General features: G+C 56.5%; 51 protein-coding genes (2 of these 51 running past the window's edge). 29 read left to right on the top strand and 22 right to left on the bottom strand.

Features of this window, described 5'->3' with window-relative positions; all coding sequences use genetic code 11:
- The 6 genes from E0E17_RS04655 to exuR form a co-directional block, all read right to left on the bottom strand.
- Positions 1 to 64: the 5' end (the start) of a phage holin family protein gene (locus tag E0E17_RS04655; RefSeq protein WP_207302042.1), read on the bottom strand. Its footprint begins 335 nt before the window's first position; 64 of the gene's 399 nt are visible here — the first part of the coding sequence; its start codon is at positions 62 to 64; its stop codon lies beyond the left edge, outside the window.
- A 2-nt stretch (positions 65 to 66) separates the two neighbouring features.
- Positions 67 to 372, bottom strand: coding sequence for an ElaB/YgaM/YqjD family protein (locus E0E17_RS04650; RefSeq protein ID WP_130831971.1), 306 nt, complete (start codon positions 370 to 372; stop codon positions 67 to 69).
- Positions 373 to 408: 36 nt separating this feature from the next.
- On the bottom strand, positions 409 to 783 hold the full coding sequence (locus E0E17_RS04645) for a DUF1090 domain-containing protein (RefSeq protein ID WP_130831969.1): 375 nt from the start codon (positions 781 to 783) through the stop codon (positions 409 to 411).
- Between the two features lie 177 nt (positions 784 to 960).
- A complete protein-coding gene (gene mzrA, locus E0E17_RS04640) occupies positions 961 to 1,341 on the bottom strand; it encodes an EnvZ/OmpR regulon moderator MzrA (protein WP_130831967.1) in 381 nt (126 codons plus the stop codon).
- Positions 1,341 to 2,015: a DedA family protein gene (locus E0E17_RS04635; RefSeq protein WP_130831965.1), complete on the bottom strand. Its 675-nt coding sequence runs from the start codon at positions 2,013 to 2,015 to the stop codon at positions 1,341 to 1,343. Before E0E17_RS04635 ends, mzrA begins: the two co-directional genes overlap by 1 nt.
- Before the next feature lie 326 nt (positions 2,016 to 2,341).
- Complete coding sequence (gene exuR, locus E0E17_RS04630) at positions 2,342 to 3,115, bottom strand: transcriptional regulator ExuR (protein WP_130831963.1); 774 nt, start codon at positions 3,113 to 3,115, stop codon at positions 2,342 to 2,344.
- Positions 3,116 to 3,485: 370 nt separating this feature from the next.
- On the opposite strand from exuR, the gene uxaC reads away from it, so the two are divergent.
- From uxaC to E0E17_RS04615, 3 genes are read left to right on the top strand one after another with little or no spacing between them, the layout of a single operon-like run.
- Positions 3,486 to 4,907 carry a glucuronate isomerase gene (uxaC, locus tag E0E17_RS04625; RefSeq protein WP_130831961.1) on the top strand — a complete coding sequence of 474 codons (1,422 nt, stop codon included), beginning with the start codon at positions 3,486 to 3,488 and terminating at the stop codon, positions 4,905 to 4,907.
- Complete coding sequence (locus E0E17_RS04620; RefSeq protein ID WP_130831959.1) at positions 4,904 to 6,352, top strand: tagaturonate reductase; 1,449 nt, start codon at positions 4,904 to 4,906, stop codon at positions 6,350 to 6,352. Before uxaC ends, E0E17_RS04620 begins: the two co-directional genes overlap by 4 nt.
- A 4-nt stretch (positions 6,353 to 6,356) precedes the next feature.
- Positions 6,357 to 7,847, top strand: a complete 1,491-nt coding sequence (locus tag E0E17_RS04615; protein ID WP_130831957.1) for a UxaA family hydrolase — start codon at positions 6,357 to 6,359, stop codon at positions 7,845 to 7,847.
- Between the two features lie 32 nt (positions 7,848 to 7,879).
- On the opposite strand, the gene sstT is transcribed toward E0E17_RS04615, so the two are convergent.
- The 3 genes from sstT to E0E17_RS04600 form a co-directional block, all read right to left on the bottom strand.
- Positions 7,880 to 9,112 (bottom strand): serine/threonine transporter SstT, encoded by a 1,233-nt coding sequence (gene sstT, locus E0E17_RS04610; protein ID WP_130831955.1) that lies wholly within the window; start codon positions 9,110 to 9,112, stop codon positions 7,880 to 7,882.
- 233 nt (positions 9,113 to 9,345) lie between these two features.
- Positions 9,346 to 10,317 carry a TerC family protein gene (locus E0E17_RS04605; protein WP_130831953.1) on the bottom strand — a complete coding sequence of 324 codons (972 nt, stop codon included), beginning with the start codon at positions 10,315 to 10,317 and terminating at the stop codon, positions 9,346 to 9,348.
- A 253-nt stretch (positions 10,318 to 10,570) separates the two neighbouring features.
- Positions 10,571 to 11,569 (bottom strand): Gfo/Idh/MocA family protein, encoded by a 999-nt coding sequence (locus E0E17_RS04600; RefSeq protein ID WP_130831951.1) that lies wholly within the window; start codon positions 11,567 to 11,569, stop codon positions 10,571 to 10,573.
- A gap of 148 nt (positions 11,570 to 11,717) precedes the next feature.
- Here E0E17_RS04600 and E0E17_RS04595 point away from each other — a divergent pair, with 148 nt between their 5' ends.
- Positions 11,718 to 13,406, top strand: coding sequence for a chloride channel protein (locus E0E17_RS04595; protein WP_130831949.1), 1,689 nt, complete (start codon positions 11,718 to 11,720; stop codon positions 13,404 to 13,406).
- On the opposite strand, the gene E0E17_RS04590 is transcribed toward E0E17_RS04595, so the two are convergent.
- Complete coding sequence (locus tag E0E17_RS04590; RefSeq protein WP_130831947.1) at positions 13,403 to 13,906, bottom strand: YgjP-like metallopeptidase domain-containing protein; 504 nt, start codon at positions 13,904 to 13,906, stop codon at positions 13,403 to 13,405. The two genes, E0E17_RS04595 and E0E17_RS04590, sit on opposite strands and share 4 nt — an antisense overlap.
- Positions 13,907 to 13,989: 83 nt before the next feature.
- Here E0E17_RS04590 and rlmG point away from each other — a divergent pair, with 83 nt between their 5' ends.
- The gene (rlmG, locus tag E0E17_RS04585; RefSeq protein WP_130831945.1) at positions 13,990 to 15,108 is read left to right on the top strand and encodes a 23S rRNA (guanine(1835)-N(2))-methyltransferase RlmG; all 1,119 of its coding nucleotides are present in this window, start codon (positions 13,990 to 13,992) and stop codon (positions 15,106 to 15,108) included.
- Here the strand turns inward: rlmG and E0E17_RS04580 are convergent, their stop codons facing one another.
- From E0E17_RS04580 to E0E17_RS04570, 3 genes are all read right to left on the bottom strand, one after another.
- Entirely contained in the window at positions 15,109 to 17,130 is a 2,022-nt protein-coding gene (locus E0E17_RS04580; RefSeq protein WP_130831943.1) for an NADPH-dependent 2,4-dienoyl-CoA reductase, read from the bottom strand. It abuts the gene before it with no gap.
- Positions 17,131 to 17,460: 330 nt separating this feature from the next.
- Positions 17,461 to 18,084, bottom strand: coding sequence for a response regulator transcription factor (locus E0E17_RS04575; RefSeq protein ID WP_130831941.1), 624 nt, complete (start codon positions 18,082 to 18,084; stop codon positions 17,461 to 17,463).
- Between the two features lie 82 nt (positions 18,085 to 18,166).
- Positions 18,167 to 20,164: an ATP-binding protein gene (locus tag E0E17_RS04570; RefSeq protein WP_165446204.1), complete on the bottom strand. Its 1,998-nt coding sequence runs from the start codon at positions 20,162 to 20,164 to the stop codon at positions 18,167 to 18,169.
- Between the two features lie 714 nt (positions 20,165 to 20,878).
- Here E0E17_RS04570 and E0E17_RS04565 point away from each other — a divergent pair.
- A complete protein-coding gene (locus E0E17_RS04565; protein WP_130831937.1) occupies positions 20,879 to 21,571 on the top strand; it encodes a response regulator in 693 nt (230 codons plus the stop codon).
- Positions 21,572 to 21,824: 253 nt separating this feature from the next.
- A complete protein-coding gene (locus E0E17_RS04560; RefSeq protein ID WP_130831935.1) occupies positions 21,825 to 23,144 on the top strand; it encodes a gluconate:H+ symporter in 1,320 nt (439 codons plus the stop codon).
- On the opposite strand, the gene E0E17_RS04555 is transcribed toward E0E17_RS04560, so the two are convergent.
- Positions 23,141 to 23,869 carry a purine nucleoside phosphorylase YfiH/LACC1 family protein gene (locus E0E17_RS04555; RefSeq protein WP_237680761.1) on the bottom strand — a complete coding sequence of 243 codons (729 nt, stop codon included), beginning with the start codon at positions 23,867 to 23,869 and terminating at the stop codon, positions 23,141 to 23,143. The two genes, E0E17_RS04560 and E0E17_RS04555, sit on opposite strands and share 4 nt — an antisense overlap.
- Before the next feature lie 646 nt (positions 23,870 to 24,515).
- Between E0E17_RS04555 and E0E17_RS04550 the strand changes: the two genes are divergently transcribed.
- Both E0E17_RS04550 and E0E17_RS04545 read left to right on the top strand, forming a co-directional pair.
- The gene (locus tag E0E17_RS04550; RefSeq protein WP_130835465.1) at positions 24,516 to 25,151 is read left to right on the top strand and encodes a carbonic anhydrase; all 636 of its coding nucleotides are present in this window, start codon (positions 24,516 to 24,518) and stop codon (positions 25,149 to 25,151) included.
- Positions 25,152 to 25,153: 2 nt separating this feature from the next.
- Complete coding sequence (locus E0E17_RS04545; protein WP_237680816.1) at positions 25,154 to 26,623, top strand: SulP family inorganic anion transporter; 1,470 nt, start codon at positions 25,154 to 25,156, stop codon at positions 26,621 to 26,623.
- 46 nt (positions 26,624 to 26,669) lie between these two features.
- Here E0E17_RS04545 and ddlA read toward each other — a convergent pair whose 3' ends face one another.
- The 4 genes from ddlA to malE form a co-directional block, all read right to left on the bottom strand.
- Positions 26,670 to 27,767 (bottom strand): D-alanine--D-alanine ligase, encoded by a 1,098-nt coding sequence (gene ddlA, locus E0E17_RS04540; RefSeq protein WP_130831930.1) that lies wholly within the window; start codon positions 27,765 to 27,767, stop codon positions 26,670 to 26,672.
- Between the two features lie 178 nt (positions 27,768 to 27,945).
- Positions 27,946 to 28,836, bottom strand: coding sequence for a maltose ABC transporter permease MalG (gene malG / locus E0E17_RS04535; protein ID WP_130831928.1), 891 nt, complete (start codon positions 28,834 to 28,836; stop codon positions 27,946 to 27,948).
- 10 nt (positions 28,837 to 28,846) lie between these two features.
- Positions 28,847 to 30,388, bottom strand: a complete 1,542-nt coding sequence (gene malF / locus E0E17_RS04530) for a maltose ABC transporter permease MalF (RefSeq protein ID WP_130831926.1) — start codon at positions 30,386 to 30,388, stop codon at positions 28,847 to 28,849.
- A gap of 69 nt (positions 30,389 to 30,457) precedes the next feature.
- Positions 30,458 to 31,648 (bottom strand): maltose/maltodextrin ABC transporter substrate-binding protein MalE, encoded by a 1,191-nt coding sequence (gene malE / locus E0E17_RS04525; RefSeq protein WP_130831924.1) that lies wholly within the window; start codon positions 31,646 to 31,648, stop codon positions 30,458 to 30,460.
- Positions 31,649 to 32,023: 375 nt separating this feature from the next.
- On the opposite strand from malE, the gene malK reads away from it, so the two are divergent.
- The 3 genes from malK to malM all read left to right on the top strand — a co-directional run bounded on the left by malK (position 32,024) and on the right by malM (position 35,530).
- Complete coding sequence (gene malK, locus E0E17_RS04520; protein ID WP_130831922.1) at positions 32,024 to 33,157, top strand: maltose/maltodextrin ABC transporter ATP-binding protein MalK; 1,134 nt, start codon at positions 32,024 to 32,026, stop codon at positions 33,155 to 33,157.
- Between the two features lie 13 nt (positions 33,158 to 33,170).
- On the top strand, positions 33,171 to 34,496 hold the full coding sequence (locus E0E17_RS04515) for a maltoporin (protein ID WP_130831920.1): 1,326 nt from the start codon (positions 33,171 to 33,173) through the stop codon (positions 34,494 to 34,496).
- Positions 34,497 to 34,591: 95 nt separating this feature from the next.
- Positions 34,592 to 35,530 carry a maltose operon protein MalM gene (malM, locus tag E0E17_RS04510; protein ID WP_130831918.1) on the top strand — a complete coding sequence of 313 codons (939 nt, stop codon included), beginning with the start codon at positions 34,592 to 34,594 and terminating at the stop codon, positions 35,528 to 35,530.
- Positions 35,531 to 35,676: 146 nt separating this feature from the next.
- Here malM and malQ read toward each other — a convergent pair whose 3' ends face one another.
- A complete protein-coding gene (gene malQ, locus E0E17_RS04505) occupies positions 35,677 to 37,770 on the bottom strand; it encodes a 4-alpha-glucanotransferase (protein WP_130831916.1) in 2,094 nt (697 codons plus the stop codon).
- 9 nt (positions 37,771 to 37,779) lie between these two features.
- Complete coding sequence (gene malP, locus E0E17_RS04500) at positions 37,780 to 40,182, bottom strand: maltodextrin phosphorylase (RefSeq protein ID WP_130831915.1); 2,403 nt, start codon at positions 40,180 to 40,182, stop codon at positions 37,780 to 37,782.
- Between the two features lie 285 nt (positions 40,183 to 40,467).
- Between malP and malT the strand changes: the two genes are divergently transcribed.
- Positions 40,468 to 43,170: an HTH-type transcriptional regulator MalT gene (gene malT / locus E0E17_RS04495; protein WP_130831913.1), complete on the top strand. Its 2,703-nt coding sequence runs from the start codon at positions 40,468 to 40,470 to the stop codon at positions 43,168 to 43,170.
- A gap of 54 nt (positions 43,171 to 43,224) precedes the next feature.
- Here the strand turns inward: malT and E0E17_RS04490 are convergent, their stop codons facing one another.
- Complete coding sequence (locus tag E0E17_RS04490; RefSeq protein WP_130831911.1) at positions 43,225 to 43,794, bottom strand: serine acetyltransferase; 570 nt, start codon at positions 43,792 to 43,794, stop codon at positions 43,225 to 43,227.
- A gap of 485 nt (positions 43,795 to 44,279) precedes the next feature.
- Here E0E17_RS04490 and E0E17_RS04485 point away from each other — a divergent pair, with 485 nt between their 5' ends.
- From E0E17_RS04485 to E0E17_RS04435, 11 genes are all read left to right on the top strand, one after another.
- A complete protein-coding gene (locus E0E17_RS04485) occupies positions 44,280 to 45,419 on the top strand; it encodes an ABC transporter substrate-binding protein (protein WP_130831908.1) in 1,140 nt (379 codons plus the stop codon).
- A gap of 2 nt (positions 45,420 to 45,421) precedes the next feature.
- Positions 45,422 to 46,294: a branched-chain amino acid ABC transporter permease gene (locus tag E0E17_RS04480; RefSeq protein ID WP_130831906.1), complete on the top strand. Its 873-nt coding sequence runs from the start codon at positions 45,422 to 45,424 to the stop codon at positions 46,292 to 46,294.
- Between the two features lies 1 nt (position 46,295).
- Entirely contained in the window at positions 46,296 to 47,282 is a 987-nt protein-coding gene (locus tag E0E17_RS04475; protein WP_130831904.1) for a branched-chain amino acid ABC transporter permease, read from the top strand.
- A complete protein-coding gene (locus tag E0E17_RS04470; protein ID WP_130831902.1) occupies positions 47,279 to 48,061 on the top strand; it encodes an ABC transporter ATP-binding protein in 783 nt (260 codons plus the stop codon). The genes E0E17_RS04475 and E0E17_RS04470 overlap by 4 nt, the downstream gene beginning before the upstream one ends.
- On the top strand, positions 48,058 to 48,783 hold the full coding sequence (locus E0E17_RS04465; protein ID WP_130831900.1) for an ABC transporter ATP-binding protein: 726 nt from the start codon (positions 48,058 to 48,060) through the stop codon (positions 48,781 to 48,783). The genes E0E17_RS04470 and E0E17_RS04465 overlap by 4 nt, the downstream gene beginning before the upstream one ends.
- A gap of 60 nt (positions 48,784 to 48,843) precedes the next feature.
- Positions 48,844 to 50,076, top strand: coding sequence for an FAD-dependent monooxygenase (locus E0E17_RS04460; protein WP_207302041.1), 1,233 nt, complete (start codon positions 48,844 to 48,846; stop codon positions 50,074 to 50,076).
- Positions 50,077 to 50,136: 60 nt separating this feature from the next.
- Positions 50,137 to 50,889, top strand: coding sequence for a maleate cis-trans isomerase family protein (locus tag E0E17_RS04455; RefSeq protein WP_130831898.1), 753 nt, complete (start codon positions 50,137 to 50,139; stop codon positions 50,887 to 50,889).
- Between the two features lie 11 nt (positions 50,890 to 50,900).
- Entirely contained in the window at positions 50,901 to 51,707 is an 807-nt protein-coding gene (locus E0E17_RS04450; protein WP_130831896.1) for an alpha/beta fold hydrolase, read from the top strand.
- A 16-nt stretch (positions 51,708 to 51,723) separates the two neighbouring features.
- Positions 51,724 to 52,758, top strand: a complete 1,035-nt coding sequence (locus tag E0E17_RS04445) for a 2,5-dihydroxypyridine 5,6-dioxygenase NicX family protein (RefSeq protein ID WP_130831894.1) — start codon at positions 51,724 to 51,726, stop codon at positions 52,756 to 52,758.
- A 58-nt stretch (positions 52,759 to 52,816) separates the two neighbouring features.
- Positions 52,817 to 53,431, top strand: coding sequence for an isochorismatase family protein (locus tag E0E17_RS04440; protein WP_130831892.1), 615 nt, complete (start codon positions 52,817 to 52,819; stop codon positions 53,429 to 53,431).
- A 95-nt stretch (positions 53,432 to 53,526) separates the two neighbouring features.
- On the top strand, positions 53,527 to 54,240 hold the full coding sequence (locus E0E17_RS04435) for a TetR/AcrR family transcriptional regulator (RefSeq protein WP_130831890.1): 714 nt from the start codon (positions 53,527 to 53,529) through the stop codon (positions 54,238 to 54,240).
- A gap of 62 nt (positions 54,241 to 54,302) precedes the next feature.
- On the opposite strand, the gene E0E17_RS04430 is transcribed toward E0E17_RS04435, so the two are convergent.
- Positions 54,303 to 55,250, bottom strand: coding sequence for an AraC family transcriptional regulator (locus E0E17_RS04430; RefSeq protein WP_237680760.1), 948 nt, complete (start codon positions 55,248 to 55,250; stop codon positions 54,303 to 54,305).
- Between the two features lie 230 nt (positions 55,251 to 55,480).
- On the opposite strand from E0E17_RS04430, the gene E0E17_RS04425 reads away from it, so the two are divergent.
- The 5 genes from E0E17_RS04425 to E0E17_RS04410 all read left to right on the top strand — a co-directional run.
- Positions 55,481 to 56,218 (top strand): SDR family oxidoreductase, encoded by a 738-nt coding sequence (locus E0E17_RS04425; RefSeq protein ID WP_130831888.1) that lies wholly within the window; start codon positions 55,481 to 55,483, stop codon positions 56,216 to 56,218.
- 41 nt (positions 56,219 to 56,259) lie between these two features.
- A complete protein-coding gene (locus E0E17_RS04420; protein ID WP_207302040.1) occupies positions 56,260 to 56,502 on the top strand; it encodes an Atu4866 domain-containing protein in 243 nt (80 codons plus the stop codon).
- Between the two features lie 63 nt (positions 56,503 to 56,565).
- A complete protein-coding gene (locus E0E17_RS20180) occupies positions 56,566 to 56,718 on the top strand; it encodes a hypothetical protein (protein ID WP_165446203.1) in 153 nt (50 codons plus the stop codon).
- A gap of 28 nt (positions 56,719 to 56,746) precedes the next feature.
- Positions 56,747 to 57,444 (top strand): IS1-like element IS1A family transposase gene (locus tag E0E17_RS04415; RefSeq protein WP_237680759.1). Its coding sequence is split into 2 segments (ribosomal slippage): positions 56,747 to 56,996 and positions 56,996 to 57,444, totalling 699 coding nucleotides; the frame shifts between segments, so codons are not numbered across the junction.
- A 143-nt stretch (positions 57,445 to 57,587) separates the two neighbouring features.
- Positions 57,588 to 57,671, top strand: the 5' end (the start) of a protein-coding gene (locus E0E17_RS04410) for an L-dopachrome tautomerase-related protein (RefSeq protein WP_038627233.1). It continues 1,032 nt past the right edge of the window; 84 of the gene's 1,116 nt are visible here — the first part of the coding sequence; its start codon is at positions 57,588 to 57,590; the stop codon falls past the right edge of the window.

Raw genomic sequence — 57,671 nt, 5'->3', positions numbered from 1 at the left:
ATACACGCTGACCAATGTTTATGACCCCTTTGCCCGGGCCCTGGCTTTGCTGAGTATCGGCCATAATTAACGTCGCGAAATCAGAATACCGAGAACGACACCGATAGCTGCACCGATGCCCACGCCATGCCAGGGATTTTCACGGACATAATCTTCCGCTTTTGCCGCCGCTTCGCGGGTGCTCTGCGCCAGCCGTTCGCCCGATTCACCCAGATGTTCGCGCGAGCTTTCCAGCGCTTCACGGGCCTTATGACGAATTTTATCCAGTTCGCTTTTCGATTTGGCTGTAGAGCTGCTGAGCACCTCTTCCAGCGTATCTGACAGATTTTTTAGCTCAGCACGCAAATGTTCTGATGATGTGTCTTTTGACATGAAATACTCCTTTTGCATCAGTAAGTTGAATCTGAATTACCAGGGGGGCGCCTGCAGCTGCTGCAGCGCCTGACGAGCTTCTTCCAGCTTCCGTTCACGTTTTGCGATCTTGTCCTGGTCAGCGCCTTCCTGCCGCGCTTCCTGTAGTTCCTGCTCACGCTCAGCGATCTCCTGCTGTCGGTTCTTAATTTTTTCCTGATGCGCGGCTTTGAGTTTCTCATCGGTACAGTCTGCGCGCGCTTCCGTTAATGCCCGTTCCAGTCCGGTGACGCGTCGCGAATTATCATGCTGACGCGCCAGCTCAATTTCACGTTGTATCTCATGCTCTTTTTGCTGGCACAGAGACTCTGCAGCCAGCGACGAACCCGGGAAAGAAACCAGAAGATAACTCAGTAACAGGTAATGCTTCATCAGGCGTCTACCTTTCCTTAGTGGCTGGTTATCGCAATCCGGCAGAGAGCAACTCCAGCCTGATTTGCCTTATCGCCATAATTAAAGCATAGACAGCGCTGGTAAAAAGACCAAAGAAGACGCGGGGATAGAAGAAATTATCGCGTCGTTCAGATCCAGCTAAACGACGCGAAAAGGCTAACTGAAGGATTGATGAGAAGGATCGGTACTGTGCTGCCAGTCCTGACGCCCGGCCGAATCCATTTGCGCGACCACATACCCCTCCGTCAGCAAACGGCGCAATACTTTTTGCGCTGCCAGGCTTTGTTCTTCGGAGTCGAAATGGATCACCAGCGTATTACCGGCTGGCGTGATGCTCTTGATACGGATACCTTGTGCCGTCAGCTGCTGATAAAGGTAAAAACCATCAGGCAGCGGCGTACTTCCGTGAGCGACACGGATTTGTACCGCTGTATCGTGCCTCAACCAACTGGGGGTGAGAACGAGGGTCAGCAACAGCAGCACTCCCCCCAGTAGCCAGGTCAGCAGCCGTTTGGGTAGCCATTGAGGTAATTTCATCACTCCGCTTTCCCGCTCTGATTCGCCTGGCGTTTACGCCACAGTACCAGCAGCGATCCTGCCAGCCCGAACACCAGTAACACCAGCGGCAGCAACATCAGACAAAACATCAGTTCATCTTCGTAGCGCCGGAAGATCGGCGTTTTGCCCAACGCAAAGCCGAGAACGGTCAGGATCACAACCCAGAGAAAGGCGCTGACCCAGTTGAAAATCTGAAAACGGGTACTGCTCAAACCGGAAAGACCGGCGATAGTGGGCAGCAGCGTGCGCACAAAGGCAATGAAACGGCCAATCAACAGGGCGGAGAGTCCGTGACGATGAAACAGGCTGTGCGCGCGCTGATGATACTGCGCGGGCAGATGAGACAGCCATTTCTGTACCGTAGGTGTATTGCCAAGCCAGCGTCCCTGAATATAACTGACCCAACAGCCCAGACTGGCGCCAGTGGTAAGGATGAAAATAGTGAGAGGAAAATTCATGGTGCCTTTGGCAATCAGCACGCCGACCAGAATCAGCAAACTGTCGCCCGGCAGAAAGGCGGCGGGAAGTAATCCGTTCTCCAGGAACAGAATCATAAACAACACACCATAAATTGCCCAGACCAGCGTCGGATCGGCCAGGGTTTCATAATCCTGTTGCCACAGGGCGTGCAGCAATGCTTGCAAAATATCCATCAATGGTTCCTGAACATCATTGTTAACCATGCCCACTCGGTGGACTGAAGCACAGACCGGTATTTCATTATCAATTTTAGGAGTATGGTCTGAGCAGGATTTTCCGCATCCTTCTGGAATAGATCATCAAACTATCGCCTGTTTAAAACCCGTTCGTAAAGGGTAAAAAAAGGGCCATAACTGTAACAAAAATCATAGAAAGGAGACAGGAGAATGTATCAGCCATTCGGAGTTTTACCCTGTTGTGCATATTGTCCAAAGGAGTTTTACACAGGCTGACATAATTCCAGTTTAACTGACTTTTTTTACTTCATGTTTTGCCATGTTTAACGCGGCAAAATGGCTCTCTCAGGCAGAATAACCGGGTTTTCCGCAAACATGTAACGGTCCACGTTAAATTCAAAATCATCAGCCGTGGCGTTGAATAGCATTTGTCGGGTATTTTCCAGATGTTGCCACATCGCCAGCTTGCTGGCCGCCGGATCTTTACGGATCAGCGCCTGAAGTATTTTATCGTGATCATCGCACCAGCTCAGAATGTTACGCTGATCGATATGCTCGTGCAGTTTTAACCAGTATGGGTTATGCAGACGGTGCCGCCACATATTTTCCACGATGGCGGCCAGCGCGCTGTTTTGCGTCGACTGTGCAATGCGGACATGAAAATGCATATCCCATTCGGAGTCACGGGAATGATCTTCCTGTCGCGCTTTCTCCTGAATTGTCATCAGCGCCATAATATCCTGGCGCGTCACCTGCGTGGCAGCAAATTCTGCAACGTTACTCTCAATTAGCTGACGCGCCTGCAGCAGTTCAAACGGACCGAAGCTGGCAAAGGTTAATTCACTGGAAACCAGCACGCGATTTTGCTGCTGGCTGGCAATCACATGGATGCCCGATCCTTTGCGCACCTCTACGTAACCTTCCACTTCCAGCATAATGATGGCTTCACGTACCACGGTACGGCTCACCTGCATCTCTTCTGCAATCAGGCGTTCAGCAGGAAGTTTATCGCCAACCGGGTAGCGACCCGCTTCAATACGCTGCTTCAGCTCAGCAGCCAGCTGTTGGTAGAGACGACGGGATTCAATGACTTCCATAAGCGCAATCCAGAAACAAAACAGTAAAGTTGTTATACCACCTTGTACGCAGACAGGGAACGGCCTGCGCCTGTCATGACCAGGTGGTGCCCGGAGGCTGCGTGGTGCAGCGGCGCACGCAGCCTGGAATAAAGCTGTTATACATCTTTGCAAGTTGAGAACCATCACAAACCCGACATACAGGATATGAAAGAATAAAAAGCGTCGTAATAACAACTACTTATTGATATATCACGCTGATGTTTATTTTTGTCATGCTGAGGGGGACTCATTTCTGTGATTTTTGTCACGTATAAATTTATCGCTGTGATGAATTGGTATGATAACTTCAGGCGATAACTTCAGGGCTCCCGATCACGAGGAAGCAGCTATGTCGCTTTTTATGACCGAAGATTTTTTGCTGGATAGTGAGTTTGCCCGCCGTTTGTATCATGACTATGCACAAGCACAGCCTATTTTCGATTATCACTGTCATCTGCCGCCGCAACAGATCGCGGATAACTACCGTTTTCAAAACCTGTATGACATCTGGCTGAAGGGTGATCACTACAAGTGGCGCGCCATGCGCGCCAATGGCGTCGCAGAAGCCTTTTGTACCGGCGAGGCCAGCGATCGTGAGAAGTTTGCTGCCTGGGCGCGCACTGTGCCGCACACCATCGGCAACCCGCTTTATCACTGGACGCATCTGGAGCTGCGCCGCCCGTTCGGCATCACCGACATCCTGCTGTCAGAAAAAACGGCAGAGACGATCTGGCAGCGTTGCAATGAACTGCTGGCGCAGGAGGCGTTCAGCGCACGCGGTATCATGCAGCAGATGAATGTCAGAATGGCAGGCACCACGGATGACCCCACCGACGATCTGCAGCATCATCGTAAGCTGGCCGAAGATCATAGTTTTAACATCAAAGTCTTACCCAGCTGGCGACCGGATAAAGCCTTTAATATCGAGGCGGAAACCTTCCTGCCGTGGTTGCAGCAGCTGGAACGCGTCGCGGATGTCAGCGTGCAGCGCTTTGCCGATCTGCAACAGGCGCTGACGAAACGTCTCGACTATTTTGCGGCCCATGGCTGTAAAGTCTCCGACCATGCGCTGGATGTGGTGTGCTATGCCGGGGCGGATGAAACCACGCTGGATACTATTCTGGCGCGCCGTTTGCAGGGCCAACTGCCCACTGAGCAGGAGATTGCGCAGTTTAAGAGCGCGGTACTGGTCTGGCTCGGCAGTGAATATGCCCGCCGCGGCTGGGTGCAGCAATATCATATTGGCGCACTGCGCAATAACAACCGTCTTCAGTATCAGCGGCTGGGCCCGGATGTGGGCTTCGACTCCATTAACGATCGTCCGCTGGCGGAGCCGCTGGCACGTCTGCTGGATGCGCAGAATCAGAACAATGCGCTGCCGAAAACTATTCTCTACTGCCTGAATCCGCGCGACAACGAAGTGCTGGCGACCATGGCTGGTAACTTTCAGGGCGAGGGCGAACCCGGCAAAATGCAGTTTGGTTCCGCCTGGTGGTTTAACGACCAGCTCGACGGTATGCAGCGTCAGATGACGCAGCTGGCGCAAATCGGCCTGCTCAGCCGCTTTGTCGGCATGCTCACCGACAGTCGCAGTTTCCTCTCCTATACCCGTCACGAATATTTCCGTCGTCTGCTGTGCCAGATGATTGGGCAATGGGTTGCCCGCGGCGAAGCGCCCGCGGATGAGGCGCTGCTGGGGCAGATGGTAGAAAACATCTGTTTCAACAATGCCCGCGACTACTTTGGCATTGAGCTGGGGAATCCGACATGAAACGACTCAACCGGCAAGATTTTCCAGGGGCACGCTATACCGATCGCATTATCCAGTTTGGCGAAGGAAACTTTCTGCGCGCCTTTATCGACTGGCAGATTGACTGGCTGAACGAACATCAGGGCACCGATGCCGGCGTGGTGGTGGTGCGGCCGCGCAATCGTGTTGTCGACAACAGCCTGAATCAGCAGGATGGCCTCTATACCGCGCTGATTCGCGGGCTGGATGAGCAGGGCGCGCCGGTAAGCCAGCCGCGCCTGATCCGCAGCGTGAATCGCGAAATCCAGCCTTATCAACAGCCCGACGCGTTTCTGGCGCTGGCGCAGAACGCCGATATCCGTTTTGTGTTTTCCAATACCACGGAAGCGGGCATCGCTTTCGCAGCGGACGATCGGCTGGAGGCGGTGCCAGCCAGCGCCTTTCCCGGCAAGCTGACGCAGCTGCTGTGGGCACGCTTCCGCCATTTCAGGGGCGCCAGCGACAAAGGCTGGTTAATCGTGCCCTGCGAGCTTATCGATAACAATGGCGACACGCTGCGGGAGCTGGTGCTGCGTTATGCTCAGCTATGGCAGCTGCCTGAAAATTTCAGCGCCTGGGTTAAAGCGCACTGCCACTTCTACAACACGCTGGTGGATCGCATTGTCACCGGCTATCCGCGTGAAAGTGCAGAGCTTGAGGCGCAGCTGGGCTACCGCGATGATTTTCTGGTGGCGGGCGAGGTGTACTACCAGTTTGTTCTCCAGGGCCCGCCGGCGCTGATGCAGACGCTGCAGTTGCAGGCTCTGGCACCGCAGGTACGGCGAGTGGATAACATTAAGCCCTGGAAGGAACAGAAGGTCGCCATCCTTAACGGAGCGCACAGCGCTATGGTGCCGGTCGCCTTTCTGGCAGGGCTGGAGAGCGTGGGTGAGGCGATGCAGGATGCGCAAATCGCACAATTTATCGATCGCCTGCTGCGCGATGAGATTATCCCCACCCTTGATCTACCGCCTGAAGAGCTGCATCGCTTTGCAGATGCGGTAGAGCGTCGCTTCCGCAATCCCTATATCCACCATGCGCTGCTGTCCATTGCGCTTAACGGTATGACTAAATTCCGCACCCGTCTGTTGCCACAGCTGCTGAAAGCGCAGCAGCAACAGGGCGCATGGCCGCTACGTATTACCTTTGCGCTGGCCGCGCTGCTGGTTTTCTGTCGCGCTGAATGGCACGGCAAACACTGGCCGCTGCAGGATGAGGCGCACTGGCTGCAGCAGTTCAGCGAACTGTGGGCAGCGGTTGACGACCGACGCCAGACCCCGGAGCAACTGGTACGCGCCGTGCTGAGCCATGCGCCACACTGGGGCGAAGATTTAACCGCACGACCGGGGCTGGTTGCTGCGGTCACTCACCATCTGCAAAACATCATCGCTCACGGTATGCGTGCAGCGCTGAGTCAACTGAGATAACGCTATGCAAGACGCGATTAAAATTCATTCCCACGATAATGTCGCCGTGGCGTTACGCGATCTGGCGGCGGGCGAGACCGTTACCTTGCCAGAAGCGCACCTGGTTCTGCGTCAGGCGGTTGAACGTGGCCACAAATTTGCGCTGCGTTCCCTCGCACCCGGAGAGCAGGTGGTGAAATATGGGCTGCCCATCGCGCACGCTACCCGGGCGATAGCATCAGGCGAGGTGATCCATGCGCAGAATGCCCGTACTAACCTGAGCGATCTGGATGAGTATGACTATCAGCCGGACTTTACTCCGTTGCCGCCGCAGGCTGGCGATCGCGACGTCATGCTTTATCGTCGCGCCAGTGGCGAGGTGGGGATTCGCAATGAACTCTGGATCCTGCCTACCGTCGGCTGTGTAAACGGCATCGCGCGCCAGATCCTGCAACGCTTTCTGAAGGAAACCGACAATGCGGCAGATATCGACGGGGCTTACCTGTTCAGCCACCCTTTTGGCTGTTCGCAGCTCGGTCAGGATCACGAAAATACCCGTACCATGCTGCAAAATATGGTGCGTCATCCCAACGCGGGCGCGGTGCTGGTGATTGGCCTCGGCTGTGAAAACAATCAGGTGGATGTGTTTCGTGAAACCCTGGGCGCGTATGAAAGCGACCGCGTGCAGTTTATGATCTGCCAGCAGCAGGATGATGAAGTGGAGGCGGGACTGGAGCGGCTGCATGCGCTCTATGAGGTGATGCGTCACGACACACGTCAGCCGGGTAAGCTGAGTGAAGTCAGGTTTGGTCTGGAATGTGGGGGGTCAGACGGCTTGTCGGGCATTACGGCGAATCCGCTGCTGGGCCGTTTTTCTGACCAGATGATCGCCAATGGCGGCACCACGGTATTGACGGAAGTGCCGGAGATGTTTGGCGCAGAGCGTATCCTGATGAGTCGCTGCCGTGATGAAGCGACCTTTGAAAAAACCGTGGTGATGATTAATGACTTCAAACGCTACTTTATCGATCATCAGCAACCCATCTACGAAAACCCGTCGCCGGGAAACAAGGCGGGAGGCATTACTACCCTGGAGGAGAAATCGCTGGGCTGTACGCAAAAGGCGGGGCAGAGTCAGGTGGTGGATGTGCTGAAATATGGCGAACGCCTGAAGACGCCTGGGCTGAACCTGCTCAGCGCGCCGGGAAATGATGCTGTCGCCACCAGCGCCCTGGCGGGTGCGGGATGTCATATGGTGCTGTTCAGCACCGGACGCGGCACCCCTTATGGCGGTTTTGTGCCCACGGTAAAAATTGCCACTAACTCTCCGCTGGTGGCGAAGAAACCTCACTGGATCGATTTTGATGCCGGGAAGTTGATTGATGGCACCAGCATGGATGCATTGCTGGTCAGCTTCGTGGATACCATTGTGGAGATTGTGAATGGCAAGCCTGCGTGCAATGAGGTGAATGATTTTCGCGAGCTGGCGATTTTCAAAAGCGGGGTTACGCTGTAAACAAGCAGGGCGGCCCGTGGCCGCCCCGATTTTTACACCCGGCTGGTGACGCGTTGCTCTGCCGCCTGGCAGGCAGCAGCGGTGAACAGCACATCGGTCGAGGAGTTAAGGGCCGTCTCGGCGGAATCCTGCAGAACGCCGATAATGAAGCCTACTGCTACCACCTGCATGGCGATTTCGTTGGGGATGCCGAACATATTACAGGCCAGCGGAATCAGCAGCAGTGAGCCACCCGCTACGCCGGAAGCGCCACAGGCACAAAGCGCGGCAACCACGCTCAGCAGTAAGGCGGTCGGCAGGTCGACTGAAATATTCAGCGTATGCACCGCAGCCAACGTCAGTACGGTTACGGTGATAGCGGCACCGGCCATGTTAATGGTGGCACCCAGAGGGATAGACACGGAATAGGTGTCTTCATCCAGTCCCAGTTTCTGCGACAATTCCATGTTGACCGGAATATTGGCAGCAGAACTGCGGGTAAAGAAGGCGGTTACGCCACTTTCGCGCAGGCAGGTAAACACCAGCGGATAGGGATTGCGACGAATTTTCCAGAACACCAGCAGCGGGTTAATCACCAGCGCGACCAGCAGCATACAGCCAATCAGAACGGCCAGCAGATGCGCATACTGCCAGAGGGTGTCGAAGCCGGTGGAAGCCAGCGTCGATGCCACCAGACCAAAGATACCGACAGGCGCAAAGCGAATCACCACGCGCACCATAAAGGTCACTGCATCAGCGGCATCATTCAGTAAGGCTTTTGTTGATGCACTGCTGTGGCGCAGCGCGAAGCCCAGACCCACGGCCCACACCAGAATGCCAATGTAGTTGGCGTTCATCAGCGCATCAATCGGGTTAGATACCATGCTCATCAGCAGGCCGCGCAGTACTTCCAGGATGCCGGAAGGCGGAACGATTTGATCGGTACCGGTCACCAGCGCCAGGCTGGATGGCATGAGGAAGCTGACCACTACGGCAGTTAATGCCGCGCTGAAGGTGCCAACCAGATAAAGCACCAGGATAGGACGAATATTGGTTTTTTGCCCCTGCTTGTGGCTGGCTACCGACGACATCACCAGCATCAGGACCAGTAACGGCGCTACGGCTTTCAGGGCGCTGACGAACAGCGAACCGAGAATACCCACTGCGTTGGCATAATCCTGTGAAATCCAGGCCAGCACGATGCCCGCCACTAACCCCACCAGTATCTGTTTTACCAGACTACCGTGCGTAAATTGCCGCACTAATGAAGATTCCGTAGTTTTCATTTTGACCGTTCTCTTTTCTCGTTGCGCTGCGCCAGCGACGGATACCGTTGGAGGCTGATTGTGTTTGCCTGGCGAGTATAAGGAAAAGATCTGATGAGAAAAGCGTTAATTCTGGCCTTGTAGGCGGGATCACTATTTAACTCTGCTGGATTTAACCGATTTCACAGTTTTATGAAACAGAAATCAGCCGAGCGATAAAATAATCAGGGGGCAATATGCCCCCCTGTAGTGAATTATTGTGACATCTTCCTCTGGTCATTCCGACGGTTGACCCAGGCGTTAATCAGCAAGGTAATGCCCAGTATCGAGCCGACCACCGTCAGCGACAGCGACACCGGAATGTGCCAGAACTCGACAATCAGCATCTTCACGCCGATAAACATCAGCACAATCGCCAGGCCATATTTCAACAGCGCGAAGCGCTCAGCCACGTTGGCCAGCAGGAAGTACATGGCGCGCAGGCCCAGGATGGCGAACAGGTTGGAGGTCAGCACGATAAAAGGATCGGTGGTGACAGCGAAAATAGCCGGAATGCTGTCCACGGCAAAAATCACATCGCTCAGTTCCACCATGATCAGCACCAGCATCAGCGGCGTGGCAAACAGCAGACCGTTTTTGCGCGTGAAAAACTTTTCCCCTTCCAGCGTATCGGTCATGCGCAGGTGCTTACGCAGCCAGCGCACTACCGGCTTATCGCCGATCGCACTTGCATCTTCTTCTTTACTGAACGCCATCTTCAGACCAGTAAACAGCAGGAAGGCACCGAAAATATAGAGGATCCAGCTGAACTGGGTCACCAGCCAGCTACCGGCAAAGATCATGATGGTACGCAACACGATCGCCCCCAGTACCCCGTAAATCAGCACGCGACGCTGCAGGGCGGCAGGGATGGAAAAGTAGCTGAACAGCATCAGCCAGACAAAGACGTTATCGACCGCCAGCGCTTTTTCCAGCACGTAACCGGTCAGGAAAGCCAGGGTTTGGCTGGTTGCCACTTCCCGCCCGGCACTGCCCTCGAGATACCACCAGAAGGCGGCGCTGAACAGTAAAGAGAGGGTGATCCAGATAAGCGACCAGACGGCGGCCTGTTTGAACGACATAGTGTGTGCGCCGCGTCGTCCCTGTAAGAAGAGATCAATCGCCAGCATAATAAGCACCACGGCGGCAAAGCTGCCCCAGAGTAAAGGCGTGCCAACGGTTTGCATAATCGTATCCTGTCTGAAATAAAAAACGGCTGAAGTCAGAAGACGCCAGCCGCTTATATTTCAAGTAAGCAAACCTCGCCTTCCGGCAAGGTCTCACTTACAACGCAGAATATGATTCCGGGTTGCCTGACGACCGGATGCATAACGCAACGTAATGACGATCGTGCAGCTTACAAGTTACTCCCCTTTGCTGAAGCTAAAGTATCGGGAAGAACAACATTAATCAATGCTGCATAGTAATATTTAGAAATATTTACACAAATCCAGTCGCAGGCGGATTGTCCGCCGGGAAAACCACCCCGGTCTGATGCCGGATTTCAGTCAGCAGCGCGGCGGTGGTTAACGAGACGGCCAGCCCCGGATGAGCAACCTCATTATTTTTTACCAGCCGCACGAAGGTGTCCGCCTCATAACGCATGGTATTGGTGTGCTGGGGCTGGCTGAGCAGTTGGCTGTCACCGCCGCGTGGGGTGAACGTCAGCTGCTGGCACTCGGCCAGTCTGGTGATCAGCAGCGAACCGGCTTCCCCCTGAATTTCACTGGGGATCAGCGAATCGCTCACTTTGGAGTGCAGCAGCGTGACGTCAAAATTGCCGTAATCCAGCACCACGACGCCGTGCGCGTCCACGCCGCTCGCCAGCAGCGTAGCCTGCGCTTTCACGCCTGCCGGCTCGCCCCACAGCGTCACGGCGGCGGCGAGGCAATAGTAGCCGATATCCATGATCGAACCGTTAGACCAGCGCGGGTTAAAGGTATTGGGGTTTTCCCCGTCGAGATAACGCTGATAGCGTGAGGAGTACTGACAGTAGCTGAACAGCGCTTTACGTAAGGTACCCACGCGCGGCAGCGCGTGCTGCAAACGCTGGAAGTTGGGCAGACTGGCGGTTTTATAGGCTTCAAACAGAATGCGATCATGCGCGTGCGCGCAGGCAATCATCTTTTCTGCCTCGTGCAGGTTTGAGGCCAGCGGTTTCTCACAAATCACATGTTTGCCGTGAGAAAGAAACAGCAGCGCCTGTTCACAATGCAGCGCATTGGGGCTGGCGAGGTAAACGGCATCAATCTGGTCTGACTCCGCCAGCGCCTGGAGCGAGGTGAACAGGGCATCACAGGGGTAATCGGCGGCAAACTGTTGTGCCTGTTGCAGGCTGCGGGAGTAGATGGCGCTGAGCTGCATATTGCCATTCTCATGCGCGGCATCGATAAACTGCCGGGTAATCCAGTTGGTGCCGACAATAGCGAAACGAATCACGGGGCTCTCCTGCGGGATGCTAAAACGGCAGAGTAGCATGAGGGAGGCGCGGCGCAATGCGCAACGCACATTGTTCGTTGATCCTGCGATCGCCATTCCAATATGATGACAAGGCAACGAACGTTGGCTGAAGAGAAAAGGATTGTGGGTGAGCGGAAGTAAACATGCATTAAACTGGACGACACTGTTTATCGCTATTCCGGTGGGCTGCGTCGCCTCGCTGATAACGCTGGCGTTTCGCGGCATTATTGAACTGATTAACCAGTTATTGTTTGGCAGCGATGCGGAAATCACGACGGCGATGCATGTCTGGCCGTGGTTCACCTGGCCGTTGCTGGTGGGAGCAGGCGGCGTTATCGCAGGCTATTTTCTGCGTTTTGCCATTGCCATCGAGCGGCAGCAGACGGTGAAAACCGATTATATGGAAGTGATCAACGCCCGGCTGGATGCAGTGCCCACCCGCACCTCGCTCTACCGCGCGCTCTCTTCGGTAGCCAGTATCGGTAGCGGGGCCTCCATCGGGAAAGAGGGGCCGATGGTACAGCTCGCCGCGCTGTGCGGCAGTATATTCGGCCGCCTGCTCCCTGCCTCCCTGGGCCTGAAAAACAGTGATGTGGTGGCTATGGCGGCAGCGGCAGGACTGGCGTCGGTCTATCATGCGCCGCTGGCCTCCGCCATCTTTGTGGCTGAAATCGCGTTTGGTATCTCGGCATTGCAGCGGCTGATTCCCCTGATTATTTCCGCTGCGGTGGCGGTGATGACCATGTGGTCGCTCGGCTTTCGCACCGCGCTTTATCCGCTGGCCGATGTCGCCTTTCAGATGGATCTCAGCAGTCTGGCGGTTACAGTCACGCTGGGGCTGTTGGCGGGTATTACCGGCTGGCTGTTCATCAGGCTGATTGCCCGCAGTAAAAAAAGCTTTAATCGCATCCGCTCGTTGCCGCTGCGTCTGGGCGTGGGCGGCTTTGCCGTCGGGTTGCTGGCGCTGATCTCCACGGACATTCTGGGTAACGGCTATGAAGTGATCCTGCGGGTGATGGCGGGAGATTATCTGCTGCCCGCGCTGCTGTTGCTGCTGGTCCTGAAGATGCTGGCGACCGCGCTGTCGGTGGGATCCAGCGCGGTGGGCGGGCTGTTTACGCCAGCCTTACTGATCGGGGCGCTGCTGGGCATTATTGTGGCGCAGCTCGGCGTGGCGTTCCACCTGCCGCTGGGGGACACTTTACTCTATGCAGCGATAGGCATGGCGGCGGTACTGGCCGCGGTCAGCCAGGCGCCGCTGATGGCGATGCTGATGGTGCTGGAGATGACCCTCAACAGCAGCCTGCTGTTTCCGCTGATGATTGCCTCGGTGCTCGCTGCTATGGTGGTTTATCGCCTGCAGGCGGTCAGTACTTATCCGTTAGTGACTACTCACTTTAGTCGCTCGGAAGCTAAATTCGATTTTGACAATATGCGCGTGGCAGAGCTGATTATTCCCGGCGCGGCGCTACAGCCGGAAGAGTCGGTCGGCCAGGCGCTGGCGGTGAGTTCAATGAAACGGGAGCGCTACGTCTATGTGGTTAGCGCAGGCGGCCAGTTCCTCGGCGTGGTGTCGATCCATGAGATCGCGCGCAAGGTGCTGGCACAGGAGATCACTCTGGATTCGCCGGTCAGCGCGGTGATGGACGATCAGTTTCCGGTGGCCTATCAGAATCAGAGCATGCGTGAAGGATGGGAGGCGTTTGCCCGCGTCACGCTGGAACGGTTGCCGGTGCTGAATAATCCGCAGGAACGTCTTTTCCTCGGTGCCCTGACCAAAACCAGCCTGATACAAAAAGCGCAAGAGTTTCTTTAAGCGGCGTTACCGCGCATCGCCTGATCGGTCATCCACAGGCGGGCGTCAAATTCGAGCTGATGATACAGCGGTTCCATATGACAGCAGAGCTGATAAAACGCTTTGTCATGCTCTTTCTCTTTCAGATGTGCCAGTTCATGCACCACTATCATGCGCAGAAAGGGTTCCGGCGCCAGGCGGAAGAAGGTGGAAATGCGGATCTCCGCTTTGGCCTTCAGGTTACTGCCCTGTACACGTGAGATGGCGGTATGCAAGCCCAGAGCATGTTTCATCACTTTGATCTTGTTGTCATACACTACTTTGCTGAGGGGGGCGGCGTTACGCATATAGCGATTTTTCAGCGCCTGGGTGTAGTCATACAGCGCCCGGTCGCTAATGATGTTATGGGTATCGGGATAGCGCTGCTGTAAAAAAGCCCCCAGACGCTGGTGTTCAATCAGCGTTTTTACCTGCTCCAGCACAGGTTCAGGATAGCCTTGCAGATAGATCAGTGATGACATTAGTGATTCCCGACGAAAGACAGTATACTGCCGCCCCCTTTTCAGGGCGAAAATTGCGCAAAGTGTACCATGCCGGAGAATCCATGAGCCAACTTGAACTGAACGATCGCACACTGATCCTGCATCGTTTTCCACAAATGAGCGAAGAGAGTCCGTTACAGGCCTGGGACGCAGCCGACGAATATCTGTTGCAGCAGAGCCTGCCGGCAGGGCCGGTGCTGCTGTTGAATGACAGTTTTGGCGCGCTGACCTGTGCATTAAGCCCGCGTCCGTTGTGGCATGTCAGCGACTCCTGGATCAGTCAGCAGGCGACGCGACAAAATTTACGCCTGAACAATCTTGATGATTCCGGGGTTACCTTCCTCGACAGCCTGGCCCCGTTGCCAGCGGCACCCGCCTGCGTGCTGATTAAAATTCCCAAAACCCTGGCGCTGCTGGAACATCAGTTGCGCGCCTTGCGCACGGTGATCAGCGATGAGACGGTGATCATTGCCGGCGCCAGGGCGAAAGAGATCCACAGTTCAACGCTGCAGCTGTTTGAGCGTATTCTCGGTGAAACCAAAACCTCGCTGGCCTGGAAAAAAGCGCGCCTGGTCTACACGCGTTTTACGCGTCCGGCGCTGGCGGAGCAGCCCGTAACGCGCGTCTGGCCGCTGGAAGGCACCCCTTACCACATCCACAACCACGCCAACGTCTTTGCACGTATGTCGCTGGATGTCGGCGCGCGTCTGTTTATGGCGCATCTGCCGGAAAATATTGAGGGTGAGATTGTCGATCTTGGTTGCGGCAACGGCGTGATCGGCCTGATGGCGCTGGAGAAAAACCCTCAGGCGGAAGTGCATTTTGTCGATGAGTCCTGGATGGCCGTGGCGTCCAGCGCGTTGAACGTGGAAACCAACCGCCCGCAGGATAAGGCGCGTTGCCACTTTACCGTGAACAACGCGCTGAGTGGCTTCCCTGCCGATCGGCTGCATGCCGTGCTTTGCAACCCGCCGTTTCATCAGCAGCATGCGCTGACCGACCATATCGCCTGGCAGATGTTTCGCGATGCCAGACGCTGCCTGCAGTATGGCGGCGAACTGCGTATCGTCGGCAACCGCCACCTCGACTACCATCACAAGCTGAAAAAGCTGTTTGGTAACTGCTCGCTGGTGGCCTCCAGCGCGAAGTTTGTCGTGCTGCGTGCAGTAAAAGTGCGCTGATTAAAGGCGCAACGCCAGGGCGGTGGCCTGGGCGATTGCCCGACGGGCATCCAGCTCCAGCGCGACGTCCGCACCGCCGATCAGATGCAGCGGCTTCCCGCTGGTACGCAGTGCCGCCTCCAGTGCGCGCTGCGGCTCCTGACCGGCGCAGATCACCACATTATCTACCGCCAGCGTTAATGTCTGGCCGTCATGGCGCAGATGCAATCCCTGATCGTCAATGCTCAGATACTCTACGCCGCCCCACATATGGACGCCACGGGCAAGCAGGCTGGTACGGTGGATCCAGCCGGTGGTTTTCCCCAGCCCGGCGCCGGGTTTGCCCGCCTTGCGCTGCAGCAGCCAGACTTCACGCGGTGCGGCGTGGGGGCGGGGCGTGCGCAACCCGCCGCGCTGGCTTAATGTGCTGTCGATGCCCCATTCCTGATAAAAAGCCTCCCGCTCCTGGCCGCCTGGCGGCTGGGTTAAATATTCCGCCGTGTCGAAGCCGATGCCGCCAGCACCAATAATGGCAACCCGTGCGCCGACCGGTTTCTTGTCGCGCAGCACCTCAAGGTAACTCAGCACGCAGGGGTGATCGATGCCGGGAATAGCAGGGATGCGCGGTACGATACCGGATGCCAGGATCACTTCATCCGCTTCTTCCAGCATCTGTGCGCTGACCCGGCAGCCGGTGTTGATCGTGACCTGTGCTGCCGCCAGCTGATAGCGGAAATACCGCAAGGTTTCGGCAAACTCCGCTTTACCCGGAATCTGACAGGCCAGGGTAAACTGGCCGCCAATGTCATCCTCGGCTTCCCACAACGTCACCTGATGACCGCGCTGCGCCGCCTGCAGCGCAAACGCCATGCCAGCGGGACCGGCGCCTACCACTGCCAGCTTTTTGCGTACTTTTGCTGGTTCAACCGGCATCAGCGTTTCATGACAGGCGCGCGGATTCACCAGACAGGAGGTGATCTGGCCCTGGAAAATCTGATCGAGGCAGGCCTGATTACAGGCGATGCAGGTATTAATCGCTTCCGGTTTTCCCTGCCGCGTTTTGCTGACGAATTCCGCATCAGCCAGAAACGGGCGCGCCATCGAAACCATATCTGCGCAGCCCTCATCCAGCAGCTGCTGCGCCACGGCGGGATGGTTGATGCGGTTGGTGGCGATCACCGGCACTGAAACATGTTCGCGCAGTCGTCGGGTGACCCAGCCAAAGGCCGCGCGCGGTACACAGGTGGCAATGGTCGGGATGCGCGCCTCATGCCAGCCGATGCCGGTGTTAAACAAGGTCACGCCACATTTTTCCAGTTCACCAGCCAGCGTCAGCGTCTCTTCCAGCGTGCTGCCATCCGGCACCAGATCCAGCATTGAGAGGCGAAAAATAATGATGAAGTCGTCACCGGCGGCGGCACGCACCGCCCGGGTGATGGCGAGGGGAAAACGCATGCGGCGGGCTAAATCACCGCCCCAGCCGTCATTCCGCTGGTTGGTGCGGGCGACCAGAAACTGGTTAATCAGATAGCCCTCGGATCCCATAATCTCCACGCCATCATAGCCTGCTGCTTTTGCCAGCGCGGCACAGCGGGCAAAATCAGCAATAGTCTGTTCAATCGCCGCTTCACTCAGCACCTGGGGCAGGAAAGGATTAATGGGGGCCTGAATGGCCGAGGGCGCGACCAGCTGACGCTGATAGCTGTAGCGTCCGGCGTGCAGGATCTGCAGGGCGATTTTGCCGCCCGCCGCATGAACGGCCCCGGTGATCGGACGATGCCAGGCGCACTGCGCTTCTTCAGTCAGCTGCGCGCCACCCTGCGCCACCACGCCTTCTGCACAGGGGGCAATGCCGCCGGTTACGATCAGCGCGACCCCCGCACGCGCCCGCTCGGCATAAAAGGCCGCGAGACGTGCGCTCCCTTCAGGATGTTCTTCCAGGCCGGTATGCATGGACCCCATCAGAAAACGGTTCTTTAGCCGGGTAAAGCCGAGATCGAGCGGAGCAAAGAGGGAAGGGAAAGCGGTATTCTGCGGCGTCATAGTTACTCGCTGTCTCAGGTGGTCGGATGAGTGGACTGTAACCTGGTTCAGCGGCGTAAAGCAGAAGAACAAAAGCAAGCTGTGAGAAACATCAAAAAAAACAGCAGGGCGTATAAGACGCAGACGAAAGAATAACATCTTTCGCTCAGACAGGATAAAGCGCTTATACCCCTGCTGAAACCACACTGATGGGCTAATTCACTTAGCTCTTCTCATTTTCACGGAGTTAGCCAGATGGCTAATGGCTGAAAGAGCACACGACCAGAGCGTTATTTGCTGCCTGCTGACATTGTTGCAAGGTCATTTGCCAGCCCGCAACCTTGCGTCTGGCTAACAGGCCCCATTGCGTTTGGCTATTTCTATTACATTCACCAGATTGCGCGTTTCCAGCTTCTGAAATATTTTGGTTTTATAGGTACTGATGGTTTTATTGCTGAGGCCCATTTCATTTGCAATAATTTTGTTGGTTTTCCCCTGCGCCAGTTGACGTAAAATAAGCGCTTCACGCGCAGTAAGGCGAGTCAGACGGCGCTGCTCTTCCAGATAGTAATTGGTGCGCTTAAGGATCTCCTCCGGCAGATAATTGACGCTGTTGTAAACGCAGCTGATGGCGGCAATCAGCGACTTAATATTATCGTGTTTGGAGACAAAACCATTGGTGCCCTGAATAACCGATTGCATGATTAAGTGTTCATTTTTGCTCTGGCTCAACAGGATGGTTTTGATGCGCGGTCTGGATTTGACGATATCTCTTAAAAAAGCGATGCCGTTATTTTCATTAAATTCCGGGTCAAGGATAAGAATATCGATACGCTGATGCGTGACTGCATTGATGCCTTCGTTAATGGTGTTTGCGATCGAAACATGGTTAAAGCCATTCATTAATAATAAGCTTTGTAAGCCTGCGGAGACCAGACGGTGCTCATCGACGATCAGTATCTGTGCGTTATACATTTTATCCCTTTTCTGCTTCCATGAACGAATTCATAATTCTCAGCCAGCCTTGACGCTAATTATATCCCTCACGTTTGCCGGATTAATCGAGAAACGTCTCGATAAATGGGTTCTGCTTATTTCCGCATTTATTTTCGTTAAGGCAATGTTGAAAATGATGCAATTTTTTTTCAATAACGACAATTTCTTGAGCAATATCGGCGATTAATTCACTGATATCGCATTTTTTTTGCTGATGCTTTTCCAGCGCCAGCCCCAGCGCGGCCAGACGCGTTGCGTTCAGAATAGTGGCGCCGCCTTTCAGCTTGTGTCCCAGCTGAGCCAGCTTCTTACCTGAGGTGGTACGCTGCATCGCGGCCAGAAGCTCCCGGTTCGTGGCGATCGCACTCTGGATCAGCGCGCGGCACCCTGCGGGATCCTGCTCTGCAAACTGCATCAGCAGCGGCGAGAAAGCCGCTCTCTCTGTCGCGCCTGACGGCGCGTTGGCTGAGCGCTCGCTCTGCGGCGTGCGTCGTGAGCAGCGAGCGACATAGCCGAGTAGCGTGTCCAGATCGATAGGTTTACACAAACAGTGATTCATCCCTGCTGTAAGACAGCGCTGAACGGTATGCGTCTCCGCCGATGCTGTCAGGCCATAAATGGCGACGGGCGGAAGATGCCACATTTTCTCGCGTTGACGCACCGCCTGAGCAAACTGGAAACCATTCATTCCCGGCATATTGCAATCGGTGATAATCAAATCGAAGCGTTGTGGATCCTGCTCCCATAAGTCAAGCGCTGCCGTCGCGCTCTCCAGCACCACGGCCTGGTGGCCGGCATGTTCCAGCTGGCGGGCGATCAGCAAACGATTCGGCGCATGATCCTCGGCAACCAGTATCTGCAGGGTCGCGCATGGATCGGATGTATCGATCAGAGAAGCGGGGGGATGCTGACGCTCCGCAGGCGCGGCATGAAAGGTAAATGAAAAAACCGATCCTGTACCGGGTGAGCTGATGACCTGGAGTTCTCCTCCCAGCAGACGAGCCAGCCGACGACAAATATTCAGCCCAAGCCCGCATCCCGCCTGCTGTTGTTGACGCTCGCACACCTGCACAAAGGGTTCAAAAATCGTCTGTTGCTGCTGTCGCGTCATACCGCAACCGCTGTCGCTGACTTCCAGGCAGTAGTCACCCTGCTGGCGCTGCGTCAGCGTGACATTCACTTCTCCCTGCCCGGTAAATTTAATGGCGTTACACAGCAGGTTGGTGAGAATCTGCGTCACCATGACAGGATCGATATGGACACAGGGCGCATTCAGTGCGATGTGGCAGTTGATCGCAATCCCTTTGTCCGCCGCCTGATTACGGAACAGCGCCACTGTCCGCTCTACCAGCGCGGGTAACTCTGTGCTTTCCGGCATCGGCAACCAGCGCCCCGACTCAATTTTATTCAGGTCGAGAATATCGCCAATCAGCGCGCGCAGCGCGCGGGCCGATTCAAAGGCGACATTGAGGTTCTCTGAGGGCGCGTTGGCCGGTTGCTGACGCATCTCCATTTCCAGCAGACCGATAATCGCATGCAGAGGGGTACGAATCTCATGGCTCATTCTGGCCAGAAACTCGCTTTTACAGCGGTTCGCCGTTTCCGCCTCATCGCAGCGCGCCTGCGCCAGACGCAGCTGATTTGCCAGCGCCTGCTCAGCCCGTTTGCTGCGTTGAATGACATAACGCAGATGAATGAACCACCCGCAGCCGAGCAGCAGCAGCGCGACGGAGAATGCGCTGACAGTAAGCAGAAGAGGGTGGTAGTGGCGCCACATAAGCGGCAGCCCTGACAGCGCTGTCCGCAGCCGGAAACGTACAGGCGGTTTCAATCCCGCCCCAAAGCCTGAGGGTCCGTTGTGCTGCGCTCGTTGCCAGCGATCGGGCAAGTTAACTTTCCCCGTCAGGGGCATATTTTTTTTCTGCCGCACCGGCACTGGCTGTGCGGGCAGGGTGAAGGCTTTCAGCGGCTGAGGCGTCAACGCCGCCGGTATGGGACAGAGTAAAACCGCCGCGCAAAACAGGCTGCGAAAGGTGAAGCGTCGTATCGGTTTGACCAAAATAAGATCCTTTATGGCCGGGAACATACATATCTTTCCATTGAGAACTGCGTTTCATTACGCAGGTTGCCGTTACAATCCGGGATAAAGCGCATATATTTCCAGAGCGAAAGATGATTTTACGACCTTTCTTACTTTATAATCGCAGCGGTAAATACGCGCTGGCAGGATAAAGGGATGTGGCGCAAATTTTCCTGATTCCCTGAAACAAGCTGATATTTTCCTTGCTGGCAAAATAATTCCCTCCCTAAGTAACAGACGATACGAAAGTTACGGTACAGGTATTTCAAGACAATTCTTGTGTGGTCCTGATGCAGGTTGCGTCAGAATTTTCGTACAAGCAACGCAGATATTATAGATTAATACGCAACTGCCTAAACATAAAGGGGTATTTGTTAGCACCCCGGGGAGCCTGCTGGTGGGGAGAGAAAGAAAGTGACAAATAATGATAATTCAGGGTGAAGAGAGGCATTTATTTCCGTATGATCGCCATGCAAGCTGTCGTTATAATACAGGCGCTCTGCTTCCATTAGTTAAATCCGTAAAAGGATGTTGACCTGAGAAGATGAGAGAAGGGTGATGCGTTGCCGGGTTATTAATTATATTTAGCACCAGAGGATGATTAAATATGACAAGCCGCCTTTTATTCCACTTCGGAGCAACCTCTTTCACGGGCATGGATAAAGATAAAAAATGATTTAAAAGGAATTAATTATGATGAAAGCACCTAATAACCCACTGCATGTTGCTTTGCTTGACGACCACCCGATGATTCGTACAGTGTTCGAACTATGTTTCCGGCAAGAGCAGGATATGCAACTGGTGGGCACCTGGGGAACCAGCAGCGAACTTTTTACCCGGCTGAAGTCGGTATCTGTTGATGTTCTGGTGCTCGATTTTCTGCTGGGGGATCGCGAGCTGGACGGACTGGCACTGGTTAAACAGCTGCGTAACCACTATCCCTGTCTCAAGATCCTTGTCTCATCGTCGATGGAAAGCCCGGCGATCGTGAAAATGGTATTAACCGCTGGCGTCAGAGGATTCATCGGTAAGAGCCAGTACATGGAGGAAATTTTTCATGCTATCCGTCAGGTTGCCCAGGGACATATCTATCTCTCGCCTGCCGTCGCTTACGAAGTGGAAAACCTGTATACCATGTATGAGGCATCCCCGGCAGAAGGGACTGACATTGACGCCAGAAGCCATATGTATGAAAAAGTGAAGCTGCTCAGCCCGCGTGAAGTGGAAGTGGTGCGCTGCTTTCTCGACGGCCTGAGCGTGTCGCAAATTGCCCTGAAATTTAAGCGCAGCCGGAAAACGGTCAGCGGACAAAAGCAGTCGGCGCTGAAAAAGCTGGGCTTGCGCTCTGACTCCGAACTTTTCAAATACAGCCACGATCTGATGTAACGCGCTGACGCGACAGGGGCCTTGCTGCCTGTCGCTCTTTTTCTGGCTGCGCGTCACCACGTTATGCGTAACACCCGGCGCTTCCTCCCGTTTAAGTGATCAACTTAACTGTTTTCACTTTCTGTCGCCTGTTTGATGGTCATTTTTGCCACGTCACAAAGCGAGCGTTATACCTGGTGCATCATTACCCTGGTTGTTACCGGTGCAGCACCTGAACCTTACCTCTCTTCCGGACAAAAATAAGGAAAACAAAATGCCCATTACGATCATTGTGCTTGGTGTCATTCTGCTGTTGATATTAATGATTATTTTTAAGGTCAACGGTTTTATCGCGCTGATATTTGTCTCGGCGGTTGTAGGGATTGCTGAAGGCATGGCACCGCTGGAGGTCGTGACCTCGATTCAGAAAGGCGTGGGATCGACGCTGGGCAGCCTGGCGCTGATCCTCGGCCTGGGGGCGATGTTAGGCCGGCTGGTCTCTGATACCGGCGCTGCGCAGCGGGTTGCCAGCACGCTGATTCACGCTTTTGGCAAAGAGCGCCTGCAGTGGGCGCTGGTGATTACCGGGCTGATAGTTGGTCTGGCGATGTTTTATGAGGTGGGCTTTGTGTTACTGCTGCCGCTGGTGTTTACCATTGTGGCCGCAGCGGGTCTGCCGTTGCTCTATGTTGGCGTGCCGATGGTGGCCGCGCTGTCGGTAACCCACTGCTTCCTGCCGCCGCATCCCGGCCCCACGGCGATAGCGACCATTTTCGGCGCTAACCTGGGCACCACGCTGCTCTATGGCTTCATCATTACGCTGCCCACTGTTATCGTGGCCGGGCCGATTTTTTCCCGCTTTCTGAAAGGCTTCGAAAAGTCGCCGCCGGAAGGCCTCTACAACCCGAAAATTTTTCCGGAAAATGAAATGCCGGGCTTCTGGACCAGCATCTTTGCGGCGGTGATTCCGGTGGTGCTGATGGCTTTCGCGGCAGTCTGTGAACTGACCATGCCGAAAGAGAATCCGGTGCGACAGTTTTTTGAATTTATCGGCAACCCGGCCGTGGCGTTATTTATTGCCGTGGTGATCGCCGTCTTTACCCTTGGCCTGCGGAACGGACGCAAGATGGAGGAGGTCATGGACATGTGTGGCGATTCCATTGCGGCCATCGCCATGATTGTCTTTATTATCGCCGGCGGCGGTGCCTTTAAGCAGGTGCTGGTGGATAGCGGCGTCGGTAACTACATTGCCGATATGATGAAAAACTCCTCTTTGTCACCGTTGCTGATGTGCTGGACCGTGGCGGCGATGCTGCGCATTGCGCTGGGATCGGCCACGGTAGCGGCCATCCCCACCGCCGGTATCGTTATGCCAATCATCGCCGCCACGCACGCTGATCCGGCGCTGATGGTACTGGCGGTGGGCGCTGGCAGCGTTATCGCCTCGCACGTTAACGATCCCGGTTTCTGGCTGTTTAAAGGCTACTTCAACCTCAGCGTGGTGGAAACGCTGAAAACCTGGACGGTGATGGAAACCCTGATCTCGATTCTTGGCCTCGCGGGTGTGCTGATCCTGGATATGCTGCTGCATTAACGCCCGGCGAGGCGGCGTATCCAGGAGTAACGCGACTGGTAGCCACTGGCGAAATGGGTATTGCGTCGGTAGCTCGATCCCGCCTCCGCCATGCAATAAGTACAGACGTTGAGCAGGTCGATGTGCGCGGCGGGAATCCCCATCTGCAGCAGCATCTGACGCCCCAGCTCCGGCAGATCAAACCAGATCCCCTGCTGCCGGGGCTGCGCCTGTGGTCGCACCGCGCGCACGTTCTGCGGCTGCTCTGCTGACCAGCTGACCGGCTGCTGCAACAGGCGATTCTGCTGAATGTCAGCGAGTACCTCTTCCCCCAGCTCATAACAGCAGGGCAGGATCGCGGGTCCGATGGCGACAAACAACGTGTCGTTACGCGCACCCAGCGCCTTTAACCGCTCCACAGCACTGAACAGGACGCCAGCCAGCGCCCCTTGTAAGCCAGCATGGACCGCCGCGACATGGCGCTGACGTGCATCGGCGATCAGCACCGGCAGACAGTCTGCGGTATACACCGCTACCGGCCGCGTGGTCACGCCAATAATGCCGTCTGAGACGCAGCTTTTGGGCGGCACGTTCTCACTCTCCAGCACCACCGTTGAACTGTGACGTTGATGACCATAAGCGGCATCCGCTGGCGGCGATTCTCCGGCAGCCTGAAAAGCGTGATCGATCCAGCCGAGGGACTCTAGCAGGGGGGAGCGGCGCGGCGGCAAAACAGGTGAACTCACGGGACTCTCCTTTTATCAGACGCAGCAAATTGCTGCATCCAGACTATTACATTTTTAGCGGCGATGCCTCTGTTCCCGGACCGCTGTTTAGGGTGCTCACCTGAGCGGCTTCAGCAGCATAGCCGGGAAGATGAAAAAACAGGCGTCGTCTGATATTCGCTTTTCCATGTTAATAACAGAGAGTGCGCAATGCCTTACCTTATTAGGGTGCTCATTATTAAATTCAAAATAGTTCATGTGGATTATTTTTATTTTTTATTATTTCACACGGAAAATAATGGAAAGAAACCTTTCTGCTTTTCGGGTTATTTTGCGCGACTGTTGCCTGGTACACTCGCTTTGTCAATTGCGCGTAGCCTTTTTATCGGCAAGTTTCTCTTAATTTTTTGATTATTATATTATTTTATTTTTATTAATATTATGTGCGGATAAAGAAAATTTACGCAAAACAGACATAAGCTTAATAAAAATTTACCCGATAATTTTGTCCGTAGAATATGGCGATATCGTCAATCCATAATTATTCTTTAAAACTTCTGTCTTTTATAGCGAGTAATTTTTGTTGGCGGTGATGGCCTGTAACTTTCGCAGCGCTATTTCTCTTTGTAGTCAGCCCGGAAGCCCTTTTTCCGATAGTAGAGAGAAGATAATTATGACGACCCTTAAACCCTTATTGGCGAAAAATCGCAGTTGGGCATTACAGCGCCGTGCGCGTAATCCAGATTACTTTGAAAAATATCGTTATCAGCAAAAACCACATTCATTATGGATCGGCTGTTCCGACAGCCGGGTGCCTGCAGAGGTATTAACCGGGGCGCATCCGGGAGAACTGTTTGTTCATCGTAATATTGCCAATATGGTAGTGACGCAGGATGACAACGTGATGAGCGTGTTGCAGTATGCGCTGGTCTACCTCAAAGTCAGCCAGATCGTATTATGCGGTCATTATGGCTGCGGTGGCGTCCAGGCGGCGCTCAGCCTGCCTGAAAGCGCGCTCGCCGATGAAGACTCTCCCCTGACGCGGCGTATGCATGAACTGCGCCGGGTACTGCAGCAGGGATTAGAGGATTATCACGCCTCCGACGCCACGGAGGGCGACAAACTTAACCAGCTGGTGGAAGTTAATCTGCTGGCCCAGTTTGCGCAGCTGGTGGCGAGCGAACCAGTGCGTAGCGCCTGGCAGAGGGGCCAGACGCTTCATCTGTTCGGCTGTGTCTATGACCTGCAGTCCGGCCATCTGAAAGAGTTGATCCATCAGTCAGCAGAGGAGCCGCAAGCATGAGCCTGCATACTCTTCGGCAGGATATTCCCGCCGGGCTGGTGGTTTTTCTGGTAGCGTTGCCGCTCTGCCTTGGCATTGCGCAGGCCAGCGGTCTGCCTCCCTTTGTCGGTCTGCTGACCGGCGTGATTGGTGGCCTGCTGGTGACCGCCTTCAGTCCTTCACGCTTCGCCGTCAGCGGACCGGCTGCCGGGCTGGTGACTATTGTGGTGGCCGCGATGGCGACGCTGGGCAGTTTCTCCGCTTTCCTTACCGCGCTGGTGCTGGCTGGCCTGTTGCAGTGTCTGCTGGGTGTGCTGCGTGCCGGGCGCTTTATCAGCCTGGTGCCTGGCAGCGTGATTAAAGGGATGCTGGCAGCCATTGGTATTCTCCTGATTATGCAACAAATTCCGGTTGCGCTCGGCATCGTCGATGAGCAGGCGTGGGGCGCGCTGCTACAGGGCGAGGCGCAACTCTCTCCGACGGCGCTGACAGTAGCGGGCGTTGGCCTGGCGCTGCTCTGGCTCTGGGGTACTCCGCTGATTAAAAAAGTCAGCCTGCTGCGCTGGATTCCGGGACCCCTGGTGGTGGTGGTAGTGGGCTGCCTGGCGACGCTGGCGGGAAACCGCCTGTTCCCGGAGCTGGCTGGCACGTTGCCGCGCATCAGCCTGCCAGCTTTTGATAGCCTGGCGGCGCTGATGAGCGAACTGGAAACGCCGGACTGGATGGCGTGGCGCAATCCTGCCGTCTGGGGCGTCGCCGTAACCCTGGCGCTGGTGGCCAGTCTCGAGACGTTGCTCAGCCAGGAGGCGTTAAAAAAGTTGCGTCCGCAGAATCCGCCGCCTTCGCCCAATAAAGAGATGGTAGCGCAGGGCATCGGCAACCTGACGGCGGGTCTGCTGGGAGCGATGCCGGTGACCGCGGTGATCGTGCGCAGTTCGGTTAACGTCAGCGCGGGAGCGCAGAGTAAATTTTCAATTCTGTTGCATGGCGTGTTGCTGTTGCTCTGTGGCCTGTGGTTCAGCGATCTGCTGAACAGCATCCCGCTTGCCAGCCTGGCGGCCGTGTTACTGCATACCGGTTATAAGCTGGCGACGCCGCGTCTGTTTATTGAACAGTTTCGCATGGGCGCTCAGCAGTACGTTCCCTTTCTTACCACCATTGGTGCCATTGTGGTGTTCGGCATGCTGTCCGGAATCGCGCTGGGGATCGCCATGCAGGTTCTGTTCAGCATCTGGAAAAGTCATCGTAACGCGCTGCAGCTCACCCGTTATGACGATCACTATGTATTGCGTATTCAGCAGAACCTGACCTTTATGCACAACCCGCATTTGCAGGGGCTGCTGGAGACGATCCCGGAGAACAGTGTGGTGATCGCAGAGCACGATAACGTGGCCTATATGGATCCCGACGTCAAAGCGCTGCTGCAGGCGTTTGGTGAAAATGCCGACAAGCGCGGCATTCGTCTCAGCCAGTGGCCGGTGGCGGTGAAATGAAATAAGTGCAAAACCGGATATCTTCGATATCCGGTTTATTTGCGGTTTACACTATGCTGCTGTTCAGCGCGCTCTCCTGCTGATGGCGCGCCAGCGCCAGTTCAATCAGGCGGGTGATCAGGTCCGTATAGCTCAGCCCGCTCGCCTGCCACAACTTGGGATACATGCTGATATTGGTGAAGCCAGGCAGGGTATTCACTTCGTTAACGATGATCTGGTCGTCAGGGGTAAGGAAGACATCCACCCGCGCCATTCCGCTGCATTCCAGTGCGCTGAACGCCTGCAGCGCCACCTGGCGAATCGCCTCGCTGCTGGCGTCAGGGATCGCGGCGGGCACTACCACCTCAGCGCCATCGGCATCGATATACTTGGTCTGATAAGAGTAGAAGGCGTCATGTACCACCACCTCACCACAGAGGCTGGCTTGCGGATGATCGTTGCCCAACACGGCACATTCGATCTCCCGTCCCTGAATCCCCTGTTCAATCAGCACTTTGCGATCGAAGCTAAAGGCGAGATCCAGCGCCGCAGCAAACTCCTCCGCGCTGCTGACCTTGCTGACGCCCACAGATGAGCCCTGGTTAGCTGGTTTGATAAACAGCGGCAGACCGAAGTGGGCGATCACCTCATCCGCACGCAGCTGTGCCCGCTGGCTGGCGCTGACGCTAATCCAGGGCGCAACCGTCAGTCCGGCGTCCCGCAGCAGCCGTTTGGTGATATCTTTATCCATACTCACCGCCGAGCCCAGCACGCCTGAGCCGACAAAAGGCAGGTTGGCCATACGCAGCATGCCCTGCAGCGATCCATCTTCTCCCAGCGTACCGTGCACGATGGGGAAAATAACATCCACCTGCGACAGCGGCTGTGCATTACCGGATTCGATAAGCTGCTGCTGAGCCTCGCCGGGGATCAGCGCCACGCTTCTGCCGGAGCGGTTCAGGGCGATCAGCGCTGGATTCTCCGCATTCAGCAGAAAATCGGACGCTTCATTCAGGTGCCACTGTCCCTGTTTATCAATTCCCAGCAGTGAGACCTCAAACTTCGTTTTATCGATAGCCTCAATAATATTTTTTGCTGATTGTAATGACACTTCATGCTCGGCCGACTTGCCACCAAACACAATCCCTACACGCAGTTTCGTCATTGATTCATATCCGCCAGATGATGCAAAGGAAAAATAAGATAGCACGCAGGCGATGCGGCGACACGAGAGGAAGAGGCGGGAAGAAAAAAAGCGGCCCGCAGGCCGCTAAATAACCTCAACTATAAGGCGCGTTGAGGAAGCAGTGGCAACATACAATGATGAAGACTTATGGGCGGCGTCAGCCCTTCACGCTGCCGGCGGTCAGCCCACTCACCAGCCAGCGCTGCGCCAGTAAAAATACCAGGGTAATGGGTATCGCGGACAAGACAGCCGCCGCGGCAAAATCCCCCCACAGATAGTTCTGGGGGTTCAGATACTGCTGCATACCCACCGCCAGCGTATAGCTGTTGACATCGCGTAACAGCAGCGAGGCGACCGGCACCTCGGTAATGGCGGCGATAAACGCCAGAATAAACACCACCGCCAGGATAGGCACTGAAAGCGGCAGCAGCACCAGCCGGAACGCCTGCCAGGGCGTGGCACCGTCCAGTGCGGCAGCCTCTTCCAGCGAGCCGTCAATGGTTTCAAAGTAACCTTTGATGGTCCAGACATGCAGCGCGATGCCGCCAAGATAGGCAAAAATCACGCCACCGTGGGTATTCAGGCCAATAAACGGCAGATACTGGCCCAGACGATCAAACAGCGCATAGAGCGCCACCAGTGACAGCACCGCCGGGAACATCTGGAAAATCAACATCCCTCTCAGCAGGGGGGCTCGCCCGCTAAAGCGCATACGCGCAAAAGCATAGGCACAAGTTGTGGAAAGCGCCACAATGCCGATGGCGCTGATGGCCGCAATCTTTACCGAGTTCCACAGCCAGAGCAGAACCGGAAAGGGGGGCGGAATAATACGGCCATCCGCCTGCTCCACACTGAAGCCCAGTGCCAGCCGCCAGTGCTCCCAGGATACCTGCTCCGGGATCAGGCTGCCGGTGGCAAAATTACCGGCACGCAGCGAGATCGCCACCACCATCAGCAGTGGAAAAAGAATCGCGGCGAGAAACGCCAGCAGCAGCAGATGCGTCAGCAGCAGGCGCAGCTTTTGCGATTTGGGTTGCACCATGGCCATAACAGCCTCCTTAATCAAATTTCATGCGCGTCACTTTCAGATTGATCACCGCCAGCACGCCCACCAGCAGGAAGATCAGCGTGGCGATCGCCGCCGCCAGACCAAAGTCCTGGCCGCCGCCGCCTTCAAAGGCGATGCGCCAGGTGTAGTTCACCAGCAGGTCGGTATAGCCTGCCGGCGTGGTAGTGCCGATGCGATCGGGACCGCCGTTGGTCAACAGCTGGATCAGGACAAAGTTATTAAAGTTAAAGGCGAAGCTGGCGATCATCAGCGGCAACAGCGGTTTGATCAGCAGCGGCAGGGTGATGAGGAAAAAGTTTTGCAACGGTCCTGCGCCATCCATCGCCGAGGCTTCATAGAGATCGTCCGGGATCGCTTTCAGCAGTCCCATGCAGAGGATCATCATGTAGGGGTAGCCCAGCCAGGTATTGACGATCACCAGCATGGTGCGCGCAAGCAGAGGATCGCTGAACCAGGCGGGCTTCAGCCCAAACAGCGCGCTCAGCATCAGGTTGATCTCGCCAAAGCTCTGGTTAAACAAGCCTTTAAAGATCAGGATAGAGATAAACGCGGGCACCGCATAAGGCATGATCAGCAGAACGCGATAAACCGCTCTGCCGCGCAGCGCATCCCACTGCACCAGACAGGCCAGCACCATCCCCACCGCCACGCTCAGCACCACCGTCAGCAGCGAGAAGATCACCGTCCAGGCGAAGATCGCCAGGAAAGGCTTCTGGATCCCCTGATCGGTGAAGACCCGCAGAAAGTTTTGCCAGCCGGTGGTCACGGTATAACCGGGACTCAGCTTTTCGCTCTCCCAGTTGCCCTGTGCATCGATCGCCTGATAGAAGCCGCTTTCCCCATTAGGTCGATACCGGATGCCGCTCTGCTGGTTCGTCAGAGTGCCGTCATCGGCCAGAATATAGAGCGGACGGGTACCGGAAAACTGGCGCAGCGAACTCATCACCAGCTGGCTGCCATCTGGCATTGCAGCGGTAATCTGGCTCAGCGCCTGCCGGTTACTGGTAATCACCCGCAGCGTGGCGCGCTCACCGGCGGGCAGCGTGGTCACGCTGTTCATTTTCAGCTGTTGCTGGCCGCCAAAGGTGAAGGGTTCCGAAATCCAGCTTTGCCTGTTCTGCCCCTCGCTCAGTAACAGCCGCCAGCGTTCACCGGCAGAGAGGAGGGTGAAGTTAAACGCTTTGCCGGCCTGATACTGGCGACTCAGCAGCACCTGTTGGGCACGCTCAAAGGTCAGCTGATTGGTACTGCTGTAGTTGGTAAAAGCGATAGCGACGGTGCAGGCGAGCGGAAACAGCACAAACAGCGCCATGCCCGCCACGCCGGGGTAAACATAACGCCAGGCATAAGCCCGGCGGTTAGCAAATACCCAGATGCCCAGCGAACTCAGGATCAGCGTCAGAATCGCGAACAGGTACTCGCCCTGCGCATACATCAGCACCACCAGATAGCCGACCAGCAGACAACAGATCCCGATAAGACAGCCTTTCAGCAGCGCGCTGTGCCATCTCGCTTTCGGTTTTCCTGACATGATGTGGTTTCCCTTTACAACGTGTCTGACAAGGTGAGCCGGGAAATCCCGGCTCGGTCGGAAGTGGGATTATTTATTGAGGCGCGACTGGGCATCGTCCAGAGCGGCATCGACGGTCTGACGTCCGCCCAGAGCGTTCAGGGTGGCGGTACGCATCGCATACCAGAAGGCCGCCATCTGCGGGATATTCGGCATGATTTCACCGTGACGGGCGTTTTCCATGGTGGCGGCGATACGCGGATCTTTCTCCAGGGTTTGCTGGAACGACTTCAGCGCCACGGCACCCAGCGGTTTATCTTTGTTTACCGCATCCAGGCCATTATCGGTCAGCAGATAGTTTTCCAGGAACTCTTTCGCCAGCTCTTTGTTCGGGCTGGCGGCGTTAATACCCGCGCTGAGTACCCCGACGAAAGGTTTCGACGGCTTGTTGTTCAGCGTCGGCAGCAGCGTGACGCCATAATTGATGCCGCTTTGATCGATGTTGCTCCATGCCCAGGGACCATTGATGGTCATCGCGGTTTCGCCTTTATTAAAGGCCGCTTCGGCGATGGAGTAGTCGGTATCTGCATTTAACGTTTTCGCCTTGACCTGATCGACCAGGAACTGCAGGCCCGCTTTGGCACCAGCGTTAGCCACGCCGATATCTTTCACGTCGTAGCGTCCGTCAGTGAGTTTATAGGCGTAGCCGCCGCCCGCCGCCATCAGAGGCCAGGTAAAGTAGGGCTCCTGCAGGTTAAACATAATGGCGCTCTTGCCTTTTTCGCGCATCTGCTTGTCGAGCGCCGCCAGCTCCTCCCAGCTTTTCGGCGGGTTGGGCACCAGGTCTTTGTTATAGATCAGCGAGAGCGCTTCAACAGAGATGGGATAGCCAATCAGCTTGCCGTTGTAGCGCACGGCATCCCAGGTAAAGGGGAAAATTTTCTCCTGGAAGGCGTTATCCGGCGTGATCTCTGCCAGCAGGCCCGACTGGGCATAACCGCCAAAACGGTCATGCGCCCAGAAAATAATATCGGGGCCATCGCCGGTGGCAGCCACCTGCGGATACTTCTCTTCCATTTTATCCGGATGCTCTACTGTCACTTTGATGCCGGTATCCTGCTCAAATTTCTTGCCGACTTCGGCGAGGCCGTTGTAGCCCTTGTCGCCGTTAATCCAGATAACCAGTTTTCCCTCTTCGATTTTTGCTACCGCAGAGGCCGAAAACAGCACGGCGGTCAGGGCGGAGAGGGCCAGAATAGGTGCGCCGGTTTTCTTTGTCATAAATCTGATCCTTTTTGCTGTCACACGCGGAAGCGGTGGTCACTGTACTCGCCTCATTGTGCGGATCTGCTTTTGCAACTCATCCTCCCCGGCTCTACGCCCTGCGCGCGATGATTGTGATCGACCTGGCAATTTACCGGGATTTCAACGGACTGGCGCACAGAAAAACCGCACTCAGGATGCGTCAGCGATCACGAAAATGGCCTGGTGAGCTGCTGCTGCTGCGCCTTCCGCGTTTCCTCCTCCTCCCGTCTCCTCCCCCATGAAATCGCGTGCCGGTGGAGGATGCCGCCCCTGGCTCTATTGCCCATAGTGATGCCGGGATCTGTCTGCCGCAGAGCAGATAAAAGTATGTCAGCAATGAGGAAGAGGGTCATGGCGAGCGTTGAGTTGCGCAATGTCACTAAAGCCTGGGGCGAGACGGTAGTATCGAAAAATGTCGATCTCGCTATCGGCGAAGGTGAATTTGTGGTCTTTGTTGGCCCGTCTGGCTGTGGGAAGTCGACATTGCTGCGCATGATCGCCGGTCTGGAAACCATTACCAGCGGCGATTTGTTGATCGGCAGTCACCGGATGAATGAGGTGCCGCCCGCAGAGCGCGGCGTCGGCATGGTGTTTCAGTCCTATGCGCTCTATCCGCACCTGAACGTGGCGGAGAATATGTCCTTTGGCCTGAAGCTGGCCGGCGTGAAAAAGGAAGAGATTACGCAGCGTGTCACCCAGGTGGCGGAAACCTTGCAGCTGGGGCATCTGCTCGATCGGCGGCCCAAAGCGCTTTCCGGCGGACAACGTCAGCGTGTGGCCATCGGGCGCACGCTGGTGGCGGAGCCGCGTGTGTTTCTGCTGGATGAACCGCTCTCTAACCTGGATGCGGCGCTGCGCGTACAGATGCGCATTGAGATTTCGCGTCTGCACAAGCGTCTGAAGCGCACCATGATTTACGTTACTCACGATCAGGTGGAGGCGATGACGCTGGCGGACAAGATAGTGGTGCTGGACGCCGGGCGCGTCGCCCAGATCGGTAAGCCGCTGGAGCTCTACCACTATCCTGCCAACCGTTTTGTCGCGGGCTTTATTGGCTCGCCAAAGATGAATTTTCTGCCCGTTAAAGTGACCGCGACCGCCATCGATCAGGTGCAGGTCGAACTGCCTAACCGTCAGCACGTCTGGCTGCCGGTCGACAGCGCCGACGTTCAGGTCGGCAGCAATATGTCACTGGGTATCCGCCCCGAACATCTGCTTACCAGCGATATTGCCGACGTCACGCTCGAAGGCGAAGTGCAGGTCGTGGAGCAGCTGGGCAATGAAACACAAATCCATATCCGAATCCCTGCGCTGCGTCAGAACCTGGTTTACCGCCAGAACGACGTGGTGCTGGTTGAAGAAGGTGCCCAATACGCCATCGGACTGCCGCCAGAACGCTGCCATCTGTTTCGTGAAGATGGACGCGCCTGCCGTCGGTTACACCGCGAACCCGGCGTAGAAGCACACATAACAGTAAAATCATAACAGGAGAACAGCGATGGTAACGCGCTCTAAGTACCCTCTGGCCGTGGCAGTGGCCCTTGCAGTTGTAGCACCGCACGCCAGTGCGGTGGATTTCAAAGGTTATGCCCGTTCTGGCATCGGCTGGACCGGCAGCGGCGGTGAGCAACAATGCTTCCAGGCAACTGGCGCGAGCTCTAAGTACCGTCTTGGCAACGAATGTGAAACCTATGCGGAAATTGAGCTGGGCCAGGAAGTGTGGAAAGAGGGCGAGAAAAGCTTCTACGTCGATACCATGATCGGCTACAGCGTATCGCAGCAGAACGACTATGAAGAAGACTCCCCTGCGGTACGTCAGATGAACGTGGTGGGTAAAAACCTGTTTGATGCTCTGCCGGGCGCCAATATCTGGGCCGGTAAGCGCTACTACAAGCGCCATGATGTGCATATGATCGACTTCTACTACTGGGATATTTCTGGTCCTGGCGGCGGTATTGAAGATATCGATCTCGGCTTTGGTAAGCTGTCGCTGGCTGCGACCCGTAGCAGCGAAGCAGGCGGTTCTTCGGCCTTTGTGACCGGCAATACGCGCGGCGCGGCGAAAGATCGCGCCAACGACATCTTCGACGTGCGTTTAGGCGGCATGGAAGTGAACCCCGGTGGCTCGCTGGAGCTGGGCTTTGACTACGGCAGCGCGAACGATACCGAAGGCTACAGCCCCAATATTGAAGATGCCTCGGATGATGGCTGGTTGGCCACACTGGAGCATACCCAGACTTTCTACGGCACCAGCCTGAACAAATTCGTTGTACAGTACGCCACCGATGCGATGACCCAGAACCGCAACGGCCGTCCGGGCACAGCAGAAAATAACAACGGCTCGATGATCCGGGTGATCGATCACGGCGCGATCGACTTCAACGACACCTGGAGCCTGATGTATGTAGGTATGTATCAGGACGTGGATCGCGATAACAACAACGGCACCACCTGGTATACCGTGGGCGTGCGCCCGATGTACAAATGGACGCCGATTATGAGCACCCTGCTGGAAGCGGGCTACGACAACGTTAAATCGCAGCGCACCGGCGACCGCAACAGCCAGTATAAAATCACCCTGGCCCAGCAGTGGCAGGCAGGCAACAGTATCTGGTCGCGTCCGGCCATCCGCTTGTTCGCCACCTATGCCAAGTGGGATGAAAAATGGGGCTACGCTTCTTCTGAGACAAGCGATCAGAACTACGTTGGCAACCTGCCGGGCACCGTCGCTGGTGTTGCCTATAGCGATAACGCCGCGCACACCTTCAGCCGTGGCGACAATGACGAAATTTCCTTCGGTATTCAGATGGAAGCCTGGTGGTAATACAACAACCTGACAGGGCATAGCCAGCCCTGAGTCCTGCCTTAGCCCGTCTCTCTATTGCCTGAGAGAGGCGGGTTTCTCTTGAGGATAAAAAAATGAAAAAACATCTACTCGCACTCTGCCTGTTTCCGGCCCTGAGCTTTACTGTGCTGCCCGCCTTCGCCGCCAGCACCACGCTTAATCCGCAGAATGTCGCCACCGCGCCATCGATCGCTCCGGAAAAACTGCAGCGTCTCTCGTGGCTGCCGCTGGTGCCGCCGGTGAGCCAGGAGATTGTGCTGAACAAGAGTTCGGTCAGCCTGAACGAAGGTGACATCAGCGGCCCGGTAGCTGCCATTGCGCTGCCCGCCGATCAGGGCTCGCTGGAAGTTACCCTGGCCAGCATCATGAAAGATCAACGCGTCTATGCGCCGAACGTGCTGGTGCTGGACAGCCAGCTGCAGCCAGCGGCTTATTTCCCCAGCCGCTATTTCACCTACCAGAAGCCGGGCCTCGCCGCCACTAACCGGCTGGAAGGCACCCTGAAGCTGACGCCGGTGATGGGACAAAGACAGATTTATCTGCTGATCTACACCACTACGCGCGATCTGGCGCAAACCTCCACCATGATAAATCCGGCGAAACTCTACGCGGAAGGGGCCAGTAACGCTATTCCTGACGTGCCGGATCCGGTGGTGCAACATGTCAATACCGGCACGCTGTCGCTGAAAGTGAAGAGCGAGCAGAACAGTGGCAACATTATGATCGGCAAGCTGTTCGGTAATGATGAGTCGAAGCCGGTAGTCGTGGGCAGCACCAGCGATGCCATGGCATCGGCACAGCCGACCCTCAGCACGCCGGCACCGGCGGCGGCACCAGCCGCGAAATCTGAGCCGATGCTGAACGACACCGAGAAATATTTTAACGACGGCATCCGGAAAGCCGCGAAAGCGGGTGATATCGATAAAGCGCTGAAACTGATGAACGAGGCGGAACGTCTTGGTTCCACATCGGCACGCGCGACGTTTATCAGCAGTGTAAAAGGCAAGGGGTGACCCCTCGACATTGCTGATCTTGTAAGACCTGGTGCGCTACGGCGCACCCTTTTTCTGCGTTCTCTTCCGGTGCGATTCCGGGATATCTCCATCCCGACGCACCGGGGCCTGAAGCGGTTTGCGACCTCCCTGTCGCCGCGACGCCTTCACTGCGCTGCTGCGCTTTCCGTTGGTTCCATTACCCCCTGACGTTGCCGGTTAACCGTGCGCAGCAGCTGATTGATATGCGCATCGGCAAACATCGCCTCCAGCGGTGTAGAGAGTTTGCGCCGCCAGTTGGGATATTCGTCGCTGGTGCCCGGCACATTGACCGGGGAGGCCATATCCAGCCAGTCTTCCGGCTGCAGGCCGAGCAACGCGCTGCGGGTATCGGCCAGATAACGGTGTAAGCCCTGGTTCAGGGCCTGGCTCATCGGCGTACGGTTCGCCTGCTGTCCGCTACGCTTTGGCAGGTTGTCCGTCTGGTGCAAGCTGGTCAGCAACGCCTGCTTTGCCGCCCGGCGCTGCTGATACAGTCCCTGCAATATCACTTTATCCGGGTAGAGGCCCAGACGGCTGCCCAGCGTCAGATCGCCGCTCTGCCACCAGCCGCGCAGCGTCGGCATATCGTGGGTGGTCGCCACCGCCATCGCCTGTACGGCCCAGAGTGCCGGGGCGCGAAAAGCGCCCGCGCTCTGTTCAAACCACAGCACCTTGTAAGAGTAAACGCCAGCCTCCTGCAGTTTATCGACAATAGCCTCAGGCACCGTGCCCAGATCCTCGCCGATCACCATGCACTGCTGGCGCTGACTCTCCAGCGCCAGGATCGCCAGCAGATCGTCGAGGGGATAGTGCACATAAGCGCCCCGGGCGGCGCTTTCGCCCTGCGGGATCCACCACAGGCGCAGCAGCGCCATCACATGATCGATACGCAACGCGCCGCAATGACGCATATTGGCGCGCAGCAGCGCAATCCAGGGATCGTAGGCGTGTGCACGCATTACTGCGGGATCCAGCGGCGGCAGGCCCCAGTTCTGACCGAGCGGCCCAAGGATATCGGGTGGCGCGCCGATACTGGCCTGCAGGCAGTACAGCGAGCGCTCGCTCCAGGTTTCGGCACCACCCTGCGCCACGCCAACAGCCAGATCGCGATACAAGCCGATGGGCATTGCCTGCTGCTGGCAGAACTGCCAGCAGGCGGCGAACTGGCTGTCCGCCAGCCACTGCAGCCAGAGATAAAAGCGCACCTCATCCGGATGTTGCTGATAAAAGCGCATCACCTCCGGGGCGTCGGGATGCTGCCAGGCCTCTGGCCAGACCGGCCAACCCCAGCGCTGTGCATCCTCCGTGCTCAGGCGGGCATGCACGGCATCAAACAGCGCCTGATGCCGCAGGCTTTCGCCGCCCGCGCGAATAAACGCGTCGAAGGCGCGAACCTGGCTCTCTTGCGCATCGCGTTGGCTGAACTGCTGCCACGCCAGTCGCAGCGCCGTGAGTTTCAGGCGGGTGACGCCAGCATAGTCCACTTCATCAGTGGCGCGTACGGCCTGCAAGGCCTGCTGCGTAGCGGGAGTGTGCCACCAGGCCTGCGCGGCGGGACTGCGCTGAAAGTCTTCCACGGTGCTGACATCGATATAAATTACGTTCAGCCAGCGACGGGAAGAGGGACTGTAGGGACTGGCGCTCTCCGGCATCGCCGGGTAGAGGGCATGAATCGGGTTGAGGCCGATAAAAGCACCGCCGCGGCGGGCGATTTCCTGCAGCATCTGGCGCAGATCGCCGAAATCGCCGATGCCCCAGTTACTGGCCGATCGCAGCGTATAGAGCTGCACGCAGGCGCCCCAGAGTTTTTCGCCTGCCTGTAACGCTGGCGGCTCATAGCAGCGCGGCGGCGCCACGATCAGGCGGCACTGCCACGGGGTATTGCGCTGCCACAGCGTCAGCTGATGGTAGCCCGTCGGCAGGCTGGGCAGGTGCAGCCGCTGGCTGCCGGTCACCTCGCCGCTCCAGCATACGCCCGCCTCGCTGACAAGCTGCCAGCGGTAGCGGCCCAGGCCAGCGGGCGTCACGCTCAGAGGCTGTCCCTGACGGAAGATCGCTACTGGCGGCAAAGGCTTTGCGCTGCTGGCGACGGGATGCATCGCGGCCAGCAGACGCAATCGGGTCTCCGGCGGAGTGCGCTGTGGCTGGCCGTGGGCGTTGATATAGTTGCTGGCGATGCCCGCAGCCTGCGCCTGTTCCAGTGATAAGTTCGATTTCATGGGTCAGCCTCAGCGCGATGCCTGCCAGATGCGTTGCTGATAATCGCGAATGGCGCGATCGGAACTGAACATGCCGCAGCGCGCGGTGTTCAGAATCGCTGCCCGCGTCCAGGCCTCCTGGTCCTGCCATAGCGCTTCAACGCGCGCCTGCGCCTCCAGATAGGAGGCAAAATCGGCCAGCACCAGATAAGGATCGCCGCCTTCCGGGCCGAGACTGTGCAGCAAGGCTTCAAAGGCGTGCTTGTCACCCTGGCTGAAGGTGCCATCCTCCAGCGCGCGTAAGGCACGATCCAGCGTCTTGTTCTTCTTGCGCCACTTCTGTGGGGCATAACCTTTCGCCTTCAGCGCATTCACCTGCTCAACCGTATGGCCAAAAATAAAGATATTGTCACTGCCGACCTGTTCAGCGATTTCTACGTTGGCACCATCCAGGGTGCCAATAGTTAAGGCTCCGTTCAACGCCAGTTTCATATTGCCGGTGCCGGAGGCCTCTTTGCCTGCCGTTGAGGTCTGCTCAGAGAGATCCGCTGCCGGGATCAGCTTTTCTGCTACCGAGACGTTGTAATCCGGCACAAATACCACCTTCAGGCGATCGCCAACGCGCGGATCCTGGTTGATGGTTTCCGCTACCTTGTTGATGGCGTAAATGATGTTTTTTGCCAGGTAGTAACCCGGTGCGGCTTTGGCGCCAAACAGCACCACACGCGGAACCTGGCTGGCCTGCGGGTCGCTGACCAGCCGCTGCCAGAGGGCGATGATATGCAGCAGCGTCAGATGCTGGCGCTTGTATTCGTGCAGGCGTTTGATCTGCACGTCAAACATGGCGCTGGGATCGATCGCGATGCCGGTACGCGCGGCGATCCAGTGCGCCAGCGCGACTTTGTTCTGCTGTTTGATCGCCTGAAATGCCGCACGGAACTGTGCCTCATCCGCATAGCGCTCAAGGTCGATCAGGGCATCGAGATCGTTCAGCCAGGGTTTGTCCAGCTGGCTATCGATCAGCGCCGCCAGTGCCGGGTTGCACTGATGAATCCAGCGGCGCGGCGTGATGCCATTGGTGACGTTATGAAACTTCTGCGGCCAGAGCTGACGATATTCCGGGAAGAGATCCGTCTGCACCAGCTGTGAGTGCAGGGCCGCCACGCCATTGACCGCAAAGCCTCCTACCACGCAGAGGTTGGCCATGCGCACCTGCTGATTGTGCACCACTGCCAGTTTTGCCCACTTCGCTTCATCGCCGGGCCACTGACGGACCACCTGTTTCTTCAGCCAGGCGTCAATCTGCTTGATAAGCATCATATGGCGTGGCAGCAGGCCGCGCAGCAGACGCGCATCCCAGCGCTCCAGCGCCTCCGGCATCAGCGTATGGTTGGTGTATGCAAAGGTGCGGCTGGTGATATGCCAGGCCTCATCCCAGCTGAGCTGGTGCTCATCCAGCAGCACGCGCAGCAGTTCCGGAATAGCGATGGCGGGATGGGTATCATTGAGCTGGATCACTTCATAGTCGGGCAGGGCGGCCAGCGGACGTCCCGCCTGTTGATGACGCCGCAAAATATCAGCCACTGCACAGGCGCACTGAAAGTATTGCTGCATCAGGCGCAGCTTTTTCCCGGCCTGGTGGTTGTCATTGGGGTAGAGCACTTTGGTGAGCTTTTCCGCATCGATGCCCTGCTGCTCCGCCTTCAGAAAATCACCGTTATTAAAACGCGTCAGATCAAACGGATGTGTATGTTTCGCCTGCCAGAGGCGCAGCGGCTGCGTGATGCCATTCTGATAGCCCACCACCGGCAGATCCCAGGCCTCGCCCAGTAACAGAACCGCGGGCTGCCAGCGCAGGTTACCCGCCTCCCCGGTCACTTTGCCTCCAAAACCGACCTGGACATTCAGGGCGGCATTATGGCTGAACCAGGGGTAGCGATCGCGCTGCCAGTCGTCTGGCGCTTCATGCTGCGCGCCATCGACAAAGCTCTGGCGGAACAGGCCGTACTGATAATTGAGACCGTAACCTGTCGCGGGCTGCCCGACGGTGGCCATGGAATCGAGGAAGCAGGCCGCCAGACGACCCAGCCCGCCATTACCCAGCGCCGGATCAACCTCTTCTTCCAGCACGTCGCTCAGCGCGATGTGGTAAGGCGCCAGAGCGGCATTCACCGCCTCATACCAGCCCAGGTTCAGCAGGTTATTGCCGGTAAGACGGCCAATCAGAAACTCCATGGAGAGATAGTTGACGTGACGCAGTGACGTGGCTGGTGGTACAGCAGGCTGTGCCGCCAGCAGATCGCTCAGCGCGCCACTGATAGCTTGCCACCACTGAGAGCGGGTCATTTCCGTAGCGCCTTTCAGGCCAAAACGTTGCCACTGACGCGTCAGGGCATGAATGAAATGGGCATGATCAAATGCAGACTGGGCCATCGTTATCGGGTGTCCTGTAACAGCAGAAAAACGGGTTTTGCGCCAGTTTGCCTGTCTCAGGAAGCCGCCTCCTCCTCCCCACTGGAATTCCGCCAGGAGGAGGAAAAGGGTGGAGAAGCTGTGAGGCTTGTCTGAAAGTGGTTCTGGAGTGTGATTATGTGCACCTTTGTAAAGTTTGCTCAGGGGCTTTACTTGCATAAAGCGTGCAGATAGCCGAAGTTATGTGAAATTTAATTACGAAGCGTAAAATAATAATGCGCTAATGGTTAAGAATGGAGCGCGCCTATGTTGATACCGTCCAAACTCAGTCGGCCCGTTCGTCTTGATAGCACAGTGGCACGTGATCGTTTATTAAAAAGCCTGGCCGCCGCCGGTAACTACCGGCTGGTACTGGTCACCAGCCCGGCAGGCTATGGTAAAACCACGCTGATATCGCAATGGGCAGCAGGCAAGCGCGATCTGGGCTGGTACTCGCTGGATGAGGGGGATAATCAGCCGGAACGTTTTGCCGAATACCTGATTACCGCTCTGCAGCAGGCAAGTGACGGGCACTGTCCGCGCAGTGAGACGCTGGCGGAGAAGCGCCAGTACGTCAGTCTTAACACGCTCTTTTCCGAGCTCTTTATTGAACTGGCCGAGTGGCAGCAACCGCTGTGGCTGGTTATTGACGATTATCATCTGATCAACAATCCGGTGATCCACGAGGCGATGCGCTTTTTTCTGCGTCATCAGCCGGAAAATCTCACCCTTATCCTGCTGTCGCGCAATTTGCCGCAGCTGGGGATCGCCAATCTGCGGGTACGGGAACAGCTGCTGGAAATCGGCAGCCAGCAGCTGGCGTTCACCCATCAGGAAGCGAAGCAGTTCTTCGATCACCGTCTGGACTCACCGCTGGAATCCGAAGAGAGCAGCCGTCTGTGTGACGATGTCGCCGGATGGGTGACGGCGCTGCAGCTGATTGCGCTTTCTGCCCGTCAGGGCAGCGGCTCGGCGCAGCATTCGGCGCGGCGTCTTTCCGGCATCAATGCCAGCCATCTCGCCGATTATCTGGTGGAGGAGGTGCTCGATAATGTGGATGTACCGACACGTCATTTCCTGCTGAAAAGCGCGCTGCTGCGTTCGATGAACGATGAGCTGATCGCCTGCGTTACGCGCGAAGAGAATGGTCAGCTGCGGCTGGAAGAGATTGAACGTCAGGGGCTGTTTCTGCAGCGTATGGACGATTCCGGGCGCTGGTTCAGTTATCATCCCCTGTTCGGCAACTTCCTGCGCCAGCGTTGCCAGTGGGAGCTGGCGGGCGAGCTGCCCGCTATTCATCGTGCTGCCGCCGAGAGCTGGATGGCGCAGGGGTATCCCGGTGAAGCGATGCATCATGCGCTCGCCTCGGGCGATGCCGCTATGCTGCGTGATGTGCTGGTGAATCATGGCTGGACGCTGTTCAATCGCAGCGAGCTGACGCTGCTGGAAGCGTCGTTAACGGCGCTGCCGTGGAGTTGCCTGCTGGAAAATCCTCGGCTGGTGCTGCTGCAGGCCTGGCTGATGCAGAGCCAGCATCGCTATTCCGAGGTCAACAACCTGCTGGCACGTTTCGAGCAGGAGAGCCGTAGCGAGATCTGCAATGGCTTGCGGGGCGAGTTTAATGCCTTGCGGGCGCAGGTAGCGATTAACGACGGCGATACCGACGAGGCGGAGCGACTGGCTAAAGTGGCGCTGGAAGAACTGCCGCTGGCCAGCTCTTACAGTCGTATTGTCGCTACCTCAGTACATGGCGAAGTGATGCACTGTAAGGGTGATCTGACTAATTCCCTGCGGCTGATGCAGCAGACTGAGCAGATGGCGCGCCGGGATGAAGCCTGGCATTACGCGCTCTGGAGTCTGATTCAGCAAAGTGAAATTCTGTTTGCTCAGGGCTTTTTACAGTCGGCGTTTGAAGCGCAGGAGCGGGCGTTCTGTCTGGTGGACGAACAGCATCTGGCGCAGTTTCCGCTGCATGAATTTCTACTGCGCATCCGCGCTCAGTTGCTCTGGGCCTGGGGACGGCTGGAGGAGGCGGAAACCGCAGCGCGCGACGGCATTAAGGTACTGGCACGCTATCAGCCCCAGCAGCAGATTCAGTGTCTCGCCCTGCTGGTACAGTGTTCCCTGGCGCGTGGTAATCTGGACAATGCCCGCGGTCATCTTAACCGGCTGGAAAACCTGTTAAATAATGGCAGCTGGCACAGCGACTGGATCGCCAATGCGGATGAGGTGCGCGTAATCTACTGGCAGATGACCGGAGACCATACCAGCGCAACCACCTGGCTGCGTCAGACGCCTAAACCGGCCTTCGCCAATAACCATTTTTTACAGGGGCAGTGGCGCAATATCGCGCGCGCACAGATTCTGCTGGGAGAGATAGATCAGGCCGAAGTGGTGCTGGAAGAGCTGAACGATAACGCGCGTGCGCTGCGCCTGATGAGCGATCTGAATCGTAATCAGCTGCTGCTGAACCAGGTTTACTGGCACAGCGACCGTAAGGCGGATGCGCAGCGGGTTCTGATTGAGGCGCTGAAGCTGGCGCGCAGTACCGGCTTTATCAGCCATTTTGTCATTGAAGGGGAGATGATGGCGCAGCAGCTGCGACAGCTTATCCAGCTGAACACCCTTTCCGATCTCGACAACCATCGCGCCCAGCGCATTTTGCGCGACATTAACAAGCACCATCGCCATAAGTTTGCCCATTTTGACGAAAGTTTTGTCAGTCGCCTGCTGCACCATCCTGAGGTGCCGGAGCTGATCCGCACCAGTCCGCTGACCCAGCGTGAATGGCAGGTGCTGGGGCTGATCTACTCCGGCTACAGCAACGACCAGATCGCCGGCGAGCTGGCGGTAGCGGCCACCACTATCAAAACCCATATTCGAAATCTCTACCAGAAACTGGGCGTATCCCATCGCGCCGACGCCATGAATCAGGCGCAGTCGCTGCTGCGCATGATGGGATATGTGTAAGACAGGGAACGCTGTAAAAGCGGGTCATAGTCAGGGATACGGGCAAGCTCCGCGTCAGGCATCTCGCATTACCAGCTTATTAGTTTTCTCGGTATAAACGATGTAGTTATCAGGAATATCTTTATTAATAAAAGACATGGCGCCAATAGTAACATTATTACCAATGCGTATCTGGTTGGCGATGATGCAGGAGTGAGCGCCGACAGTAACGTTATCGCCGATAACGATAGCTATTGGCGCTTTGTCCGGATTGTGACCGCTGATGCCAATCGTGGTGTTTTGCCGGATTTTAAACGAGTGGCCAATCACGGCCGCGCCGTTGATGACAATGCTCTGATGATGTGAGATAACCAGGCCTGGCCCAATTTGGGCAGGGAGCTGAATTTCGGTGCCATATTTCAGGCTGAGCCTTCTGTTGATCCTCAGGGCGCGTTTTTGCAGGAAACGGCTGTCCATACGGTACAAGTAAGCAGCGATACGCCACCAGAAATAAAATCGTCTTTCCGGACATTTTATCGCTTTATGTATGACGCGCAGCCATGAAAAGGGTTTGTCGCTCATCATCACTTCACGGCGTAAGCACGCCTTAAGAAATTCAATCTGACTACTGTTGGTCTTTTCCATCTTCTTGTCTCTTCCAGGCCGCACGGACAATTTATAAGCAAAGGTTTGCCGGAACAAGGCGTACTCAGAGTGTTATCGGTTCATCAACCGGTAATGGTTCGCGATAAAACAGCACGCGTTACGCTTGTTCCGGGCAGAATGCGTATGGATGAAGCCTGGGTTTTGCCCTTTTATCATGCTGATCCGTGCTGCACTATTTTCAGGATGGCTGCGATCCAGTGCACAAAATAAGTACAACCGTGATTGCATGCCGCTGCTTTTTGCACCATATTCACCCACACAGTGTTAACAAAATATTTACCATTCAGCGCATTCTTGTTTTTCCCGTTTTAAATCAAAGCGTTTTTTTATTCAACCAGATTGGCATGAAAAGTGCTTATTGATTGTGTTGTCTTATCTTCGCGTCTCCTTTAATTAAATAAGTGGTTAATTAATTGAGCGGTAATGATCCTTTGTAAAAAGGAAATAAACACAGGAGCGTCGCAATGCGTGCATCAAAACTTACCAAGCTGGGCCTGGCTGTGATGGCCGTTTCCTTTTCTGTGTCTGTATGCGCGCAGGAGGGCATCCGGCTGGGCGTGATCGAACCCCTTACCGGCTCCGTGGCGTACAACGGTACCGAGTATGTCAAAGGCGCCAGGCTGGCGCTGGAGGAGTATAACCAGCGCGCGGGCGTCACACCGGCGCAGCTGATTATTGAAGACGGACAGTGCAGCCCCGCCAACTCGGTTAATGCGGCAGAAAAGTTAATCCAGAAAGATAAAGTGGTGGCGCTGATGGGCGCCTTCTGCAGCTCCGCCACGGCCGCCGTGATGCCGCTGGCGCAGCAGTACAAAATCCCGTTCCTGACCGGTGTCTCCTCGCAGGCCGATCTGACCGAAAAAAATAATCCCTACTTCTTCCGCTCTGCGGAAACCGATGCACTGCTGGCCAAAGCCTTCGCCAAAATCCTGGCGGAAAAGCTGCAGCTCAAGCGTGTGGCGTATATTGGTGTGAATGATGACTGGGGGCGGGGCAGCATTAAAGAGTTTTCCCGCGACCTGGAAGCGCACGGTGTGCAGAGCGCCATGACCGAGTATTTCGACCACGGCGCCACCGATTTCTACACGCTGATGGCGAAGCTGCGCAATGCCAAAGCGGATGGCGTCTTTATCGCCGCCGAAACCCAGGACGGCTCTATTCTGGTGAAACAGTTAAAAGAGTTTGGCATCAATATCAATGTGTTTGGTGTTGGCTCATGGGCCACTACCGATTTTATTAATCTGGTGGGTGAGGCTTCCGAAGGAATCTACGCGGCCGTGCCCTATGTCTATACCCTGCCGGGTGAAAGCAACCAGCAATTTGTGAAGGCTTATCAGGCGAAATATCAGCAGATGCCGAGCAAGTATGGCGCGGCGGGCTATAACGCCACTCATATTATGCTGGATGCGGTACAGCGCGCAGGCAGCAGCGACGCCGCGAAGATTATCGCCGGCCTGAAAGAGACCGATTATCAGGCGCCGAACGGCCACTATCGCTTTAACGCGAAAGGTCAGGCCTGGGGCTTTGATGCCGCTCTGGTGCAGATCCGCAATAAGGTGCCTGAGGTGGTCAGCAGCACCGCTGTCGAGAAGCCGGAGGAGTAAGCATGGATCTCTTTTTACAATTCCTCGCGAATGGCCTGGTGAGCGGCACCTTTTATGCCTTATCGGCACTGGGGCTGACGCTGATATTTGGCCTGATGCGCGTGGTTAACTTCGCGCATGGCGAGTTTTATATGATGGGGGGCATGCTGGGCTGGTTTGTCACGCACACGCTCGGACTCAACTTTTTCACCGGTCTGCTGGTGGTCGCCGCCACGATGGCAGCGTTTGGCTGGCTGGTGGATCGCTTGTTGATCGAGCGGGTACGCGGTCAGTCTGAGGAGCCGGGGATTCTGTTGACCATCGGGCTCTCCATTTTCCTGACCAATACCGCGCTGCTGCTGGCGGGCACCACGCCACAAAAAATCACCGGGCCGGTGCCGGACGCACCAGTGTTTATCGGGCCGGTGGTGCTGACCGAAATGCGGCTGTTTGCGGTAGCGGTCTGCGCCCTGTTGATCCTGGGCGCCCATCTGATTATCAAAAAGACCCGCACCGGGCGGGCGATGCGCGCCACTTTCCAGGATCCCATGGCGGCACAGCTGGTTGGCATCAAAATTTCGCATATCTATGCCAGCACTTTTGCCATGGGTACTGTGCTGGCCGCCAGCGCCGGTATGCTGCTGGGGGCGATTTACTCGACGCAGGTTTCTGTCGGCGGGCTGGTAAGTCTGAAAGCCTTTGTGGTGGTGATCCTTGGCGGGATGGGCAGTTTTGCCGGAGCGATCATCGGCGGGCTGCTGCTGGGCATCGCCGAGGCGATGTGGGGCGGCTATATCTCCAGCGGCATGGTGGACATCATTGGCTTCCTGATAGTGATCCTGATGCTGATCTTCAGACCCTATGGTCTGTTTTCAGCGCGCGCAGAGAGGGCATAACATGAAATTTGAACGTAACACGCTGTTGCTGCTGGGGCTGTTGGCCGCACTCTTTCCGTTACTGGTGCGCGATCAATACCTGCTGCACATCGGCGTGATGGTGCTGTTTTACGTCATCCTCGCCAGCAGCCTGAACCTGACCCTGGGGTATATCGGCGAGTTCTCCCTTGGTCATACCGCTTTTCTGGGGCTGGGGGCTTATTCATCAGCGTTGCTGGCGACTCACTTTCACTGGCCGCTGTGGCTGACGCTGCCTGCGGCAGGACTGGTCGCCGCGCTCTCCGGGGCCCTGATTGGCGCAATTACGCTGCGTCTGCGCGGTCCCTATTTTGTGATTATCACCCTGGCCTTTGCGGAAGCGCTGCGTATTGTGGCGAATAACTGGATAGAAGTGACCAATGGCCCGATGGGCATCGCCGGTATCGCGCAGCCCGCGGTGATGGCGAGTCTGTCGGCACTGGACATTAAGCGCAGCTATTACTATCTGGCGCTGCTGATGGCCGCCATCGCGCTCTATCTGATCTACCGTTTTGTTTATTCCAGCCAGGGACGTGCGGCCGTCACCGTACGGGAAAACCGCTATGTGGCACAGTCGGTTGGCATCTGGCCCTTCGCTTATGCGCTGAAAGCCTTTGTGTTGGGCGCCTTTCTGGCCGGTCTGGCGGGCGGTTTATATGCCCACTACATCACCTTTGTCGGCGTCGACGTCTTCCAGTTCAGCTTTATGGTGACAATGATCATTATGGTGCTGCTGGGCGGGAAAAGTACCCTGGTGGGGCCGGTGATTGGCGCACTGGTGGTCACGCTGCTCAGTGAGTATCTGCGCGAAATGCAGGAGCTGCGCATGTCCATCTTCGGCCTGATTGTGATGGCGGTGGTGCTGTTCCTGCCCAAAGGGCTGATGGGCTTCCTGACGCAGCGCCGGGAACAACATCGCCGCGCGGCAGCTATCCCCGCAACGCCGGTGCAGCAGGAGAAAACCATATGACCACTTCTTCCCAACCTTTACTGTCGGTGCAGGGGCTGTGCAAAACCTTTGGCGGGCTGAAAGCGGTACAGGATATCAGCTTTGATGTTCACGCCGGTGAGCTGGTGGGGCTGATTGGCCCGAACGGTGCGGGCAAGACCACCTGTTTTAACCTGATTACCGGCTTTTACAAGCCCGACAGTGGCAGGGTGCTGTTTGCCGACAAAACGATTACCGGCAATGCGCCTCATGTGATCGCCCGGCACGGGCTGGTGCGCAGCTTTCAAAAAACCAACGTACTGAAGTCATTAACCGCCTTTGAAAATGTGCTGGCGGGGCACTATCTGGCGGCCAGACAGTCGCTGATGGACACTTTCTTTCCGCGCGCGCATGTGCGTCGCACCGAACAGGAGGTACGTGCGAGCGCCGCCAGCATTCTTGAGCTTATGGGGCTGGGGCAACGCATGAATACCCCCGCCAGCGTGCTCTCCTGCGGCGAGCTACGTCTGCTGGAGGTGGCCGTGGCGGTGGCGGCCAAACCGCGTTTGTTGATGCTGGATGAACCGGCGGCGGGTCTCAACAGTCAGGAGGCGCGTCTGTTTGGTCATATCTTACAGCGTCTGCTGGGCGCGCAGGTGGCTTCGATCGTCATTGTTGAACACAACATGCATCTGATGATGGAGATCTGTCACCGGCTGGTGGTGATGAACTTTGGACAGAAGTTAACTGAGGGGACGCCTGCCGAGGTGCAGCGCCATCCGCAGGTGATCGAAGCTTATCTGGGGAAGGCGAGCGCATGACGATGAACGAGACAAGCCTGTTAAAAATCAGCGGGATGCAGGCGGCTTACGGTAACGCCACGGCGCTGCACGGTATCGATATGACCATCCAGCGCGGCGAAATTATTGCGCTTATCGGTGCGAACGGGGCGGGGAAAAGCACCACGTTGCGGGCGATTTCCGGCTTGCTGAAGCCGAAAAGCGGCAGCATTCACTGGCAGGAAAAGGCCATTGGCGGCTGGGCGAGCGAACGCATTGTCGCCGCCGGTATCGCGCATTGTCCCGAAGAGCGGCATGTCTGGCCCACCATGAGCGTGCATGAAAATCTGATGATGGGCGCTTACCTCTGCCGCTCAGGCAAAGAGGTAGAGGAGCGGGTCGGCATGGCGTTTCATCGTTTTCCGCGTCTGCGTGAAAGACGCAAGCAACTGGCGGGCACCCTGAGCGGCGGCGAACAGCAGATGCTGGCGATTGCCCGCGCGCTGATGTCGGAGCCGAAACTGCTGCTGCTGGACGAGCCGAGCCTTGGCCTGTCGCCAAAAATGGCTGATGAGGTGTTTGATGTGATACGCGAAATCAACCAGCATGGCGTGACGGCGCTGATTGTAGAGCAGAACGTGTATAACGCGCTTTCCATCGCCTCCCGGGCTTATGTGCTGGAAACCGGGCGTATTGTGGCCCATGCCGATTCAGCCACGCTGCTGGCGGATAAAGAGTTACTCAACGCCTATCTGGGCGGGTAAGGCGTCAGCCTGACAAAAAAGGGTCTTAATTAATTAACTGCTTATTTAATAGGATGGAAGATGATGAGCCAGAAATTACGTGTTGGCATTATTGGTGGAGGAATTGGCGGCGTGGCCTTGGCGCGCAGCCTGCAACAGCAGGGCATCGATTTTCACCTGTTTGAGCGGGCGGCGGCATTTGGCGAAGTGGGAGCCGGAGTGCAGATGACGCCGAATGCGGTAAAGGTGCTGAAAGCGCTGGGGCTGGCGGAGAGCTTGCAGCAGGTAGGTTTTCTGCCGGAGGCGATGGTAGGGCTTAACTGGGAAAGCGCGCATGAACTCTTCCGTACGCCGCTGAAATCCACCTGTCCCGATCTTTATGGTGCCGAGTTCTACCATGTCCACCGCGCCGATCTGCACACCATGTTAGTGGCGGATATTCCGACGGAAAAGGTGACCTTCAATGCGCAGTGCACGGATTTACAGCAAAACGCCGGGTCGGCAACGGCGTACTTTGCCGATGGCAGCACTTATGAAGCCGACCTGATTGTCGGGGCAGACGGTATCCATTCGGTGGTGCGTAACGCGCTATGGGGCAATGAAAAGCCGCAGTTCACCGGCCATATGTGCTGGCGTGCGCTGGTGCCGGTTGAAGAGCATCCGCTGCCGTTTGTCGGTCCCTGGGCCTCTTTCTGGATGGGCCCCTCCGCGCATGTGGTGACTTACTACGTCAAAGGAGGCAAGGCGGTGAATATCGTGGCGGTGGCGGAAGCGGCGGAGTGGGTCAAAGAGTCATGGACGGAAGCCAGTTCCACCGCAGAGTTACTTGATGCCTACCAGGGCTGGCATCCAAACCTGATTCAGCTGTTTGAACGCACCGATCCTGCCCAGACCTTTAAATGGGGGCTGTTTGACCATGATCCGATGGCGCAGTGGTCCGTGAATCACGCCACGCTGTTGGGCGATGCCGCGCATCCGATGCTGCCTTTTCTCTCCCAGGGAGCGGCGATGGCCATCGAGGATGGCTACGTACTGGCGCAGGCCCTGGCGCACTACAAGGGCGATCTCAGCACCGCGCTGGCCGCCTATGAGGCCGAGCGGCGTCCGCGCACGTCTCAGGTGCAGCTGCAGGCCCGTGAACGCGGCCGCACCTATCACCTTTCTTCCCCCGAAGAGCTGCGGCAGCGCGATCTGGCCTACCAACAGGAACAGGCGAAAAACCCCAATGCGGTAGGGATTCGTGCCGAGTGGATTTATGAATATGACGCCACCCGCTGCCGCGAACGCTTTGATGCCGAAGCGATCTCTGCTTAACCGCAACCGGGCCTGGCCGGGTGGTCAGGCAAGACCTTTATTACTGCGACGGGAATCACCATGAAAAAGACCTTTCGTATCGGACAAATTGTTCCCAGCTCCAACACCACCATGGAAACGGAAGTGCCGGCGATGTTGCTGGCGCGACAACAGATTCGTCCGGAGAGATTCACCTTTCACTCCAGCCGGATGCGCATGAAAACAGTGCAGAAAGAGGAGCTGGCCGCCATGGATGCGGAGTCGGACCGCTGCGCGCTGGAGCTATCCGACGCCCGGGTCGACGTGCTGGGCTATGCCTGCCTGGTGGCCATTATGTCGATGGGCAAAGGCTATCACCGCCAGTCGGAACAGCGCCTGCAACAGCAAACCGCCAGTAATCAGGCGCCAGCACCCGTGATCACCAGCGCCGGCGCGCTGGTAGACGCCTTAAAAGTGTTAAACGCCCGCCGTATCGCCCTGGTGGCACCCTACATGAAACCGCTGACGCAACTGGTGGTGGATTATATCGCCGCTGAGGGGATTGAGGTGGTGACATGGCGGGCGCTGGAGATCCCCGACAACCTGGCGGTAGGCCGTCACGATCCCCGTCTGTTGCCGGGCATTGTCACGGAGATGAACCTCGAAGGGATCGATGTCATCGTGCTCTCCGCCTGCGTGCAGATGCCGTCGCTGCCGGTGGTGGCACAGGTGGAAGCCCTGACCGGCAAGCCGGTCGTCACTGCCGCTGTCGCCACCACCTACGCCCTGTTAAAGGCGCTGGAGCTGGAACCCATAGTGCCGGGCGCAGGGGCATTGCTGTCCGGCGCTTACTGAAGGAGAGCGACATGAGTCAGTTTTTATATGGTGCACATATTCAGGCCAACGGTATTCGCCAGCACTATCTGCGCTATGGCGGCAAGGGGTTGCCGCTGCTGCTGATCCCCGGTATCACCAGCCCGGCGATTACCTGGGGTTTTGTGGGCGAGCGGCTGGGCGAAAACTTTGACGTTTATCTGCTGGATGTGCGCGGGCGCGGGCTCTCCAGCGCGGGCGAGACGCTGGATTACAGTCTGGATGCGCAGGCGGACGACATTGCCGCATTTGCTGTGGCGCTGCAACTGGAGCGCTTCGCGGTGATCGGCCACTCCATGGGCGGACGTATTGCGCTGCGCATGGCGAGTCGGCATCAGCCCGCAGCGCTGGAACGCCTGGTGCTGGTGGATCCGCCGGTCTCCGGCCCCGGTCGACGCCCCTATCCGGCGCAGCTGAGCTGGTATATCGACTCGATCCGTCAGGCGACGCAGGGCATGGACGCGGAGGCGATGCGCGCTTTCTGTCCCTCCTGGAGCCTGGAGCAACGCCGCTTGCGTGCCGAGTGGTTGCATACCTGCGATGAACGCGCCGTGCGCACCAGTTTTGCCGGTTTCCAGCAGGATGATATTCATCAGGATCTGCCGCGTATCAGAGTGCCGGTGCATCTGATTATCGCGGGTGGGGCGGAGGTGATTCTGCCGTCCGAAGAGCAAGAGCTACGTGCGCAACTGCCGCAGCTGAGCGTAGCGCGCGTGGCAGACGCGGGGCATATGATCCCGTGGGATGATGAAGCGGGCTTTTATGCCGCTTTTGGTGATTTCTTAGGTACATCTGTTTGATGACGAGGAGCTGACTGTGGCTATCAGTGATAATGAGATGATCCAGGCCTGGCATCAGGTTCTGACGCTTTCCGGTTTACAGGCTGACCAGATTGTCACGCTGTTGACCAGTGACACCACCCATCCGCAAACGCTGCGTACCGCGTGCATCGCTGCCGCTGCGCTGGGCGCACGCGTTAACCGCCTTGATCTGCCCGCTGTCAATGGTGAAAAGTCGCACAGCCGTGACAGCCTGGCCTATCTGGGCACCACGCCGCTGACCGGCAATCGCGCGGCCATTGCGGCGCTGAAAGAGAGCGACCTGGTGCTCGATTTAATGACTCTGCTGTTTTCGCCGGAGCAGCTGGATATTCTGAAATCGGGCACGCGGATTCTGCTGGCGGTCGAGCCGCCGGAGATCCTGGCGCGTATGGTGCCGACCGAGGCCGATCGCCGCCGGGTGTTGCAGGCGGCGCAGTTGCTGGAGGGGAAAAAAGAGATGCATGTCACCTCCGCAGCGGGCACCGATTTGCGCTGTCGGCTTGGGCAGTATCCGGTAGTGAAAGAGTATGGCTACGTCGATCAGCCGGGGCGCTGGGACCACTGGCCAAGCGGTTTTATTCTCACCTGGCCCGATGAAGGCGCTTCCAGCGGGCGCGTGGTGCTGGATAAAGGCGATATTCTGCTGCCGCAAAAAAGCTATGTGCAGTCACCGATCGAACTACGGGTCGAGAATGGCTACGTCACCCGTATTGAGGGCGGACTGGACGCTGAGCTGCTGCAAGACTATATCGAGGCCTTCGACGATCCTGAAGCTTACGCTTTGTCCCACATCGGCTGGGGGCTGCAGCCGCGCGCCCGCTGGTCCACGCTATCGCTGTACGATCGCGAAGCCACCATCGGTATGGATGCGCGCGCCTTTGAGGGCAATTTCCTCTGGTCGCTGGGGCCCAATAATGAAGTGGGCGGCGACCGCACAACCGCCTGTCATATTGATATCCCGATGCGCCACTGCACGGTGACGCTGGATGGACTGACCGTGGTGGATAACGGCAAGGTCGTGGGGCACTGAACCGGACACGCCTCGCCTGCGATAACGGGTGAGGCGTAATTTAAGCACAGGGGAAGAGATGAACAGCGAACATCATATTTACCAGCAGCAGGGGTTTGGTCAGCAGTTAGGGGTACAGGGCGCGATTGGCTTGTTGATCGTTGATTTTGTCAATGGTTTTGCCGATGCGCAGCAATTTGGCGGCGGTAATATTGCGCAGGCGATAGCCGCCACGCTTCCCGTCTTGCAGACTGCCCGGGCACGGGGCTGGGCCGTGGCACACAGCCGCATTGTCTATGCTGATGATGACAGCGATGCGAATATTTTTGCCTTAAAAGTTCCTGGTTTGCTGGCATTAAAAGAGCAGAGCCCGGCCAGCGCGATCGTGGAAGCGCTCACGCCGGTCGCTGGCGAACTGGTAGTACGCAAACAGGTGCCGTCCGCCTTTTTTGCCACCGGTCTGGCCCCCTGGCTGACGCAGCGCGGCGTTCAGACGCTGCTGGTGGCGGGCTGTACCACCAGCGGCTGCGTGCGGGCCAGTGTGGTAGACGCCATGTCGTACGGATTTCGTCCGCTGGTGTTACGCGATTGCGTGGGCGACAGAGCGCTGGGACCACACGAGGCAAACCTGTTTGATATGGCGCAAAAGAATGCGGATGTCATAAGTTTCGCCGATTTTCTCCGGCAGATCTGACCGGATGCGAGCCGGGGAAACATGCAGCAGCGTTTCCCCTTCGATCGGCAACACGTTAGAATAATGAGTATTGATAAGCTGACGAATGGGAATCTATGGACAGCAAAGCGATCAGGGGGCGTAAGGGCGTCTCGGTAAGACATGCCCGACCGGCTAACAAGAACCGTCCCGGCAGACCTGAAGGAACCCAGGGCACGGTAAAAGAAAATATCCTTGATGCCGCAGAAATTTTATTTGCCGATCTCGGTTATGCCGGAACCACGCTGCGTGAAGTCGCCGAGGCAGCGGAAGTCACCCAGGCGCTGATTATCTACTATTTCACTTCGAAATTCGGCTTATTTGAGGCGGTGTTTTTGCGCCGCAGTCGGCGTATCTCTGAAGAGCGCATGATGCGTTTGCAGATGCTGGAGCAGCTGAACACCCTGACGCTGGAGAAGATTATCCAGGCGTTTCTCAAGCCCACGCTGACGCTGCGCGAAACAAAGCAGGGACGTGCTTTTATTCGTCTGCAGGCGCGCCTGCATACCGAGCCGCCGGAAATCTCCTATGAATTACGCAACAGCGCCTACGATAACTCTACCAAAGCCTTTGTACAGGCCCTACAGAAACAATTGCCCCATCTCTCCGAGGGAGAAGTATACTGGCGCATGACCATGGTAATTGGTGCCTATATGTACTCCTTCTCGGATACCCACCGCCTTGAGCAACTCGCTTCTGATCATTACACCTCGCTGAATAATGAGGATTTGCTCAGAAGTATCACGGCCTTTGCCTGCGCTGGTATGCGGGCACCGCTCAGTGATGAGTGACGCAGCGGGCGTGTCGGCAAACCTGCGTTTTGGCCGATTTCAGGGCAGCGGGAATAACGACATTATGACGCCGAACGCAGCGAATCCTGGGCCGCATTTACCGCAGGCAGAGTCAGCGCCAGCACATCTTTCAGATGGCGGGTTTCTTCCACCGGGCTGCGTCCGAAGAGCCGCTTGAATTCACGGCTAAACTGCGAAGGGCTTTCATAGCCCACCTTCTCCGAGGCGGTCGAGGCGTTGATGCCATGCCGGATCATCATCAGACGCGCCTGGTGCAGGCGGATCGCTTTGATGTACTGAATCGGCGAGGTGGTGGTAATCGCTTTAAAATGCGCATGGAATGCCGGAACGCTCATATTCGCTTCGCTGGCCAGGGTTGCTACGCTCAGGTGACATTGATATTGCATATGAATATGGTGCAGCACCCTGGCGATACGACCAAAATTTCCGCCCTGCAGCAGCGCGGCACGCAGGCGGCCTCCCTGATCCCCGGTCAGTACCCGATAAGTGATTTCCCGCACAATAGAGGGCCCCAACAGGCGGGTTTCGCCTGGCGAGCTGAGGGCTTCCAGCAGGCGCAAAGTGGCGTCGGCCATTTTTTCATCCAGTTGCGTGGCGTACAGCGTGGCCGGTTCGGCAGGCTGCGGCGGTTGAACCTCATTGACGTTGAGTGCCAGCTCCGCTGTCAGCGTCGGATCGATACGCAACGCCAGGCCCAGCATGGGCTCTGCCTCACTGGCTTCCGTTTCAATACTGAAGGGTAACGGGACGGTCAGAACCAGATAGTGCTGCGCATCGTAGATATACAGGTTGCCGCCATGAAAGCCGCGCTTCCTGCCCTGCAGCACAATCACAATACTCGGTTCGTACAGCGCCGGCGTGCTGGAGAGCGGGCGGTCAGAGCGCATGAAAGTTACCCCCTCCAGCGCAGACCGGGTATATCCCTCAGAGGGTGCCAACTGCCTGAGCAGCGCAATCATACGTGCCTGGCGCGTTGTCGCCTGATGCATGGTTCAGCTCCTGACAGATGAGGATTAAACAATGTTAACACGCTTTTTCCACCCCTGATATCTGCAATTAATAGGATTAGGCAAGAACAGGCGAAGATAGGGTATTAGCAGTGGCCCGCCTTTTCTCTACCATGACTCCCACACCCGATGCCTGTCAGAACAACACCGGGTTTCTGGCGCAGTTAAGCGTGAAACAGGCAGATCATTGTTGATTCCTTTGGAGAAAACCTATGAATACGCAAACTCAGAGTAAAGTCATCCTGATTACCGGCGCCAGCAGCGGTATTGGTGAAGCGATCGCCCGGCGCCTGGCGGCCAGCGGACACCGCGTGGTACTTGGCGCGCGACGTACAGAGCGCCTGCAGGCGCTGAACAGTGCGCTGCAGAAGCAGGGTTTACAGTCGGCTTTCCGGACGCTGGATGTTACCTGTCTTGAAGATATGCAGAATTTTGTCGCTTTTGCTGAGGAGACCTGGGGACCGGTGGATGTGATAGTGAACAATGCAGGCGTCATGCCGCTCTCACCCCTGAAATCCCTGAAGGTGGCGGAATGGAACACCATGATCGACGTAAATATTCGCGGTGTGCTTAATGGTATCGCGGCGGTGTTGCCGGGCATGGAGGCGCGCAAACAGGGGCAGATTATTAACCTCTCTTCCATCGGCGGTCATAGCGTCTCGCCAACGGCGGCGGTTTATTGCGCCACCAAGTTTGCCGTACGGGCGATTTCGGAAGGTCTGCGTCAGGAGACAGATCAGATTCGTGTCACCGTGGTCAGCCCCGGAGTGGTGGAATCGGAACTGGCTGACACCATCTCTGATGACAGCGCGCGTGATGCCATGAAGACGTTCCGCCGTATTGCGATTCAGCCTGATGCGATTGCCCGGGCAGTGGCCTTTGCCATTGAGCAGCCGGATGACGTTGATGTCAGTGAACTGATTGTACGCCCGACAGCCAGTCCGTTTTAAGCGATCGCGGGATAATGGTTAATCAACCCTGGAGAAGCGGAATGGAATTACATCCTTATATTGGCATATGGGTCACCGATGACGGCTATATCCGCCATGAGCTGCTGCCGGATGGTCGCTATGACGAAGCGCGCGGCGCAAGAAAAAGCGCTTATCAGGGACGTTATACCCTTAGCGGAAACCATATCGACTACCTGGACGATACCGGATTTACTGCGGACGGCGACTTTATTGAGGATGTGCTCTATCACGCCGGAATGGTTCTACGCCGCGAGCAGAAATAAACAATCTGAATTGTCTTCTGCAGCTGAAAATAGCTGGCAGAAAACGATGATAAAGGAATTAAGATGAAACACGTAAAGTTTGCGGTTGTGTTTATTGGCCTGGTTGCGTTTAACAGCCTGGCGCAGAACGTCAGTGTGACCGCCTCGACGCTGGCAGAGGCGGAAGCGAAAGTGGCTTATCAGGCAAAGGGTGATGCTGCCAACTTACTGATTTAGTGTATGATGGTGTTTTTGAGGTGCTCCAGTGGCTTCTGTTTCTATCAGCTGTCCCTCCTGTTCAGCTACTGACGGGGTGGTGCGTAACGGTAAAAGTACTGCCGGACATCAGCGCTATCTCTGCTCTCACTGCCGTAAAACATGGCAGTTACAGTTCACATACACCGCCTCTCAACCCGGTACGCACCAGAAAATCATTGATATGGCCATGAATGGCGTTGGATGCCGGGCAATCGCCCGCATTATGGGCGTTGGCCTCAACACGATTTTACGTCACTTAAAAAACTCAGGCCGCAGTCGGTAACCTCGCGCATACAGCCGGGCAGTGACGTCATCGTCTGCGCGGAAATGGACGAACAGTGGGGCTACGTCGGGGCTAAATCGCGCCAGCGCTGGCTGTTTTACGCGTATGACAGGCTCCGGAAGACGGTTGTTGCGCACGTATTCGGTGAACGCACTATGGCGACGCTGGGGCGTCTTATGAGCCTGCTGTCACCCTTTGACGTGGTGATATGGATGACGGATGGCTGGCCGCTGTATGAATCCCGCCTGAAGGGAAAGCTGCACGTAATCAGCAAGCGATATACGCAGCGAATTGAGCGGCATAACCTGAATCTGAGGCAGCATCTGGCAAGGCTGGGACGGAAGTCGCTGTCGTTCTCAAAATCGGTGGAGCTGCATGATAAAGTCATCGGGCATTATCTGAACATAAAACACTATCAATAAGTTGGGACCATTACCAAAACGTAAAACTAAATAACACCCTGAAATCTGATCGGAATTATTCCCTGACGAGAAGCCCTGCGCGCAAATTTATTTTTTCAAACTAGACTTTTAATAAAATCATTTACAACACAGGAATCAGTCTGATGAGGAAAAAATTATTTTTTTGTGCGGTATCTGCTTCCCTGTTTTTAATACAGCCAGCAACGGCTAATACCAAACCAGAAGTT

This window comes from [Erwinia] mediterraneensis, assembly GCF_900604315.1.
GTDB lineage: Bacteria > Pseudomonadota > Gammaproteobacteria > Enterobacterales > Enterobacteriaceae > Pantoea > Pantoea mediterraneensis_A.
The sequence above is the reverse complement of the archived record's forward strand: the minus strand, read 5'-3'. Positions and strand labels throughout refer to the sequence as shown.

Coding starts and splice junctions, on each gene's coding strand:
- E0E17_RS04650 (WP_130831971.1), bottom strand. CDS start 372: ATGTCAAAAGACACATCATCAGAACATTTGCGTGCTGAGCTAAAAAAT.
- E0E17_RS04645 (WP_130831969.1), bottom strand. CDS start 783: ATGAAGCATTACCTGTTACTGAGTTATCTTCTGGTTTCTTTCCCGGGT.
- mzrA (WP_130831967.1), bottom strand. CDS start 1,341: ATGAAATTACCTCAATGGCTACCCAAACGGCTGCTGACCTGGCTACTG.
- E0E17_RS04635 (WP_130831965.1), bottom strand. CDS start 2,015: ATGGATATTTTGCAAGCATTGCTGCACGCCCTGTGGCAACAGGATTAT.
- exuR (WP_130831963.1), bottom strand. CDS start 3,115: ATGGAAGTCATTGAATCCCGTCGTCTCTACCAACAGCTGGCTGCTGAG.
- uxaC (WP_130831961.1), top strand. CDS start 3,486: ATGTCGCTTTTTATGACCGAAGATTTTTTGCTGGATAGTGAGTTTGCC.
- E0E17_RS04620 (WP_130831959.1), top strand. CDS start 4,904: ATGAAACGACTCAACCGGCAAGATTTTCCAGGGGCACGCTATACCGAT.
- E0E17_RS04615 (WP_130831957.1), top strand. CDS start 6,357: ATGCAAGACGCGATTAAAATTCATTCCCACGATAATGTCGCCGTGGCG.
- sstT (WP_130831955.1), bottom strand. CDS start 9,112: ATGAAAACTACGGAATCTTCATTAGTGCGGCAATTTACGCACGGTAGT.
- E0E17_RS04605 (WP_130831953.1), bottom strand. CDS start 10,317: ATGCAAACCGTTGGCACGCCTTTACTCTGGGGCAGCTTTGCCGCCGTG.
- E0E17_RS04590 (WP_130831947.1), bottom strand. CDS start 13,906: ATGTCATCACTGATCTATCTGCAAGGCTATCCTGAACCTGTGCTGGAG.
- rlmG (WP_130831945.1), top strand. CDS start 13,990: ATGAGCCAACTTGAACTGAACGATCGCACACTGATCCTGCATCGTTTT.
- E0E17_RS04580 (WP_130831943.1), bottom strand. CDS start 17,130: ATGACGCCGCAGAATACCGCTTTCCCTTCCCTCTTTGCTCCGCTCGAT.
- E0E17_RS04575 (WP_130831941.1), bottom strand. CDS start 18,084: ATGTATAACGCACAGATACTGATCGTCGATGAGCACCGTCTGGTCTCC.
- E0E17_RS04565 (WP_130831937.1), top strand. CDS start 20,879: ATGATGAAAGCACCTAATAACCCACTGCATGTTGCTTTGCTTGACGAC.
- E0E17_RS04560 (WP_130831935.1), top strand. CDS start 21,825: ATGCCCATTACGATCATTGTGCTTGGTGTCATTCTGCTGTTGATATTA.
- ddlA (WP_130831930.1), bottom strand. CDS start 27,767: ATGACGAAACTGCGTGTAGGGATTGTGTTTGGTGGCAAGTCGGCCGAG.
- malG (WP_130831928.1), bottom strand. CDS start 28,836: ATGGCCATGGTGCAACCCAAATCGCAAAAGCTGCGCCTGCTGCTGACG.
- malF (WP_130831926.1), bottom strand. CDS start 30,388: ATGTCAGGAAAACCGAAAGCGAGATGGCACAGCGCGCTGCTGAAAGGC.
- malE (WP_130831924.1), bottom strand. CDS start 31,648: ATGACAAAGAAAACCGGCGCACCTATTCTGGCCCTCTCCGCCCTGACC.
- malK (WP_130831922.1), top strand. CDS start 32,024: ATGGCGAGCGTTGAGTTGCGCAATGTCACTAAAGCCTGGGGCGAGACG.
- E0E17_RS04515 (WP_130831920.1), top strand. CDS start 33,171: ATGGTAACGCGCTCTAAGTACCCTCTGGCCGTGGCAGTGGCCCTTGCA.
- malM (WP_130831918.1), top strand. CDS start 34,592: ATGAAAAAACATCTACTCGCACTCTGCCTGTTTCCGGCCCTGAGCTTT.
- malQ (WP_130831916.1), bottom strand. CDS start 37,770: ATGAAATCGAACTTATCACTGGAACAGGCGCAGGCTGCGGGCATCGCC.
- malP (WP_130831915.1), bottom strand. CDS start 40,182: ATGGCCCAGTCTGCATTTGATCATGCCCATTTCATTCATGCCCTGACG.
- malT (WP_130831913.1), top strand. CDS start 40,468: ATGTTGATACCGTCCAAACTCAGTCGGCCCGTTCGTCTTGATAGCACA.
- E0E17_RS04490 (WP_130831911.1), bottom strand. CDS start 43,794: ATGGAAAAGACCAACAGTAGTCAGATTGAATTTCTTAAGGCGTGCTTA.
- E0E17_RS04485 (WP_130831908.1), top strand. CDS start 44,280: ATGCGTGCATCAAAACTTACCAAGCTGGGCCTGGCTGTGATGGCCGTT.
- E0E17_RS04480 (WP_130831906.1), top strand. CDS start 45,422: ATGGATCTCTTTTTACAATTCCTCGCGAATGGCCTGGTGAGCGGCACC.
- E0E17_RS04475 (WP_130831904.1), top strand. CDS start 46,296: ATGAAATTTGAACGTAACACGCTGTTGCTGCTGGGGCTGTTGGCCGCA.
- E0E17_RS04470 (WP_130831902.1), top strand. CDS start 47,279: ATGACCACTTCTTCCCAACCTTTACTGTCGGTGCAGGGGCTGTGCAAA.
- E0E17_RS04465 (WP_130831900.1), top strand. CDS start 48,058: ATGACGATGAACGAGACAAGCCTGTTAAAAATCAGCGGGATGCAGGCG.
- E0E17_RS04460 (WP_207302041.1), top strand. CDS start 48,844: ATGATGAGCCAGAAATTACGTGTTGGCATTATTGGTGGAGGAATTGGC.
- E0E17_RS04455 (WP_130831898.1), top strand. CDS start 50,137: ATGAAAAAGACCTTTCGTATCGGACAAATTGTTCCCAGCTCCAACACC.
- E0E17_RS04450 (WP_130831896.1), top strand. CDS start 50,901: ATGAGTCAGTTTTTATATGGTGCACATATTCAGGCCAACGGTATTCGC.
- E0E17_RS04440 (WP_130831892.1), top strand. CDS start 52,817: ATGAACAGCGAACATCATATTTACCAGCAGCAGGGGTTTGGTCAGCAG.
- E0E17_RS04435 (WP_130831890.1), top strand. CDS start 53,527: ATGGACAGCAAAGCGATCAGGGGGCGTAAGGGCGTCTCGGTAAGACAT.
- E0E17_RS04430 (WP_237680760.1), bottom strand. CDS start 55,250: ATGCATCAGGCGACAACGCGCCAGGCACGTATGATTGCGCTGCTCAGG.
- E0E17_RS04425 (WP_130831888.1), top strand. CDS start 55,481: ATGAATACGCAAACTCAGAGTAAAGTCATCCTGATTACCGGCGCCAGC.
- E0E17_RS04420 (WP_207302040.1), top strand. CDS start 56,260: ATGGAATTACATCCTTATATTGGCATATGGGTCACCGATGACGGCTAT.
- E0E17_RS20180 (WP_165446203.1), top strand. CDS start 56,566: ATGAAACACGTAAAGTTTGCGGTTGTGTTTATTGGCCTGGTTGCGTTT.